Origin of the sequence: Micromonospora inyonensis (assembly GCF_900091415.1) — a bacterium.
Classification (GTDB): Bacteria; Actinomycetota; Actinomycetes; order Mycobacteriales; family Micromonosporaceae; genus Micromonospora; species Micromonospora inyonensis.
This window is the reverse complement of sequence record NZ_FMHU01000002.1, coordinates 2466396-2523297: the sequence shown is the minus strand read 5'-3', so window position 1 is coordinate 2523297 and position 56902 is coordinate 2466396. Positions and strand designations below refer to the sequence as shown.

Sequence of the window (56902 nt, the reverse complement as noted above, 5' to 3'; positions counted from 1 at the left end):
CGGTCCCCAGGCGAGGACGCACCTCGACTACTGGAAGCAGCGGCTGGCCGGGATCACCCCGCTGGAGCTGCCGCTGGACCTGCCCCGTCCGGCCACCCAGACCTACCACGGCGACTTCGTGGAGTTCACCGTCGACCGGGCGGTCACCGACGCGCTGAACGCGCTGACCCGGGACGCGGGCGGCACCCTGTTCATGACGCTGCTCGCCGCGTACCAGGTCTTCCTGTCCCGGCACGCCGGCCAGGAGGATTTCGCCGTCGGCGCCTCCGTGGCCGGTCGGTCCGCGCCGGAGCTGGAGGACGTGGTCGGCATGTTCATCAACATGCTGCCGCTGCGCGCCGAACTGGCCGGCGACCCCACCTTCACCGAGCTGCTGGAGCGCACCCGGCGCGGCGTGCTCGACGGCTTCGAGCACGCCGAGGTGCCGTTCGCCCGGGTCGTGCAGGAGATGGGCCTGCCCCGGGACGTCAGCCGCTCCCCGGTGTTCCAGTCGATGTTCGTCCTCCAGAACTACGAGATGGGCCGCTTCCGGTCCACCGCCGACGACGCCGAGGTCACCTTCGAGTGGCAGCCGATGGAGCTGCGCGCCACCCGGTTCGACTTCGAGCTGCACGTGGTGGAGGTCGACTCCGGGCTCTGGGGGAAGCTGGTCTTCAACACCGACCTGTTCACCCGGGCCACCGTCGAGCGGATGGCCGAGCGGTTCACCGGCCTGCTCCGGTCGGTCGTGGCCGCCCCCGACACCCGGGTCTCCGCGCTGGAGCTGGCCGCCCCGGACGAGCGGGCCCTGCTGGCCGGCTGGAACGACACCGCCGCCGACTTCCCCGCCACGGCCACCCTGCACGGGCTGGTCGAGGAGCAGGTGGCCCGCACCCCCACCGCCCCGGCGGTGACCTTCGAGGGGCGTACCTGGTCGTACGCGGAATTGAACGCGGCGGCCAACCGGATCGCCCACCGACTGCGGACGGCCGGCGTCGGCCCGGAGACCCTGGTCGGGGTCTGCGCGGAACGCTCCTTCGAGCTGGTCGCCGGGCTGCTCGGCGTACTCAAGGCCGGCGGGGCGTACCTCCCCCTCGACCCGGAGTACCCGGCCGACCGGCTGGCCTTCATGGTCACCGACGCGGCAGCCCCGGTGGTGCTGGTCCAGGAACACCTGCGCGACGTGCTGCCGGCCACCGCCGCCACCGTCCTCGCCCTCGACGACGCCGCGCTCTGGGCCGACCAGCCCGCTGACGACCCGGCCCCGACCGCCGCGTGCGGCAACCTGGCGTACGTCATCTACACCTCCGGCTCCACCGGCCGCCCGAAGGGAGTGCCGAACACCCACCGGGGCATCGTCAACCGGCTGGACTGGATGCAGCGGACGTACCGCCTCGGCGGTGACGACGCGGTGCTCCAGAAGACCCCGGCCAGCTTCGACGTGTCGGTCTGGGAGTTCTTCTGGCCGTTGCAGACCGGCGCGCGACTGGTGCTGGCGAAGCCCGGCGGGCAGAAGGACGCCGGCTACCTGCGGGACCTGCTGATCGGTGAGCGGATCACCACCGCCCACTTCGTCCCGTCGATGCTGACCGTCTTCCTCGCCGAGGAGGGCGTCGAGGCGGCCACCGCGCTGCGCCGGGTGATCTGCTCGGGCGAGGAGCTGCCGCTGGCCTCGGCGGTGGAGTTCACCGCCCGGCTGCCCTGGTGCGGCCTGCACAACCTGTACGGCCCGACCGAGGCCGCGATCGACGTCAGCGCCTGGCCCTGCGAGCCGGCCGCGCTGGTCGGGCTGACCAGCGTGCCGATCGGGGCCCCGATCGCCAACCTGCGGCTGCACGTGCTCGACCCGGCCGGAAACGAGTGCCCGGTCGGGGTGGCCGGTGAGCTGCACATCGGCGGGGTCGGCCTGGCCCGCGGCTACCACCGCCGGCCGGCGCTGACCGCCGAACGGTTCGTGCCGGATCCGTTCTCGGGCGAGCCGGGTGCCCGGCTCTACCGCACCGGTGACCTGGCCCGGTGGCGGCCCCAACCGGACGGGACCGGGGTGATCGAGTTCCTCGGCCGGATCGACCACCAGGTGAAGCTGCGCGGCCTGCGGATCGAACTCGGCGAGATCGAGAGCGCGCTGCGCGAGCAGCCGGAGGTGACCGAGGCGGCGGTGGTCGTCCGCGAGGACACCCCGGGCGACAAGCGGCTCACCGCGTACCTGGTCGGCACGGCGGAGGCGGCGGCGCTGAAGGCGGCACTCAAGGAGAGCCTGCCCGAGTACATGGTGCCGAACGCCTTCGTCACCCTGGACGCCTTCCCGCTGAGCCCCAACGGCAAGCTGGACCGGAAGGCGCTGCCCGCCCCGGTGGTCAGTCGGGAGGCGTCGGTGGCTCTGGTCGAGCCGCGTGACGACACCGAACGCCTGCTCGCCGGCATCTGGTCGGAGGTGCTCGGCGTCCCCACGCTCGGCATCGACGACGACTTCTTCGACCTGGGCGGGCACTCCATGCTCGCCACCCAGGTGGTCGCGAAGATCCGCAAGGCGGACCTGGACACCCGTCCGGTCGGCGTGATGGACCTCTTCCAGAAGCGCACCATCCGGGACCTGGCCGGCTTCATGACCGGCGGCGCGGAGTCCGACGGCCCGCGGCGGCTCCTCTACGAGCTGACCAAGCCGATCCCGGCCGCCCAGCGCACGCTGACCTACGTCTGCGTCCCGTACGGCGGTGGCAGCGCCATCGTCTACCAGCCGCTCGCCGACGCCCTGCCGGCCGGACACGCACTCTGGTCGCTGGCCATCCCCGGCCACGACGTCGGGCTGGACGAGGAAGCGCTGCCCTTCGACGAGCTGACCACCCGGGTCGCCGACGAGATCCTGGAGCGGGTCGAGGGACCGATCGCCCTCTACGGGCACTGCGGCGTCGGCAGCGCGATCGCCGCCGACGTGGCCCGCAAGGTCGAGGCGGCCGGTCGGGAGCTGGAGGCCCTCTACATCGGGGCGATGTTCCCGTTCGCCCGCCCGAAGGGCCCGATCGCCCGGCTGCGGACCCGGCTGGAGAAGCTGCGCAGCAACCGGCACTACGCGAGCTGGCTCAAGTCGATGGGGGTGGACACCGACGAGCTGGAGCCGGAGCAGGCGGACCGGATCCTTAGCAACATGCGGGCCGACTCGCGCGCCTCGGAGGAGTACTTCACCGGGTTGCTCGACCGGCGGGCGACGAAGCTGCGCGCGCCGATCATCTCGGTGGTCGGCTCCGAGGACCCGGTGACCGACTACTACACCGAGCGGTACGCCGAGTGGCAGTTCCTCAGCGACACCCTCGGGCTGGTCGTGCTGGACCAGGCCGGCCACTTCTTCCTCAAGTACCGGGCCGACGAGCTGGCCGAGGTGGTCACCACCACGCACCGGGCGATGGCCACCGGGGACACCCGCGCCCTGGAACCCGCGGCCAAGGGCGAGGACGCCGCCTGGACGCTGCGCGACCGGCAGCGGATCGGGGTGGACGACCGCCCGGCGAAGGACGTGGTCCGCCCGAGCATGGCCCGGTTCCTCGCGGTGACCGTCGGGCAGCTCATCTCCACCACCGGCAGCGCGCTGACCGCGTTCGCCCTGCCGATCTGGCTGTTCACCGAGACCGGGTCGGTGGCCAACCTCGGCCTGCTGTGGGCCCTCGCACTGATCTGCGGCGTGCTGATGCTGCCGGTTGCCGGCGCGGTCACCGACCGGATCAGCCGGCGCCGGATCATGATGATCGCCAGTTCGGCGGCGGGTACGGTGCAGGTCGTCCTGGCCACCCTGCTCTGGACCGAGGACCTCGTCCTCTGGCACATCTACCTGCTGGTGGCGCTGAGCCAGGTGGCCGGGTCGTTCCAGCGGATCGCGTACCAGTCGTCCGTGCCGCAACTGGTGCCGAAGCGCTACCTGGGGCACGCGATGGGCATCGCCCAGCTCTCCAACGGCTTCGCGATGCTGCTGATGCCGGTCTTCGCCGCCGGCCTGCTCGCCGCGATCGAGCTGAAGGGCATCCTCCTGATCGACGTGGCCAGCTACGTGCTGGCAGTGGCGACCCTGGCCGTGGTGCGCTTCCCGGACCTGCTCGGCTGGCGCCCCCGGGAGCGGCTGCTGGTGGCGATCGTCAACGGCCTGCGCTACTCGTGGAACCACCGGGGCTTCCGGTTGATGCTCGGGTACTTCGCGCTGGGCAACGTCTTCCTGGCCCCGGCGCTGGTGCTGACCACGCCGCTGGTGCTCTCGTTCGCCACCGCCACCGAGGTCGCCCAGGTGGCGCTGGCGGAGGCACTCGGCGCGGTCGCCGGCGGCGTGCTCATGTCGCTCTGGGGCGGGCCCCGGCACCGCCGGATCATCGGCGTGCTGGTCGGCAACCTCGGCACCGCCGTGGGCTGTGTGATCGTCGGGCTGGACGCCTCCGTGGCGGTGATCGCCGCCGGGGCGTTCTGGCTGGCCATGTCGATGACCACCGCGCAGAGCATCTACGCCACCATCGTGCAGGTGAAGGTTCCGCAGCGGTACCACGGTCGGGTGTTCAGCCTGAACCAGACCATCACCTGGTCGACCCTGCCGATCGGCTTCGCCCTCCTCGCTCCGGGCGCGACCGCCTGGTTCGAGCCGATGCTCGCCCCGGGCGGGGCGCTGGCCGGGTCGGTGGGCGCGGTGATCGGCACCGGCGAGGGCCGGGGGATCGGCTTCGCGTACGTCGTCTTCGGGGCCGCGCTGGTCCTGGTGACGCTCGGTGGCTTCGCGATCCGGCTACTGCGCCGTTTCGACCTGGAGGTCGAGGACTCGCTGCCGGACGACCTGATCGGCGCGCAGGAGCGCCAGCGCCGCCGGGCCGAGCGGGCCGCCCGCGCGGCGGAGCAGCAGGAGGAGGACCGGGTGCCGGTCGCCGTCTAGGCGCCGGTGGCGACGAACCCCCGACACGCGAGCGGCGTGCGGGGTTCGTCCGTTCCTCAGCAGTGGACGGTCGACGGGTCAGCGGTGGACCGTCAGCGGGTCGTCCTGGTGGGGCCCGAAGTGGTGGGTGTCGACGGGGTGGGTGTCGAGCAGTTGGCGGGCCGCCCCGAGGCTCTTGGCCCGGTACATCGCCGCGTCGGCGCGGCAGAGCGCGTCGGCGAGCTGGGCCGGACCGCGTACCGGTGCCAGCCCGACCGAGGCGGTGACCCGGAGGCTGACCGTGCCGTGCTGGATGGGTGCGGCGAGTGCGTCGCTGAGCCGGTGGGCGGCGTGTTCCATCCACCGCCGGTCCACGGTGGGGCTGGCCAGCAGCCCGGCGAACTCGTCACCGCCGAGGCGGGCCACCAGGTTGTCCCCGGCGAAGGCCGCGAACCGCTCTGCGACGCTGACCAGCACCTGGTCGCCCGCGGCGTGGCCGTACCGGTCGTTGACCTGCTTGAAGTCGTCCAGGTCGAGGACGACGGCGGCCAGCGGTCTGCCGGCGGCGTCGGTGAGCAGGCTGGCGGCGAGGCGGTAGAACGCCCGACGGTTCGGCAGCCCGGTCAGCGGGTCGTGACTGGCGGCGTGTCGCTCCGCGGTGAGTTCCGCCTGGAGCGTCTCGATCCGCGCCTCGGCACGGACCGCCCGCTGCCGGAGCTGAAGGCCGGCGGCGACGGCTCCGGCGGCGCAGATGCCGGACACGATGGTGAACGGATCTGGCACCGACGTCCCCCCGTCATCGCGTCGCGGTGCGCCGTGCAGCGGCCCGACACGACCCTGTGTCAGGCCCGTTTCCCCTGGTCGCACCCCAGGTCCGAGTAACTGAAAGTGAACGGTTGGGTACCGCTCACGTGCGATATCATGCTCGCTGTCCAATGCAGATGCAATAGCAGATGCACGTGCATCTGCCCACGAGTCGATATTTCGCGCACCCTTCGTCGTCGTCCCGTTGCACGCGGTGGCGGGCGGCCAACCGAACGAGAGACGCCCCATGCAGCAGCCACAGAACGGCGTTCCCACCCGTGACCTGCCTCCGCTGAAGTGGCAGAAGAGCCGCCGGAGCAACCCCAGCGGCAACTGCGTCGAGTTGGCCGAATTGCCGGGCGGGGCCGGGATCGCGATGCGCAACTCGCGCCATCCGGAGGGGCCGGCACTGATCTACACGGTCGACGAGATCGCCGCCTTCGTGCTCGGCGCCCGGGACGGGGACTTCGACCATCTGATCACCTGAGCGTGTCCCGGCAGCGGGACCGGCGGGCCGTCCGCCTGACTACGCCTGACTCTGGGTTCATGGCATGCTTACACGTCAGCCGGTCGGGGGCGTCCGGCGGGAAGAGCGGGCAGGCGGAGGTCACCACGTGACGACGGGTCCAGCCGAGGGGGGACCGGCCAGTGGGCCGACGGTGCTGCGCATGCTGCTCGGCGCGCAGCTCCGTCGGTTGCGGGAGAGCAGCGGGGTCACCCGCGAGAACGCGGCCTGGGAGATCCGTGCCTCCGAATCCAAGATCAGCCGCATGGAGCTGGGCCGGGTCGGCTTCAAGGATCGGGATGTCGCCGACCTGCTCACCCTCTACGGTGTCACCGAGCCGGGGGAGCGGGACGCGCTGCTCAAACTGGCCCGCGACGCCAACAGCCCCGGTTGGTGGCACCGCTACGGCGACGTCCTGCCCGGCTGGTTCCAGTCGTACCTCGGGCTGGAGGCCGCGGCGGCCCTGATCCGCAGCTACGAGGTCCAGTTCCCCACCGTCCGCACCAGCGCCCGGGAGAACCGTCGCTTCCTCCAGCGGGCGGTGGCCCATCTGGCCCGGGAAACCGGCGTCCGGCAGTTCCTGGACATCGGCACCGGCATCCCCACCGCGGACAACACGCACGAGGTCGCCCAGTCGATCGCCCCGCAGTGCCGGGTGGTCTACGTCGACAACGACCCGATCGTGCTGGCGCACGCCCGCGCCCTGCTCACCAGCACCGCCGAGGGGGCGACCGCCTACCTCGACGCCGACCTGCGCGAGCCGGAGCGCATCCTCGGCCACCCCGACCTGCGCCGCACCCTGGACCTGACCCGACCGGTCGCCCTGATGCTGGTGGCGGTTCTGCACTTCGTGACGGACGACGAGGACCCGTACGGCGCGGTCGCGCGGCTGCTGGACGAACTACCCGCCGGCAGTCACCTCGTCGCCTCGCACGCCACCGGCGACCATCTGCCACTCCCACCCCGCCCGGTGGGCGCGCGGCACGACGGCGACCCGCACGGCCTGGTGGTCCTGCGCAGCCGGGCGGAGTTCGCCCGCTTCTTCACCGGCCTCGAGCTGATCGAGCCGGGCATCTCGTCGGTGGCCGAGTGGCGGGCCGAGCACGAGCCGCGGCCCCGTCCCACCGCCGCCGAGGTCAGCATGTACGCCGCGGTCGGCCGCAAGCCCTGACCGCACCGCCGCGACCGCCGCCCGGTCGCCGGTCCCGAGGTCCCTTTTTCGACCGTCCACCCCCGGACGTCAGCCACCGGCCGCCCGCACCAGCCGGCGGGGAGCGGGTGGTGCCGCCGGCCCGGGGAGGGCAGACTGGAGCACCATGTCGCCGCCGTTCACGCCCGGCCTCCGGCTGCACGACCGGTTCGTCCTGCGCGAGCGCATCGGCCTCGGTGGGATGTCCGAGGTCTGGCGCGCCGACGACGAGGTGCTGCACCGCCCGGTGGCGGTCAAGGCCCTCGCCGGACAACTCGCCGCCGACCCGGAGCTACGCGCGACCATCGGGCGCGAGGCCCGCGCGGCGGCCCGGCTGACCCACCCCCACGTGACCCAGGTGTACGACTACGGCGAGGCGACCCTCGCCGGTGGCGTCGTGGTGCCGTACCTGGTGATGGAACTCGTCGAGGGGGAGAACCTCGCCGACCGGCTGACCCGTGGGCCGCTCGCCTGGCCCGACGCCGTCCGCCTCGGCGGGCAGGTCGCGGCCGCCCTCGCCGCCGCACACCGGATCGGAGTGGTGCACCGCGACATCAAACCCGGCAACGTCATGCTCACCGACACCGGGGCGAAGGTGCTCGACTTCGGCATCGCCGCGCTGGCCGGGCCGCACCATCCGCTTGCCGGTCGCGGCGGGGGAGAACCCCTGATGGGAACTCCCGCCTACATCGCCCCCGAGCGGCTCGCCGCTGGCCCGCCCGACCCGGCCAGCGACGTCTACGCGCTCGGCGCGCTGCTCTACCGGACGCTCACCGGCCGCGCGCCGCTGCCCGTGCGGACCTGGGAGGACGCTCTGGCGGTGCACGGTCGGGGCACCCCCGCGCCGCCGCTGGGCATCCCCGAACTGCCCGCCGACGTCGACCGCCTGGTGATGTCCTGCCTGGCTGCCGCGCCCGCCCGCCGGCCCGGGGCCGCCGCCGTAGCCGACCGGCTGGGCGCGGGCCGGCCGCCGCACCCGCCCACCACGATCCTGCCCACGCTGTCGTCCGTCCCGCCCACACCCGTCGCGTCGCCCCCCACCCTCGTCGCGAGTCCGCCCACCCTCGTCGACCGGGCCCCCGCCGGCCCGCCGCCCCGGCCCGGCTGGTCCTCCGGCACCGAGCCGACCCGGGTGGCGCCCCGGCCGCCGGGGACGATGCCGTCCCGCCGGTTGCTCGGTGTCCTGGTCGCGACCGGAGTCGCGCTGCTCGTCGGACTGGTCGGGGTGTTCGCCCTCGGCGACGACCGGCCCAGCCCGTACACCGTGGACCGTGGCGCCACCGTCGGGCAGGCCGACCCGGCGACCGGTGCACCGGCCTCCACCGGGCCCCCACGTACCACCCCCACCGCCCCGCGCTCCCAGCCGAAGACCCTGCGGGAACTGAAAGACCAGTTCACGGCCGTGGTCGACGAGGCGGAGGCGCGGGGCGCCATCGAGGCGCGCACCGCCGACCGGTTGCGCGACAAGGTGGACGAACTGGAGTCGGGCAAGCCGAAGGACCGGGCCAAGCGGCTCCGGGAACTGCGGGAACACCTCGGCGAGGCGGCCCAGCGACAGCAGATCGACGGCGTCACGACCGCCCGGTTGCTGACCATGCTGGAGCGGTTCCCGGCCGCGCGTGTCGACGCCCGCACGGACGACGACGAGGACGGGGACGCGAACGACGACTGACTCCCCGGCTCCGCTGGTCAGGCGAGCCGGACCCGGTCGCCGACCTCGACCGGGCCGGGGCGGACGACCTGGGCGTACGCGCCGACGCAGGGCAGCGGCCCGAGGTGCGGCACCGGGGCGACCCGGTTCAGCCGGGCCGGCACCCGGAGCGCGTCCGGCTCGGCCGGCAGGTCGCCGTGGGCCAGGGTCGGCACCGCGCAGCGCGGTGTCGGTGCCACCACCCGGAGCACCAGTTCCGGTCCCACGCGCAGTTCCCGGCCGACCCAGCCGTTCTCGGCGAAACCGGGGACGTCGCTGGTCCGGAGCACCAGGTTTGGTCGGTACCGGAGGGCGTCGACCGGTCGCCCCGTGCCGGCGGCCTCGGTGATTCGGTCCAGGGTGGCGGTGGTGACCAGGTGGAGCGGGGCGAAGTCCACGAAGGTCTTCGCGTCGCCTCCGTCGCCGAGCGGCGTCTCGTCGACCGTCACCGGTGCCGTCACGCCGGCTGCCAGGACCTCGTCCGGGCGGGCCCGGTCCAGGGTCGCCCCGGGCGGCACGGTCGCGGTCAGCGAGACCGGCGCGCCGAGCAGTTCGGTGAGGACGGCGTCCACGTCGTCCCCGACGTCCCGTCCGTCCGGCAGGCTGATCCGGACCGGGCCGGGAGGACCGCCCGTGGCCCGGAGGGTCAGCACGGCCCGCCACCGTCGCGGGTGTTTCGCACTGACCACCCGGCCGGTCGTACGGTCCAGCAGGGCCAGCCGACGGTCGCCCTCGACCCCGGCGGGGGTGACGTCGACCCGGGGTAGTTCCTCACCGAGCATCGACTTGACCGGATAGCGCCGGATCGCCTCGACGATCACGCCATCCACCCGTTCCACAGCACCCGACCACCGTACCGGCGACGGGGCGTCACCGGTCGGCTCGATCGTCCCGGATGACCGGGTCGGGGCCACCCCCCGCCCGGGGAATGGTGGGGGTGGGCGGGTGGTTGTACCGGGTCGACGGCCGAGGAGCCGCTCCGCTGCTGGTGGGGCTGGTGTGCGGGCCCGGCCCCCGGAATGCCGGCGGGTGGCGGGTCGTTGTACATGGTTCACCGGCGTGGACGGGCGGTGGTTGAGCTTTCCGCCGGTGGTGAGTCTTTCCCCTTTTCTGTTCTGGTGTGCGGGTGCCGGGTCGGTGCTCGTGCCCCCTGGCACTGTGTTGTTTTCCCCTGGGTGCCGGGGTGTCGACCTCCTGATGGGAGTTCCCCCATGAACACGAACACGATGAATCTGTCGATGCTGCGTAAGGGTGTGCTGGGTGTGGCCGGTGTGGCGTTCGCCGCCGGTGTGGTCGCCGGTCCGGTCGCCGCGGTGGCGGTGGAGTCCCCGGCGCGGGCCGCCACTCCGGTGGCGGTGCAGGGCGACAAGCCGGACACCAGCAGGTTGATGCCGCACGGTGTGCGGGGTGAGCAGTCCCGGATTCCCCTGGACGCGGAGCAGACCGGCAACGTGAAGGCGATCATCGCGGCGACGAAGAAGGCCGGCATGGACGAGCGGGCTGCCGTGGTGGCGATCGCCACCAGCCTGCAGGAGTCGAAGTTGGAGAACCTGGGTCATCTGGGTGACCGCAACGACCACGACTCGCAGGGCCTGTTCCAGCAGCGCCCGTCGAGCGGGTGGGGCACGGTCGAGCAGATCACCGACCCGGAGTACGCCACCACCGCGTTCCTCACCGGTCTGAAGCAGGTCGACGGGTGGCGGGACATGCCCCTGACGAAGGCCGCCCAGACCGTGCAGGTGTCGGCGTACCCCGACCACTACGCCCAGTGGGAGACCCAGGCCGCCGACCTCGTCGCCGAACACTGGACCAGCTGACCCACATGCTGACGGGCCGGCACCCCGAACCCGGGGTGCCGGCCCACACACGTCTTCTCCCGATCAGAGGTGGCGCGTGCGGGCCGGCTCAGGCGACGGTCACCGGATGCCGGACGATGCCGTCGAACAAAAAGCCCAGGGCGTTCGGTGCGGCCTGTTCCGGCTGGGCGGCCCCGGTGACGTCGGTCGCCCGGGCGCGCAGCGTCCACCGGCCCGGACCCGGCGGACGCCACACGGCCGTCCACCGCCGCCAGGCGCAACCCTCGTCGTGCGGGTCGAGGGTCGCCGGCCGCCAGTTGTCACGCTCGCCGGTGCTGATCTCGACCATGCGGATCGGACCCCTGCCCGACCAGGACCGGCCGCGCAGCCCCACCTCCACACCGGCGGGCAGGCGGGCCCCGGCCGGTGACGTATGGTCGGTGGGATGGAGCAGGCCATGCCGGCGCAGACCCGCCCCCCGGGGGTCGCGCCCGCCGACCCGGAGAGCGTGCTGCTGCCCGGACACGACGTACCGCTGGGCCGGTACACCACCGTCCGCCGGTTGCTGCCGCAACGCGCCCGGCGGATGGTCGGGGCATGGTGCTTCGTCGACCACTTCGGGCCGGACGACGTCGGCGAGCGGCCGGGCATGCAGGTGCCACCCCACCCGCACACCGGGCTGCAGACGGTCACCTGGCTGGTGGAGGGGGAGATCCTCCACCGGGACAGCCTCGGCAACGTCCAGGCGATCCGCCCGGGTCACCTCAACGTGATGACCTCCGGTCACGGCATCGCCCACTCGGAGAAGTCCCCGCCCCGGCGGCCGGGGACGATGCACGGCGTCCAGCTCTGGGTCGCGCTGCCCGACGGGGCGCGTTCCGGCGCGCCCGACTTCCACCACCACCCGGATCTGCCCCAATGGCGCGACGGGGACCTCGACGTGACCCTGCTCGTCGGGGAGCTGGCCGGCGTCCGGTCCCCGGCGGTCGTGCACACCCCGCTGCTCGGCGCGCAGCTGGAACCCCGGGGGTCGGCACCGGTCCGGGTGCCGCTGCGCCACGACTTCGAGCACGGCCTGCTGGTCATGTCCGGCTCCGCCGAGGTGGACGGGCTTCGGCTGGCACCCGGTGCGTTGCTCTACGTGCCACCCGGACGCAGGACCCTGACCGTCGAGAGCGCACGGGACGCCCGACTGCTGCTGCTCGGCGGAGCGCCGTTCGAGGATCCGCTGGTGATGTGGTGGAACTTCGTCGGCCGTTCGCACGAGGAGATCGTGGCGGCGTCCGAGGACTGGGCGGCCGGGCGCCGGTTCGGCGTCGTGGTGGACGACCCCGACCCGCCGCTGCCCGTGCCGACGATGCCCACGGTCCGGCTCAGGGCCCGCGACCGGCACGGGCGGCTCCGCGACTGAGCGACGCCCTCGGCGGGCAGGCGTGGCGTGCCCGGGCGCGGGTAGTCGCGGTCATGGCGACGACTGCGACCTCGACCATCGAGGAGAAGAAACGGCTGGTCCGCCGGCTGGCGGCCGGAGGCCGGGGCTTCGCCGAGGAGTACGGCTTCCGGGTCACCAACAACCCGGGCAGCCTGTTCCAGGTGTTGGTGCTCTCGGTGCTGCTCGCCCGGCCGGGCGACTTCCGGCGTGCCCTGGCCGCCACCGATGCGTTCCGGGACGCCGGCTGGGACAGTGCCGGCCGGATGTCCCGGTCCCGGCACGAACACCGCACCCGGCTGCTGCGCGACAGCGGGTTCCGAACGGACCCGGAAGGGCTCGCCGACACCCTCGGTGATCTCGCCCTCGCCGTCGTCGAGCGCTACCGGGGCGACCTGCGGCGGCTCCGGGCCCTCGCCCACCGCGACCCCGCCCGCGAGCGGGACCTGCTGGCCGGGTTGCCCGGCGTGGACGCCCCGGTGGTGGAGCTCTTCCTGCGCGAGGCCCAGGTGCTCTGGCGGGAGGTCGCCCCGGTCGCCGACCGCCGGGCCCTCGCCGCCGCCCGCCGCCTCGGCCTGGGGCGGTCCGCCGGTGAGCTGGCCGGACTCGCCGGTAGTGGCGAGTCGGAGCGGCTAGCCTGGCTGGTCGGGGCGCTCGCCCGGATCGACCTGGAGAAACGGTACGCCGAGCTGGTCCGCTGACCGTGCCCTGTCCCACAGTTTCCCGATAACTAGCCTTTCGGGGGACTTGGCGCCGTACGCTGGTCGTGGCAGAGCTGGCCGCCCGGTTCGGGCGGATGCCGGCCGCCTGGTGGTGCCACCCCGACACGGGTGGCGGAGACCGCCGGTGGTGTTTTCGTGTGGCGCCCGGGTCGCGGTTCGTGGCCCGGGCGCCCGCCTGTCCACCCGGCTTTCCGCCCGAGAGGTGGACCGCCCGTCGCCGGCCGGGCCGGGCCCGGGGGCGGCACCCGTCCCACCGTCCGGTGCGGTCAGCGGGCGAAGCCGGCGACCAGGTTCACAGTCGCGGCGATGATGATCGCCCCGAACAGGTACGACACCAGCATGTGCCAGAGCACGGTCCGGCGCATCTCGTGGCTGCACAGGTCGGTGTCCGAGATCTGGAAGGTGGCCCCGACGGTGAACGCCACGTACGCGAAGTCCACGTAACAGGGCGCTAAGTCCTGATGGAAATCGATCCCGCCGTCCGGACCGGTGTAGTAGACCCGGGCGTACCGGGTGGTGAAGACGGTGTGCACCACCAGCCAGGACAGCAGCACGCTCGCCATGCCGAGCGCGCTGTAGAGGTCCCGGGGCAGCCCGGTCCGCACGTCCCGGGCGGTGCTCATGATGACTCCCACCGCCACCAGGCTCGCCACGCAGGCGGTCAGCAGCAGGACGTCGCGGACCGCCCGGTTCGGGTCCTCGTGGATGGCGAGCCGGGCGGTCCGTTCCGCGTTCATCGGCCAGAGGGCACGCCAGGCCAGGACCAGGTACGTCAGTGCGGCCACGTCCCAGCCGAAGAGTGGGGCGAGACGTGCCGAGACGAGCACCCCGAACAGGATCCCGGTACAGACCCCGATCAGCCCCATCACGGTGAGCTGCACCGAGGCCGGCGTCGGCCGGTCCGGATGACGTGCCGTCAACTGCCACACCGGTGCGCCGCCCGCCGTCCCCGGTGCCGCCCGCCCCGGCGCTCAGATCCGGCGCAGGTGCTGCGCGACGCGGGTGTGCGGTTCGCGGGCCTGGGCGGCCCGCTGGGCGGCGTCGAGTTCCGGCGCGGCCTCCGTACCGGCGGAGCGGGCGACCTCGTTGCCGTTGGCGTAGTCCACCGGCGGGAGCGCCCGCAGCGCCCGCAGCACCTCCGGGGGCGCGCCCTCCCGTTCAGCCTGGCGTACCACGTCGTCCTTGCCCGCCGGGTAGTCCAGGCTCGACAGGTACCGCAGCACCTCGGTGTCACTCACCATGGCAGGAATCCTCCGCCGCCTCTCGTCGGTCCACGACCGGCCGCGGATACCCGTCCACCCGGCGGTCACTCGTCCGTACCGGAAAAACCGGCGGCCGGGACGCGGAGATCCGGCGGCGACGACCCGGAGATCCGGCGGGCGGCGACGCGCCACCGGCCACCGCCGTTTCCCGGGCCCGGCGCCGGGTACGCCCGGTGGGTCCACCCGAGGGGAGTGCCGCATGAACTACGACACCTTCGTCGACCAGGTCGCCCAGCGGGCCGGGGTGCCCTCCACCCGCGCGGTCGAGCTGACCCGCGCCACGCTGGAGACCCTGGCCGAACGCCTGACCGGGGGAGAAGCCCTCGACCTCGCCGCGCAGCTGCCCAAGCCGTTGCAGCTGCTGCTGAGGAAGACCCCGAGCACCGAGCACGCGCAACGGTTCGGCGCGGCCGAGTTCGTGGCCCGGGCCGGCCAGCGCGCCGACGCGGACCCGGTGGCCACCCGGACCGGCATCCGGGCGGTCTTCGCCACCCTGCGCGAGGCGATCTCCGGTGGCGAGTTCGACGACGTGACGGCCCAGCTTCCCCGCGACTACCGGGACCTCGTCGAGGCGGCCACCACCACCGGCGCGGCCCTCCGCCGCGCCTGACCGGCCACCACGACGCCCACCCACCGCGACGCCACCGCCCGCCCCGCGTCCCGTTCGGCCGCAGCCACGACGGCGACACCCGCCCCGCGACCGGCCCGGCAACCTCAGGCGACGGCGGCGTCGGCGCGCAGCGCGTCGATCCGGTCGGGCGGGTAGCCCAGCTCGGCGAGGATCTCGTCGGTGTGCTCCCCGGGGTGGGGCGGCGGGCGACGCAGCGCGGTCGGGGTGCCGGAGAAACGCGGCGCGGGCGCCGGCTGCTCCACCCCGGCGTGCCGCACGAAGGTCTCCCGGGCGGCCATGTGCGGGTGCGCCGGCGCCTCGGCCCAGTCGAGCACCGGGGCGAGGCAGGCGTCGGAGTCGCCGGCGAGCGCGGTCCACTCGTCCCGGGTGCGGGTCCGGAACAGGCGGGCCCAGGCCCGCCGCAGGTCCGGCCAGTTCGCCGGGTCGTCACGGTCCAGCGGCTCGTCCGGCGGCAGCGGGAAACCGGTGCGCCGGACCAGCTCGTCGTAGAAGCGCGGTTCGAGCGCACCCACCGCGACGTACCGGCCGTCGGCACACTCGTACGTGTCGTAGAAGGGTGCCCCACCGTCGAGCAGGTTCACCCCGCGCGGGTCCTGCCACATTCCCATCCGGCGCAGCCCGTGGATCTGCGTGCTCAGCACCGCCACGCCGTCGACGATGGCGGCGTCCACCACCTGACCCCGGGCGCCGGACCGGACGGCGTGGAGCGCGGAGAGGATGCCCAGCGCCAGCATCATCCCGCCCCCGCCGAAGTCGCCGAGGAGGTTCAGCGGCGGCACCGGACGTTCCCCGGCCCGGCCGATTCCGTGCAGCGCGCCGGTCAGCGCCAGGTAGCCGAGGTCGTGCCCGGCGAGCGGTGCGTTCGGGCCGTCCTGCCCCCACCCGGTCATCCGCCCGTACACCAGCCGGGGGTTGACCGCCAGACAGTCGGCCGGGCCGACGCCGAGGCGTTCGGTCACCCCGGGCCGGAAACCCTCGATCAGCGTGTCCGCGTCCCGGACCAGCGCCAGCACCACCTCGCGCCCGGCGGGGGACTTCAGGTCCACCGCCACCGAGCGGCGCCCCCGGTTCAGCAGATCCGGGTGCGGGGTGCCGAAGGCGGCGGGGTCGACCTCGGTCGGCCGGTCCACCCGGACCACGTCCGCGCCGAGGTCGGCGAGCATCATCGCGGCGAACGGTCCGGGGCCGATGCCGGCCAGCTCCACCACCCGCAGCCCGGCGAGCGGGCCGGCGGGCGCAGTCTCGTCGGTCACCGGCACACGATAGGTCACCACCGTCCCCGGTAGGGGGCGGGCGCGTCCGCGGCTACCGCTCGCGTCCGACTCGGTCGCCTCCATGCTTCTTCTGCTTCCTCGGCCGGTTGCTGGCTGGGTCGGGTTGGTTGGTTGCAGGGGACCCCTCCTCGCCAAAAAGCGGTAGGAGGGGTCCCCTGCAACCACCTCGGAGCACCCGGCGGCGGGTTTTCGCGCCACCGCCCCGGGAAGACACCCCGCCCCGGCGACGCACCGTCCGGGGGAGCGGCCCTGGACTCGGCGGGCCGCGGGGGCGACATCGGGCGACGGGGAGGCGACGTGGTGGCCGGCAGCGACCGGATCCGGGTGGCGATGCCGCACGGCCCGGCGCCGGTGGAGCGCGACGGGGTCAGCGACTACGTCGCGCACCTGGTCCGCGCGCTGGACGACGCCGGGGTGACGGTCGTCCCCGTCCCGGTCCGCCCCGCCGACGGGCGCTCGCCCCTGCGCTGGCTCACCGGCACCGCCCGGGCCGCCGAGCGGGTCCGCCACCTCGGTGCCGACCTGGTGCACGTCCAGTTCGCCCCCTCGGCGTACCGGTTCTCCGGGATGCCCGGTCTGCTGCCGCTGCGGCTTCCCCGAAGCCTCCCCCTGGTCACCACGGTGCACGAGTACGGCGGCTGGGCGGTGCCCGGCTGGCTGCCCGGACCCCTCTGGTCGTTGCTGGAACGCGCCCGGCTCTGGGACCGGGAGACCGGCCGGCTGGTGCCGGCCAGCGCGGCGGTGATCGTCACCAACGACGGGCATGCCGGGGTGGTGCGGGCCCGTACCGGGGTGGCGACCGCGCACGTCCCGTTGGCCCCGAACGTGGCCGACCACGCCGGCGCGACCACCGCCGGCCGGCGGCTGCGGGCGGAGATCGGTCTGCCCGGCGGCGCGCCGCTGCTGGTCTTCTTCGGCTTCGTCCACCCGGTCAAGGGGATCCGCCACCTGATCGGGGCCCTGCCCGCGCTCCGCCGTGCCCACCCGGACCTGCGCCTGCTGGTGGCCGGCGGGTTCACCTCCCAGGCACTGCCGGAGGCGGAGGCCCGTGCGTTCCGGGACGAGCTGACCGCGCTGACCCACCGGCACGGGGTGGCCGACGCGGTCACGTTCACCGGGTACCTGACCCCGGAGCGCGCCTCGGCGGCCCTGCACGCCGCCGACGTGGTGGTGCTGCCGTTCACCGCGGGCGTGACCCTCAAGAGCGGGGCGCTGCTCGCCGCGCTGGCCCACGGACGGCCGACCGTGGTCACCGCGCCTGACGGCGGCGGTGACGAGCTGCACCGCAGCGGCGCGGTGGCGGTGGTCCCGGAGCGCCGGGACAGCGCGGCGTTGGCCGCCACCGTCGGGCGGGTGCTGGCCGACCCGGTGCTGCGTCGCCGGCTCGCCGAGCGGGGCCGGACGCTCGCCGCCGGGTACGCCTGGCCACGCGTCGCCGCCGCCCACCGCGACCTCTACCGGCGGCTGCTCGGGCGGCGCGATGGCTGACCGGTACGCGGAGATCCTCGTGGTCGACCTGCTCGGCGGGATCGGTGACCTGATCATGTTGCTGCCGGCGATCCACGGGCTGGCCCGGCGCCACCCGACCGCCCGGCTGCGGGTGCTCACCCACGAGCCCGGTGCCGAGCTGGTCCGCGTCGACCCGGCGGTGGCCGAGGTCCGCACCCCCCGGCACGGGCGGCCCGGCGCGGAGCGGGCGGCGGTGGTCGAGGCGCTCGCCGCGCGGCGGCCGGACCTCGCGGTCACCACCACCCGCTACGACGGCATCCCGGACCTGCTGCTCGACTCCGGCGCCCGCTGCGTCACCGACCTGTGGCGGCGACCGCCGCCGGACGAGCCGGTCGGTGCCCGCTACCTGCGCCTGCTGCACGCCGAGGGGCTGCTCACCCGGGCGGACCTGACCGCCCGGCCCCGGGTGCGCCTGCCCGCGTCGGCGCGCGCCGCCGGGGAGGGGGACGTCGACCGCCTGGTGGCCGCGGCCCGGCGGGCGACCGCCCCGCCGGTGGTGCTGGTGACCGCCGCCGGCATGGCGGTGAAGCGCTGGCCGGACGGCTCCTGGCGCGCCCTCGCCGGCCGCCTCGCCGCCGCCGGCCACCCGGTGCTGACCGTCGGCGCGGACGACGACCCGCCCGGCGTGCCACTACCTCCGGGCGACCTGCCCACCCTCGCCGGGCAGATCGCCGCCGTGGCCCGCCGGGGCGGCGTGGTGGTCGGCCCGGACACCGGGCCGGTGCGACTCGCCGCCGCGGCGGGCGCGACGACGGTAGGGCTCTTCGGGCCCACCGACGCCCGTCGCTACGGGGTGGGCGGCCTCGACCTCCAGGGACTGCCGCAGTGCCCGCACCGCCGGCCCACCGCGATTACCGAACAGCCCTGCTGGTGGGAGGCGCGCTGCCCGCTCGACGCCACCGGTCCGGCCTGCATGGCCGACCTGGGCGTGACCCTGGTCACCGACGCCGTGCGCGCCGCGACACGCCGTCCGTCGCTGGTGTGGCAGGTGCCGGCAGGCTGACCTAACCTTGCCTGGCGAGGGGAGTACTTCCCACGAACCATTCCGGTCAGTACGGCCGCCCGGAGCGGCCTCGGGTGGTTGCCCACGAACGGTGGGTGAAGGAGACCTCGAACATGGAATGGTGTTCGAGGAGGCTCCATGAGCGATTTCACGTACCTGTCCGCCGCCGGGCTGTCCTCGGTCGGTACGCCGACCCTCTGGGCGGTCACCATCGTCGGCGTCCTCGTCCTGCTGGTGCTCGACTTCATCGTCACCCGTCGTCCGCACGAGGTGACGATGAAGGAGGCGCTGGGCTGGTCGGCGTTCTACGTCGCCCTGCCGCTGGCCTTCGGCGGCTGGGTCTGGGCCCGGTACGGCTCGAAGCAGGGCGTCGAGTACCTGACCGGTTACCTGGTCGAGAAGTCGCTGTCGGTCGACAACCTCTTCGTCTTCATGCTCCTGCTGGCCGCCTTCGCGGTGCCGTCGGCGCTGGCCCAGCGGGTGCTGCTCTACGGCATCGCGGGCGCGCTGGTGCTGCGTGGCGTGTTCATCGCCCTCGGCGCGGCGGCCCTGCAGACCCTCGACTTCGCCTTCCTGCTCTTCGCGATCATCCTGCTCGCCACCGCGGTCAAGCTGCTGCGTGACGCGCTCTCCGGCCACGAGCAGGAGGTCGACATCGCCTCCATGCGCTCGGTGCGACTGCTCCGCAAGTTCATGCCGGTCACCGACGAGTACCACGGCCCCCACCTGACCGTCCGGCTGAAGAACGGCCGGCGGGCGCTCACCCCGATGGCCCTGGTCGTGGTCGCCGTCCTCGCCACCGACGTGGTCTTCGCCGTCGACTCGGTGCCCGCGGTGTACGGCATCACCGAGGACCCGTACCTGGTCTTCGCCACCAACGCCTTCGCCCTGCTCGGGCTCCGGGCGCTCTACTTCGTGCTCCACGCGGCGCTCGCCCGGCTGGTGCACCTCAGCTACGGCCTGGCGGTCATCCTCGCCTTCATCGGCGTCAAGCTCGGCCTGCACTGGGCGCACGGCATCTGGTCGGGGGCGCCGGAGATCCCGACGCTCGCCTCGCTCGGCGTGATCATCGGCGTGCTGGTGATCGTCACGCTGACCAGCCTGCGGGCCACCCGCAGGGCCGAGCCGGGCCACCGGGAGGTCATCGAGCGGCGGTGACCGCCATCCGGAGCGGGCGGTGTCCCGCCCACTCCGGTGACCCGCCGTCAGATCACCCGCTCGTTCCCACCGTCGACGGGGATCTGCGCCCCGGTGGTGGCCGCGAACGTCTCGCCGCACAGGGCGGCGGTCAGGTCGGCCACCCGGGCGCTGGTGATCTCCGTACCGAGCAGGTTGCGTCGTTTGTACTGCTCCACGGTCAGCCCGTAGTGCGCCGCCCGTGCGGCGAGCACCTCCGGGGTCCACAGCCCGGTGTCGAAGACCGCGTCGGGGTGCACGACGTTCACCCGGATGCCGTCGGACGCCCACTCCAGCGCGGCCACCCGGGCCACCTGCACCACCGCCGCCTTGGAGGCGGAGTAGGAGACCGCGCCGGGCCCGGGGGCCACGGCGTTGCGTGAGGCGACCACGACGACGCGGCCACCCCGGGGCGCCAGCGCCAGCAGTGGGTGGGTCCGGGAGAAGAGGTACGCGACCGACTCCGTGTTCACCGCCATGGTCCGCTGCCACGCCTGGAGGTCCAGCCCGGCGATCTCCTGGCTGGCCGGGAAGATCCCGGCGGCGGCGACCACGATGTCCACCCCGCCGAAGCGCTCCACCGCGGTGTCGAGCGCGGCGTCCACCGCGGCCCGGTCGGTGACGTCGACCTGGATACCGAGGCGGGCCACCCCAGCGGGCTCGGTGACCGACGGGTCGCGATCCAGGGCGACCACGCACGCCCCGCGCGCCTGGAGCGCCTCGGCGCAGGCCCGGCCGATGCCCGAGGCGGCCCCGGTCACCACCGCCACCTCGCCGGCGAACTCCGGCACCGGGCCGCCGCGCCGCAGCTTCGCCTGCTCCAGTTCCCAGTACTCGACGTCGAAGATGTCGCCGGCCGGCAGCGCCTGGTAGCCGCCGATCGCCTCGGCCGCGGAGATGACGTCGACGGTGTGCCGGTAGATGTCCTGCGCCATCCGGGCGTCGACCGCCCGCCGGCCGGCGGTGAGCAGCCCCAGCTCGGGGTCGAGGACCACCCGGGGCGCGGGGTCGAGCACGGTCAGCGCCGCACGGGCCCGCTCCCGGTGCTCGTCGACGTACCGGCGGTACTCCTCGGCGTACCCGGCCACGTCGGCGCCGACCAGCGGTACCCGCTTGGTCCGCACCACGTGGTCCGGGGTGACCGGGCCACGGGTGGCGACCCTCGCCAGGTCGGGACGCGCGAGGAACGCGCGGACCGTCGGGTCGTCGTACCGGCTGAGCACCATCGGGGTCCCCGCCACCGTGGAGATCTCCCGGCGCAGCCGGGCCAGCCGGACCCGGTCGACCGGGGGAGAGCCGGCCGACGCGACGGCCCGGGGCGGGGCGGTCCGGCGGGCCAGCCGTTCCTCGGCCCGCCCGACCAGCTCGATGTGCCGGTGGTACGCCTCCTCGGCGTCCGCGCCGAAGGTGAACAGGCCGTGGTTGAGCAGGACCATGCCGACGGTCCCGGGGTGGACCTGCGCCGGGAAGAGTTCCGCGCAGAGCCGGGCGAGGTCGAAACCGGGCATCACGTACGGGACGACGACCACGCTGTCGCCGTAGACCTCCTCGACGAGCCGGCGGCCCTCGGGCTGGTTGGTCAGGGCGAGCACCGCGTCGGCGTGGCTGTGCAGCACCGCCGGGTGCGGCAGCAGGGCGTGCAGCAGCGACTCGACGCTCGGGTCCGGGGCGGTCGCGTCGAGACGCGCGCAGCGCAGCTCGTTCATCATCTCGGTGTCGCGCAGCCGCTCCAGCCGCAGCAGTGCCCGCAGCCGGGCCAGCCGCAGCGCGGTGAAGCCGGAGGCGTCCATGGTGGCGAGGTCGGAGCCACTGCCCTTGACGTGGAGCACCTCCACCGGCTCCCCGGTGAGGTCGGTGACCGTGGTCTTGACCGAGGTGTTGCCTCCGCCGTGCAGCACCAGACCGGTGTCGGCACCGAGCAGCTGGGAGGCGTACACGAGCTGCGCGACCGGGTCGGACCGGTCCGGGGCGTCGGCGGCGGACCAGCGGTTGAGCATGGGCGGTGGCTCCTCGCGGGACGGGGTCGGATTGGCCGGTGCAGCCGGTCGACAAAGGTGGGGCCGGCGGCCGGGTCCCGCCCGGTCGGACGGGAACCGGGCGGGCCGGTGCCGGTCGGCGGGGTGGAACGTCCGGTCAGGGCCGCTCGGTCGGGTCGTCGGGACGGCCCCCGGCGGCCGGCAGGATGACCCGGCGCTCGGTGACGATCGCGGTGACCAGGTCGGCCGGGGTCACGTCGAAGGCGTAGTTGAGCGTCTCGGTGCCCCGGGGGGCCAGCGCCGCCGCGCCGAGAGCGGTGATCTCCTCGGGGGCGCGCACCTCGATGGTGACGTCGCGGCCGGAGGGCGTGGCGAGGTCCACCGTCGACTCCGGGGCGGCCACCACCATCGGCACTCCGGCCCGGGCCGCCGCCAGGGCCAGCGGGTACGTCCCGACCTTGTTGATCACGTCTCCGTTGGCGGTGATCCGGTCCGCGCCGACCACCACCGCGTCGACCAGCCCCTGGGCCAGCACGGACGCGGCGGCGGAGTCCACCACCAGGGTGTGCGGCGCGCCGATCTGCGCCAGCTCCCACACGGTCAGGCGTGCCCCCTGGAGCAGGGGGCGGGTCTCCGAGGCGTAGACGTGGCCCAGCGCGCCGTGCTGCTGGAGGGAACGCACCACGCCCAGCGCGGTGCCCCACTCGACGGTGGCCAGCGCTCCGGCGTTGCAGTGGGTCTGCACCGCCACCGTCGGCCCGACCGTCTCGACCAGCCAGCGGGCACCCCGCTCGCTGAGTTCCCGGCAGCAGCGGGCGTCCTCCTCCAGCACGGCCAGCGCCTCGGTCAGCGCGGCCTCCGTGCCGTCGGCGTCCAGTCGCGCGCGCACCCGGTCCACACCCCAGGCGAGGTTGACCGCGGTGGGACGGGCCGCCCGGACCGCGTCGACGGCCCGGTGCAGTTCGGCCGGGTCGTCACCGTGGAGGCGGGCGGCCAGGGCCACCCCCAGCGCCCCGGCGACGCCGATCGCCGGTGCCCCCCGGATCGCCAGCGACCGGATTGCGGCGACCAGCGCCTCGATGGTCTCGATCTCCAGGAACTCGACCTCGTGCGGCAGTCGGGTCTGGTCGATCGCGACGATCCGCCCGTCCCGCCAGTCGATGGTCCGCATCCGCGCTCCTCACTGCTGGTGCCCAAATCTACGGCGGGAACCCATTCCAGATCAACGTGTCGACGTGCGGCGGCATGGTCACCGACGGGGTTCGGTTCGGCCCCGGCCCCGGCCCTTGAGGTGCCGGCCCAGCTCGCGGGCGATCTCCCGGTTGGCGTCCCGCTCGGCCAGCGCCTGGCGCTTGTCGTACGACTTCTTCCCACGTGCCAGGGCCAGTTCGACCTTCGCCCAGCCGTTCTCGAAGTACATCGACAGCGGCACGAGGGTCGACCCGCCGTCGCGGAGCCTCTCCAGGATCCGGGCGATCTCCACCCGGTGCAGCAGCAGCTTGCGGGTGCGCCGGGGCGCGTGGTTGGTCCACGAGCCGAAGCCGTACTCGGCGATGTGCAGCCCGTACAGCAGGATCTCGCCGTCGCGTTCCTGGGCGAACGCGTCGACCAGCGACGCCCGCCCGGCCCGCAGCGACTTGACCTCCGTGCCGACCAGCACGATGCCCGCCTCGTACGTCTTGAGGATCGCGTAGTCGTGGCGCGCCTTCCTGTTGGACGCGATGAGCGTGCGTCCCTGCTCCCTGGCCGTGGTCGCCTCCACCGTCGGTGAACTCCACTGTCCGGGCCCGACGGTACCGCCCGACCCGGCACGCGGCCCAGCCCGGCCAGCCCACCGGGCCGTCCCGCTCAGCGTCCCCCGCGGCGCAACCGGGCGGCCAGCCGGGCCGCGGTCACCGGCACCACCGCCAGCACCAGGTGCCCGGTCCGGGCGTCGAGGCTGGTGGTGACCGCGTACAGCCGGGTGCCGTGCCGGCGGATCCGGGGGCGTGCCGGGGCCAGCCCGGGAGCGCGCAGCGCGGCGGTACCCCGACCGTCCGTCCCGTCGACCTCGACCCGCAGCGGGTGGCGCTGCCCGGTCGTGGCGCTGCCGGCGAGCAGCCGGTCCACCGGGAAGCGGACCCGCACCAGGCTGCCCCGCGCGTCGGGCGACACGTCGAGGGTGTCGCCGGGGATCTGGCCGGCGCGCACGCGGATCGGCCCGCCGACGAGTCGGCCCAGGTCGGGGTGAGGGCTGCGGGCGGTGACGGTCAGGCTGCGGTTGCCCTCCCAGCGCACCGCGACCGCGTCCAGGCGGGCCAGCCAGTCGGCGCGGACCCCGGTCACGTCGGTCCAGGCGGGCAGCCCTACCCCGGGGTAGCCGGCGTGCCAGCGGTTCCCGGCCATGACGGTCGGCGGGACACCCCGCTCGGCGTCCTGCGTGATCACGGTGAGCAGGTCGTCCAACCCGCCCCCGGCGACGGCGGAGAGCCGTAGCCGGGTCTCGATGTCGAGCGCGTCGCGCAGGTCGTCGGTGAGGTAACGGTCCACCAGCCGCCGGACCACCCCGTACACCCGCTCCCGGGTCGGGTCGTCCAACCGGGGCAGGTCGTCGCCGACCAGGTGGGCCACCTCCAGGCCGAAGTGCCGGCGCAGCACCGCGTCGCGCTGCTTGCCCGCCGGGATCAGCTCGGCCACCCGGTCGACCAGCAGTTCCACGCAGCGCAACCGTTGCTCCAGCCGGCTGCGGTAGGTGATGTTGCGGGCGTCCAGCCGGCGTACCGCGTGGTAGTAGTCGTAGTCGGCCAGCACCGAGACGCGCCGGGCGCGGTAGCAGGCCTCCAGCGTGAACGGCTGATCGCTGAGGATCGGCATGTCCTCGTGGAAGCGCAGGTGGTGGCGTTCGACCAGGTCCCGGCGGAACAGCTTGATGTTCGCCAGCGACCAGGGCAGCGCCGAGTCGAACAGGTCGACGTCGACCCGGCTCTCGGCGAAGATCTCCTGGAACATGTGCCGGCTGTTGACCCCCACCGCCCGGCCCGCCACCACGTCCGAGGTGTACCGGTCGGCACCCGCGACCAGGCGTTCCAGGGCCTCCGGGCCGAGCCGGTCGTCGGAGCCGACGAAGAACACGTACCGTCCGGTGGCCAGTTCCAGACCCCGGTTGCAGGGGTTGGCCGGGCCGCCCGAGTTGGCCTGGTGCCGCACCCGCACGGTGTCCGGGTACCGCGCGGCGAGCTGGTCCAGCAGCCGCCCGCCGCCGTCGGTGGAGCCGTCGTCGACCGCGATGATCTCCATCCGCTGGTGGCCGATCGTCTGACCGAGCAGCGACGCCAGGCACGCCCGCAGGTACGGCATGGTGTCGTAGACCGGGACGACGACGCTGACGTCGGGTTGCACGGTGCCCTCCTTCTGGCGCCGGGGCGGTCGACGACCGCCCCGGATACGGGCAGTGGACGTGCGCCGGACGCCCCGACGTGGCCCGAATCCAGCTTCCCGCAGGTCAGGCGGCTCAGTGTGCGGTTCATCCGGTCGGGCGGAACCGCTGTCGGCGCCGTGGCCGCGCCCTGCGGTGACGACGATGACCGGTGTCGCTGTCCACCGGGCGACGGGCCGGTGACCGGCAGCCGACGGTCCGGTGGCGACGGCGACCTGCCAGGTTTGTCCGCCTCGACGGCGGGAAGGGCAGCGGACATGACGAAACCTCGTGTGGTGATCGTGGGAGCCGGGTTCGCCGGTTACCACGCGGCGAAGACCCTGTCCCGGCTCGCCCGGGGCCGGGCCGAGATCGTGGTGCTGAACTCCACGGACTACTTCCTCTACCTCCCGCTGCTGCCCGAGGTGGCCGCCGGGGTGGTGGAGCCGAGGCGGGTCTCGGTGCCGCTCAACGGCACTCTCGACGGGGTCCGCGTGATCATCGGCGAGGCCGACCAGGTGGACCTGCACAACCGCTGGGTCGGCTTCACCCAGCCCGAGGGGGACCGGGGGCAGCTGGCCTACGACCGCCTGGTGCTCGCCGTCGGCAGCGTCAACAAGCTGCTGCCGATCCCCGGCGTGACCGAGTACGCGCACGGCTTCCGGGGCCTGCCGGAGGCGCTCTTCCTGCACGACCACGTGGTCCGCCAGATCGAACTGGCCGAGCAGGCCGCCGACCCGGCCGAGCAGCAGAGCCGCGCCACCTTCGTCGTGGTCGGGGCCGGCTACACCGGCACCGAGGTCGCCGCGCACGGCCAGCTCTTCACCGACCAACTCGCCGCCACGCGGGCCGGGCTGACCGTCCGTCCCCGCTGGCTGCTGCTGGACGTCGCCGACCGGGTCCTGCCCGAGCTGGATCAGCGGATGTCCGACACCGCCCAGCGGGTGCTCACCCGGCGCGGTGTCGACGTGCGGATGGGCACCTCGGTGGCCGAGGCCACCGCCGACGGGGTGCGGCTCACCGACGGCGACTACGTACCCACCTGCACGCTGGTCTGGTGCGTCGGCGTCCGGCCGGACCCCTTCGTCGCCGACCTGGGGCTGCGCACCGAGAAGGGCCGGCTGGTGGTCGACGAGTACCTCGGCGTCCCCGGGTTCCCCGAGGTCTACGCGTGCGGTGACGCCGCTGCCGTACCGGACCTGACCCGGCCCGGCGGCATCTGCGCGATGACCGCGCAGCACGCCCAGCGGCAGGGCAAACTGGTCGCCCACAACATCGCCGCCTCGTACGGGCAGGGACGGCGCAAGCCGTACAAGCACCACGACCTGGGCTGGGTGGTCGACCTGGGGGGCTGGGACGCGGCGGCGAACCCGCTCAAGGTGTCCCTGTCCGGGCCGCCGGCGAAGGCGGTCACCCGGGGATACCACCTGTTCGCCATGCCCGGCAACCGGGCCCGGATCGGCGCCGACTGGATGCTCGACGCCGCCCTGCCCCGTCCCGCCGTGCAACTCGGCCTGGTGCCGGCGAACGCCGTGCCGCTGGAGAGTTCGTCACCCGAGGTGGCGCTCCGGCGTCCGTGAGCCGGGTGGGCGCACCGCGCTCTCGTCGACGGGCGGCGGCGCCCCGCTGTGGGCGCCGCCGCGCCGCCTGCTCACCTCCTCCCTCGGTGGAGCAGCCGGGGAAGGTCGGCTGTCCGGAGCAGGACCTGGAGGATCCCGGCCGCCGGGATCGCCAGCAGCGCACCGACCAGGCCGGCGAGCTCGGCCGCGAGCAGCACGCTGACCAGCACCGTCAGCGGGTTCAGCCGGACCGCCCGGCTCATGACCACCGGTTGCAGCAGATGGTTCTCCACCTGCTGGTAGAGCACGAAGAAGACCACCGTGACGATGCCGGCGGTGGGGGAGTGCATGAACGCCGCCCCGGCGGCTACCACCGCGCCTATCGTCGCCCCCACCAACGGCACCAGGTCCGCGACCGCGACCACCAGGGCGATCACGGCGGCGAACGGGACGCCCAGCGCGGCCAGGACGACGAAGCTCAGGCCGCCACAGACAAGACTGATCACCAGGTTCCCGGTGACGTAGCCGGTGACCGTACGGGCGCACTCCCGGCCGACGAGACACCACCGGGCGCCGACCCGGTCCCCGGTCAGGGCGAGCAGCGCGGTACCCATCCGGGGCGACTCCAGCACCATCAGGTACGCCAGCACCCCCACGGTGATCGTCCCGACCACCGCCTCCAGCGCCCCGCGCACCAGGCCCAGGGCCGGTTGCCGTAACCGGTCGCCGTACTCCTGGAGCTGCTCGCCGTGGGTTTCGGCGTACCGGCGCAGTCCGATCCGGTCCACCAGCTCACTGAGCCGCCCCCGTCCCGCGCGGATGTCCCGGACGAACTCCGGTGTTCGCTCGACGAACCGGGCCACCTCGTCCACCAGCGGCACCACGATCAGCGCTCCGACGCCGGCGATCAGCGCGAATGCCGCGAGGAACACCAGCAGCGTGGCAACCGTCCGTCGTCGGACGAACCGACGTTGCAGGTGGTCCACCGCCGGCTTCAGGGCAGCGGCGAGGAAAGCGGCCAGCAGGATCCAGACCAGTACCCGGCGGACGGCCCAGAGCAGCGCCAGCCCGAGCAGAGTGGCCAGCACCAGACCGAGGACGATGGCCACCCGGCGGACGGTGAGCCGGTCGTCCGGGCTGCTCATCCGGCGCGGCTACCCGATCCGGGCGCAGGGAAACGACCGACGCTCAGCCCGCGTCGGTGGCCGGTGCCGCGCCGGCCACGAAGGCGGCCAGCTCCGGGCCGTGCCGCACCGTGCCGGGCAGCGGATCCCGGGCCACCCGGGCGGCGAGCCGGCGTACCGGGAGGCGGCCGGGCCGCGCGGCGGCGGCGAGCACGACGTTGCCGTACCGCCGGCCGCTGAGCATCCGTCGGGCGGCGACCAGGCAGACCTCGGCGAAGACCGTGCCGAGCGTGGCCGCCTGCACCCGGGAGAAGACCAGCGGTGGCAGGTCGGTCAGGTTGACCAGGTAGATCCCGTCCGGGTGCAGGGCACGGGCCACCTCGGCGACGAACTCGACGGTGCATACGTGCGCCGGCATCCGGGCCCCGGAGTAGACGTCGGCGAGCACCACGTCGTACCCGCCGGCCGGTTGCCCGGCTAGGGCGCCCCGCGCGTCGCCGACCTCGGTCCGGACCCCCGGTGGCGGGGGCAGCTCCCGTACGACCAGGTCGAGCAGGGTCGGATCCCGCTCCACCACCAGCTGCGGCGACCCGGGCCGGGTGGCGGCCAGGTAGCGGGGCAGGGTCAGTGCGCCGCCGCCGAGGTGCAGCGCCCGCAGCGGTACGCCGGACGGGGCCGCGAGGTCGAGCACGGCCGCCATCCGCCGCACGTACTCGAACCGCAGGTGGGTCGGGTCGGCGACGTCGACGTACGACTGCTCGACGCCCGCCGCGAGCAGGGTGCGCCCGGTCCGGCGGGTCGGGTCCACCACCAGTACCGGTCCGTCGCCCCCGTCCACGACGGGCACGGTAGCCGACCCGACGGGGCGGGCCGACGTCCGGGCGGTGCCGGTCCGTCCACCGACGGCCGCCCGGTGACGGCCGGCGGCGCACACCCCGTGGGCGGAGCGACCGCTCCGCCCACCCACGGGCGGGACGGTTCGACCGGCTGCTCCGGCCGAAGGGGGACGGCTCAACCGGCCATGCCCGCGCCCGCCTCCTCGATCGCGTCGTCGACCCGGTGGGCCAGGTCGACGACGCGCGCGGTGACCGCGTCCGTCTGCCGGCTCCGCACGGTGAGCACCGCGCTGGAGCTGGTCTCCCGGGCGATCGTCGGCCCCCGCCCGGTGTCGCGGCGCAGCTGGTCGATCCGGTCGAGGACCCGGTCCAGGTTCGACGGGGGCAGCGCGATGCTCCGCGACAGCGCCGGGCCCCGCGCCGACCAGTAGGGCAGGTCGGCCAGGGCGGCACGCAGTTCGTCCGCGGTCAGCGGCGCGTCCGCCCCGGTGGTCCCGACCAGGCCGCCCCCGGCCGCAGGCGGTTCGAGCAGGTCACGAAGCCCTTCCGGTACGCCCAACGACGCCACCAGACGTCCGTCCCGAGCGGCCAGCGCGGCCATGGTCGCCTCGGCCTGGTAACGGGCCTGTTCCGGGGTCCGGCCACTGATCCGGGCCACCTCGGTCAGGAAGCCCGGCAGGTCGCGGTGCGGTTCGACCCCGTCGATCGGGGTCACGTCGTGCAGCGACACCGGTACCGCACGCAGCAGTCGTTGCCGGTCCGCCTCCGCCAGGGCCCGGGCCAGCACCAGCACGGTCGCCTCCGCGCCGACCTTGGCCTCGCGGAAGTCCACCCCGGTCCGGCGACTGACGTCGCCCACCAGTTCCCGGTACCCCAGACCGATGGCTCCGGGTGTGCCCGGACCCGGACGGGGCGCCGGCCGCGCGGCGGGTGGGCGACCGGCCGACGGCGGCATCGGACCGCCCCGGCTGCTGTCCGGTTTGTGGACGCCGGCCGGCGGTGGACCCGCCCGCTTGCCCCGGTCGAGGTGGGTGAGCTGCTTGGAGGCGCCGAGGGTGGCGGCGTCGCTGCTGGGCTGCCGGCCGCGTTCCCGGGCCTGCCGGGCGAGGACCCGGCGCCGCTGGTTGTCCCCCTCCATCTGCTTCCTCATCCGCTGACCTCACTTCCTGTGTCGGCTCGCTCCCGGCGGCTTCCCGGCCCCGCGCGACCCGAAACCGGGCCGGCGGCCGGCGGCGGGCCGTCGTTCGCCGGGTTCATCTCGCCGGGGTGACGGGCGCTCACCCCGCCGGGGCGCACGATCAGGAGCGGACCGTGAGAACTTCCGAGGTACGCGGAAGGGAAGGTCGTCATGAAGCGAATCGTCGAGATCGTCCCCGCGCGACCCGGGTGGTACGCCCGCTGGCAACTCGCCCCGGACGCCACCCGTTGCTATCCGGTGACCGTCTGGGCGCTGCTCGAGGAGGCCGACGGCGCCGGTCGTGAGGTGATCGGCGTCGACTGCGCGGGGCAGTGGCCGGGGGCGGAGGACAACGAGGCGGGTGCGACGTTCGTCCGCTATCTCTTCCAGGCTCCCGAGGCCGGACGACCGGACGACCTCCTGCCCGAGCCCGAGGGGCGGCGCCTCCCGGTCGCGTCGCAGGCCGTCACCGTGGGTTGACCCGGATCCGGTCGGGGTCGGTCAGCCGACCTCGCGGACCTGGCCGTCGGGACCGAGGCCCGCCCTCTCGTCCTCGTCGGGGCGCGAACCGGCCAGCAGTTCGGCGAGACCCGTCCGGGTCAGTAGGTGCTGGACCTGCCGGTTCATGCCGGTGAGTCGGACCGTCCACGCCGTGTCGCGGTAGAGCACGACGATGGCGCTCAGCCCGGAGGAGTCGCAGAGCGTGACGTGGGTCAGGTCGACGGTGAGCTCGTCGTGCCCCTCGGCCCGGACCTGGTTGGCCGCCCAGATCAGCTCCGGCGCGGTGTCGAAGTCGAGTTCGCCGGTCAGCCGCAGCACTGCGTGCCGGGCTGCGGCCCGGCTGACCTCGATAGTCAACAGCTGGCGTGGCATCTGCACCATGTTCCCAGGTGGTGTCGGCCGGGAAACCCCGGGGGGCCCAGGTCAGGCCGGTGCGGTGGGCCGTTCGCACTCGTCCTCGTGGGCCGTCCGGGCCAGCAGTCCGCTGACCCCGGTGATGTCGAGGATGGTCTCCAGGAACCGGGGGATGGCGCGGAGCCGGATGACGGTGCCGTTCTGGCGCCCCTCACGCCACGCGTGCACGATCACCGCGAGTCCGGTGCTGTCGATGAAGAGCAGGCCACCGAAGTCCAGCACGATGGTGGGTGGACGGGCGGCCAGCAGGTGGTCGAGGGCGGTGCGCAGCGGCAGGGCGGTGGTGAAGTCCAGGTCGCCCGCGACGGTGACCAGCGGCGCCATGGAGTCGGAGTCGTCGATCGACATCGTCAGTGGTGTCGATTCGGGTTTCCTCCGCTGGGGCACCGGTACCACGCCTCTCCGCAGGGCTGCCGGTCAGGCAGTTTCTCGGAATCGTAACAACCCCCGGAGTCTTCCGCGCGGTACGCCGACACCGCCTACGGGTGGCGTTACCGGTATACCGGCGTAGGCTGGGGCGAAGAGATTGGATCACACATGCCGTGGCCGGCGGAGCGAGGGTGTCGAGAAGGAGTGGGGCCTAGCTGGTGACTGCTGCCGACGTCAGGGACTGCGACCCGGGCGACGGACGGATCTCCACGCCGGGTGCCGCACGGACTCCGGCATGGGCCGCCGACGTCTCGCACCGCCCTGCGCAGCCCCTGCCCTCCCTGGATCCGGACCGCGCGGCCACCGAGCCCGACTGGTCCGAGGTCGTCGAACACTTCCGTGAGGGTTTCGTCGTCTGTGACCCCGCCGGGGTGGTGCGCCACCTCAGCCCGGTCGCCGAGCGGCTGCTTCCCGAGGTGACCGTCGGTGAGGTGCTGGCCGCGGCCGGGGTGGCGGCGTTCGCCGCCGCCGACGATCCGGTCGAGTTCACCCACCACGACCGGCGGTTGCGGGTCCGTCAGGTGCCGCTCACCGGCGGCCGCTGCTGCCGGTACGTCGAGGACGTCACCGAAAGTGTCAGCCGGGCGGACGCCCTGCTGGCCGAACGGGCCCGGTCGGCGTTCCTCGCCACCGCCGGCGAGAAGCTCGGTAACCCGCTGCACCCTGACCGGGCGGCGGCGGCCACCGTCCGGCTCGCCGTACCCACCCTGGGTGACGTGGCGGTGCTGGTTCTCGCGCCACGTGCCGGTCGGATCCGCTGGTGGCGGGCCGCCCGCACGGACGAGGACGTGCCCGCGGTGGACAGCGGCGTCCTCGGCGCCGCCGAACTGCCGCCCGCGATCGACGAGGGACTCGCCGGGGTAGAGCCGCACACGGTCGACTGGCTCGTCGAACAGGCGGCCGAGGCCGGCTGGCTGCCGGGGCTGGCGGTGCCGGACGTCTGCGCCCGGCTGGTGCCGCTGCCCGGCCGGGGCACGCCGACGGGCGTGCTGCTCGTCGCCCGCCGGGCGACCCGCTCCTACGACGAGGCCGACGTGGACCTGGTCCGCGCCTTCGCCTCCCGGGCCGGTGCGGCACTGACCTCGGCGGTGCTCTACCGCGACCAGGCCGAGGTGGCCGACACCCTCCAGGCGAGCCTGCTGCCGGTCGAACCGATCGAGGCGACCGGGGTGCAGTGGGGTACCGCCTACCGCCCGGCCCAGGCCGGACTCCGTATCGGCGGGGACTTCTACGGCGCCCACCGGCTGCCCGACGGAGGTTGCCTGTTCTATCTCGGTGACGTCTCCGGAAAGGGTGTGGAGGCGGCCGTCTTCACCGGTCAGCTCCGCCAGTGCCTCCAGGCGTTGCACCGGGTGGAGTTCCAGCCCGCCCGGTTGCTGCGGCTGCTCAACGACGCGCTGCTGGAAACCACCCTCGCCAACGGTCAGGGCCGGTTCGCCACCATGGTGCTCGGGGTGGTCCGGCCGCTGCGCGACGGGGGTCTGTCGCTCACCATGGCCGGCGGCGGCCACCTGCCGCCGCTGCTGCTGCGCGCCTCCGGTGAGGTGGAGCCGGTCGCCCTCAGCGGCATGCTGATCGGCGTGGTGCCCGACCCCCGGATCGGCGAGGTGACGGTCCGGCTCGCTCCCGGCGAGACCTGCCTGCTCTACAGCGACGGTGTCACCGAGGCCCGGGGCGGTCGGCGGGGCGACGAGCTGTTCGGCGTGGACCGGCTGGTGCACGCCATCACCGGGTGCCAGCGGATGCCGGCGCCCGCGCTGGCCGAACGGATCGAGCAGGTCACCGGGGACTGGCTCGCCCATGGCGACCACGACGACATCGCGGTGCTGGCGATGCGGGCGCTCGGCGCCACCCGTGTCTCCCGGCACCTGCACGCCGTGCCCGACCCGGCCGGCACCGCTGCCGTCCCGCAGCCGGTCGGCTCGGGACACCGACACCCGAGGACGTGACGATCGTGACCAGCGCCGCCGCCCGCGCCGACCTGACCGCCGGCTACCCGGCGTACCTCCACTGTCTGGAGGGCGCCGACGAGTACGCGGCGGTGGACGTGGCGATGGACCTGCTCGCCGACGGGGTGCCCGCCGAGCGGATCATGCTCGACCTGGTCGCTCCGGCCCAGGCGGAGGTGGGGGAGCGCTGGGCGCGCAACGAGTGGAGCGTGGCGCAGGAACACGCCGCGACGCACATCAGTGAGCGAGTGGTCGCCGCGGTCTCCTCGTCGGCCAGCCCCCGCCCGGTCCACGGCCACGTCGTGGTGGCCTGCATGGACGGGGAGTGGCACGGCCTGCCGGCCCGGCTGGTGGCCGAGGTCCTGCGACTGCGCGGCTGGCAGGTCACCTTCCTCGGCGCGAGCGTGCCCGCCGCGCACCTGGTGGCGTACCTCCAGCGGTACGACGCGCACGCGGTCGCCCTGGCCTGTGCGCTGCCGATGCGGCTCCCGTACGCGCACCGCATGATCGAGACCTGCCGCCGCGCCGACGTGCCGGTGCTGGTCGGCGGTCGCGGCTTCGGGGCGGGCGGGCGGTGGGCCCGGCGGCTGGGAGTGGCGTGGGCGCCCGACGCCCCGGCAGCCGCGGCGCTCGTCGCCGACGAGCGCGCACTGCGGCGGGTGCCCGCCGCCGACCTGGCACACCTGGCCGACGACGAGTACGCCGGCCTGCTGCGGCGGCGCGCCGAGCTGATCGACTCGGCCCTGTCCCACCTGCGGGACCGGTTTCCGCAGATGGCCGACTACACCGCCGTCCAGCTCGACTCCACCATCAGCGACCTCGGCTACATCGTCGACTTCCTCGCCGCCGCGGTCTACGTCGACGACGGCGACCTCTTCACCGAGTTCGTCGACTGGCTGGCCATGATCCTCACCAGCCGGGGCGTTCCGGCCGCCTCGGTGGAGCTGACGCTGGCCTATTTCCAGCAGTCGCTGCGGGACTTTCCCCGGGCGGGCCGGTTTCTCGACGCGGGACGTGCCGTGGCGGCCGCCTCCCCGGCGGTCAGCCGACCCTGAAACGTCGGTGGCGTCGCGCTCCCCGGACCTGCTTATACTTGCTCCACCGCAAGCATCCGCCTGTGGCCGGATCGAGAGGGAACACGTTGACGTTCACCGTCACGCACGCCCAGCGGGATGGCGGAGGAGTCCGGCTGCGGCTCGCCGGTGAACTCGACCTGAACACCGCGCCCCAACTGGCCGCGACGATCGATCACCTCCTCTCCGACGGGCAGGTCCAGCTCCTGGTCGACCTGGCTGACCTGACCTTCTGCGACTCCACCGGGATCGCCGCCTTCGTCCGGGGCGACAACGCGTGCGCCGCGGTCGGGGGCTGGCTGCGGCTCACCGGTGCCACCGGGCGGGTGGCACGGGTGCTGCGGATGACCGGTCTGGCCGACGTGTTCCGGTACGACCCCACCGCCGACCCGGCGTCGCACGCCTACCGCTGATCGGTTAGATTCCCCGCCGGCAGGTGATCATCCGGTCACCGTCCCACCACCACACAGAGGTAGGTAGTCATGGGCGCAGACAGGTCCGGACCGGTCCGCATCCTCGTGGTGGACGACGACCCGGGTGACGTCCTGATGATCGAGGAGGCGTTGGAGGACTCCGACGTCGAGAAGGTCATCGACGTCGTCGGCGACGGTCAGGAGGCGATGGAGTTCCTCCGTCAGGAGGGCCGTCACACCGAGGCCCAGCGTCCGGACGTCATCCTGCTCGACCTGAACATGCCCCGGATGGACGGTCGGCAGGTGCTCGGGGCGGTCAAGAGCGACGACGACCTGCGCACCATTCCGATCGTCGTGCTGACCACCTCCAACGCGGACACCGACATCGTGGGCAGCTACACCCTCCAGGCCAACGCGTACGTGACCAAGCCGATCGACCTCGACGACTTCAACGACGTGGTCCGGCGTATCGACGAGTTCTTCGGTCGCGTCGTGGTGCTGCCCAAGCGCTCCTGACGCCCCCGGCGGTCGCGTCGACGTGACCGCCTCGGCGGCCGGTCAGGTCAGCGCGTCGACCACGGTGGTGGCCCGGCGCTCGTGTTTCGCGTACGCGCCCGGGTACGCCGACCGCTGCACCGCCTGCGCGGCGGCCGTGACGCTCAGCTCCTGCCAGCCCGGCACCTCGCGCAGTGCCCGGTAGAAGACGCGGGCGGCGTAGGCGGGCTGCATCAGCTCCCGGACGCTGCCCCAGCCGCTGCTCGGGCGCTGCTGGAAGAGCCCGAGCGAGTCGTGGTCGGTGCCGCTGCCCTGGTGCGGGTACCGGGACGACTCGGCGATCCGGTCGTTGGCCAGGTTGTGCAGGTCGCTCTCCTGCATCGCGGTGGCGACGGCGACCACCAGCGCCCGGCGGGGCAGGCGCAGTCCGACGCCGATGTCCACGATCGTCTTCGCGTTGTCCATCTGCCGCTGGGTCAGCCCGGCCACCGGCTTCGGCCGGACGGGTCGCCGCGGCGGAACCGTCGGCTGCGCGCTGGCGGAGGCGCTGGTGCTGCTACCCGGTGACGGCACCGAATCCCGCTGGTACGTGCGGGATGCCCGCCGGTCGGCCTCGGCGGCGCTGACCGCCCGATCGGCCAGGGATTCGCGCAGCGGCTCCTCGTCGCCGCTGCCGGTCTGCGTCCCGACGACGACGCCGACACCGAGGCAGCAGGTCACCCCGGCGGCGAGTGCCACCCGGACACCGGTGCTGGCGTGCCACGTCCGGCCCCGGGGTCGGCGGTCCTCGGCGCGGTGCCGGCCGACGCGTCGTTCGGGGGAGGCCGCCTCCGCCGAACGGCTGTCCGGCGGGGTGTGGGTCGGCTTCTGCTGAGCGGAGTCGTCGTGGGGCACCCGCCGAGGCTAGAAAGTATCGGGTCCGTTGCCATCGGAATGAATAGTGGCATGAACCACATTTTGCCGGAGCCGCGCCGGTGATCTACCGTTATATCCTGCCAAAGCGATCGAGAGCGACATTCCCAGCAAATGCCTTGAAAGCGGCGTTGACGGGATTATTCATGCCTCGGAGGGCGAGCGACATGACCGAATTCGGCCCTCCCCCGATCGGGTCGGGTGGAGTCCGCCCTCCACCCGAGTCGTCCCCCGCCGTCCGGGGGAGGGCCCGGCACTGCCCGTGGCGCGGTCGGCCGACGTGGCAGCCCACCGTGGCCAGGGCCGCCAAGACGGGCGAGGTGGCACCGGTTCGGGGGTGGCCCGCTCAGTGCCGGCCGTTCTCCGCCGCCGTAACGGTCAGCCGGTGCCGGCTCAGGTCGTCGCTGGAAAACGGCCAGAGCCGGTCCGCCTGCGCCACCAGGCCGGCGAGCTGGTCGCGGCTCAGACCGGTCGACGCGATCGAGGCGTGCACGTCCGCCTGGTAGCGCCCGTCGTCGCCGCGACCCAACCTGACCTCGGCGCGGACCTGTACGGTGTGCGCCTCGTCGGTGATGTCCTTGGCCGCTTCCACCGCCGCGTGGTGCAGGCAGGAGGCGAAGGCCGCCGCGAGCAGCTGTTCCGGCGTCAGCCCGGAACAGTGCGGTGCGAGCGGGGAGGCCAGCGCCGTGGAGAGCCCGCCGTCTTCGGTGCGTACGTGACCACCCTCGGCGGTCGCCATGGCCTCGTGGAACCAGGAACTCGGATCCGACATCGCGTTCCTCCCGTCATCCCGGCACGGCTACCCGGCACCCGCCCGGCGAAACCGCTACCGGCGGGGACCGACAGACGGCGGGGCCGGGTCTCCCGCGTCGCGCCGGCCGTGGCGCCGTGCGAGGGGGCGGACATCCGTCGCGCCGGCGTGCGGGAGGACCGGTCAGCGCTTCGCCGTGTCGCGCGGCTCCGCCACCATCGCCACCTCGGTGGGCTCGGCCGCGGCCCGGTCGCTCCACGGCGACACCGTGCCCGCCGAGCGGGGCCGGGGCGGCAACGCGGCCAGCGGCACGTAGACCCGGGCGTCCACCGCCTCGGCCAGCACCAGCGCGGCGACCAGGCTGGTGGGGCGGGCCAGCGGGTCCTCGGCCAGGCAGCGTCGGCAGAGGTCGACCACCTCGGCGGGCAGCCCGTCGATCGGGGGCAGCGGTGCGGGCGGCTGCCGGCGGCGGGCCCCCAGCAGTTGCGTCGTGGTGTCCGCCGGGTACGGCAGCCTGCCGGTCAGGCAGTAGTAGAGGAGCACGCCCAGGGCGTACATGTCGGCGGCGGTGGTGGCCGGCCGTTGCGCCAGCTGCTCCGGCGCCAGGTACGCGGGGGTGCCGACCACCATGCCCGCCGGCAGCGGGTCGGGCGATCCGCTGGGGGTGGCGATGCCGAAGTCCAGCACCTTCACGCCGGCCGGGGTGAGCACCACGTTCGCCGGCTTCACGTCCCGGTGCACGATCCCGTGCGCGTGCGCGGCGGCCAGCGCGGCACTCACCTCGGCGCAGACCCGGACGGCGATCCGCCAGTCCAGTGGCCCGGCACGGACGTGCGCGGCGAGGGTCTCCCCCTCGGCCAGTTCCATCACGATGTAGGGGACCTGCTGCCCGGTGATCGTCGGGGAGGTGCCGAAGTCGTGCACGCTCGCCACGTTCGGGTGCACCAGTCGGGCCGCCGACCGGGCCTCGGCGCGGATCCGCTCCACCGAGGTCGCCTCGTCGTCCTGGCCGGGTGAGATGAGCTTGACCGCGACCGTCCGGTCCAGCACCACGTCGTGGGCCCGCCAGACCTCCGACATGCCGCCGACGCCGACCCGCTGTTCGAGCCGGTACCGCCCGTCCAGCGTCCTCATCGCGCCGCTCCCGCCCTCGTCCGGTGCCCACCGGCATGACGTGCCCGCCGGCCATGCCGTTCTCAGGGCGGTACCCGACGTCGGAGCAGGACAAACCGCAGCCGACGATCTTCGTGCGGGGTCACCGGTTCGTACCGGCGGTGCGGGGTGGACCGTCAGCCCCCGGGGTCGTCCTCCGCCGGGGTCGTCCTCCGCCGGGGTCGTCCTCCGCGGGGGTCGTCCTCCGCCGGGGTCGTCCTCCGCGGGGGTCGTCCTCCGTCGGGGTCGTCCTCCGTCTGGTCGGGACGGTTTCCGGCGGGACCAGCGGCTCCGGGCAGCGCCGTGGTCGCGCCGAAGCCGCGTCCCAGGGCCCGGATCTGCTGACCAGTACGGCGCGCCCGGCCTGCACCAGGCCCACGGCCCGGGGTACGTACACCCGCCGCTGCCGCCGCTCGACGGCCCGGACGAACGCCTCCGGGTTTGGGTGGTAGCAGGGGCCCCTTGTTACCGCTTTATGTCGAGGAGGGGACCCCTGCAACCACCCGACCCGGGGCGGAGCGACACGTCGGGCCGGTCCGGGTCGATCCACCAGGCACAGTCCTGCCCGGCCAGCCAGCCGGGGCCGTCCGGGCCCCGGACCAGGGCGGTGATGGCGAGGGTGGCCGCCCGGACCGTGTCCGGGGCCGCCACGGTCACCGCCGATCCGGGCAGGTCAGGTGCCCGGCCGGAGTGTGGATCGAGCACGCCCCCACCGTCCGGCCGGCACGCGGAGGCGGTGGCCAGTCCACCGCTGCGGAGCCGGATCGTGCGGCCGCCCACCGGCACCGGCCAGCCGCCGCGCGGCACCGGGCCGGCTGTCGCCACCCGGGACCCGATCGCGACCAGCACCCCGCCCGCCGAACGCTCGGCGATCCGCACGGCGCAGCGCTGCGCCAGGTACGCCGTCGCCGTGCCACCGAGGACCAGCAGCAACGTCGGCGGCACGGTCAACCGGTCGCCGCGTAGCGACACCGCCCGCCAGTCGTCGGCCGGCAGTGGCACCCCGGTGCCGAAGCCGCAGACGGGTAGCAGGCCGCCCCGCGCGGCCAGCCGGATCCGGGACGCGCCGATCGTGGGGTCGCAGTCGCCGTCACTGGCCCGTGCCGCGTCCAGCGCGACGGCCACCAGATCGCGCAGCAGCGGGCCGACCGGAACCGGACGGCCCGCAGCCCGGTGCACCCGGGCCAGCTCACCCCGCCCTGGAGCGGTGACCCGGTCCAGGGCGGCCAGCGCTCCGGCGACCACCCGCCGCGCCGCCGTCGGCCGCCGCGCCTCGGCCACCGCCACCCGGACCGGTAGTCCCCGGTGTGACCAGTGCGTCTCGCGTACCCGATCCATGGTGTCCACGGCGCCGACCCTGCCCGGTACGGCTGGGAGGACATCAGGTCGTAGCTGTGCGCCCGCTGTGGCTGGTGGCTTGCCGGGACGCCGCCGCCCGATGTGGGGGTAGCAGGGGACTGCTACCAGGTCCGCCTTCAGGTGTGGCAGTGCCGCTGCACTCCCCCCCCACTCGCCGAGGAGGGTGCCCCTGCCGGCACGCGAGGCGGGCGCTCGGGGTCAGGCTTCGACGGTGACCAGGTAGAACGTGAAGTTGGCGAGGACCGGGCCGGTCTCCAGCCGGTGCAGCCACGCCTGGACATCCGCCTCGGTCAGCTCACCCGCCTGCACCGCGCGTGCCGAGTTGCGACGCAGCCCGAGGATCTGGTCGGCCGTACCGAAGTCGCGGAACATCACCGCCACCGGCTCGACCGAGCGGATCAGGAAGCCGACGTCGGTCGCCAACCGGACGAGCTGACGGCCGATGGTCGCGTTGCGTACCCGTCCGGCGCTGAAGCGCGCGAACCGGCGGCTGGTCTTTACGTCCTCGTCCGCGACGGCCAGGGTGTCCCAGTCCGGCTCGGCCATGCCGAGGAGGCCACCCGGCCGCAGTACCCGCCGGGCCTCCGCGAGCGCCCGCTCCGGCGTCGACACGTGTTGCAGCACCCGGTCCACCCGGGCCCGGTCCACGCTGGCGTCGGCCAACGGCAGGTCGTGGAGGTCGCCGGTCCGCACGCTGACGTTCGGCCGGTCGGCGAACCGCCGGGTTGCCTCGGCGACCATCCGGGGCTCGTGGTCGATCCCGAACACCGAGCCGTCGGGCCCGACCGCGTCGGCCAGCCGGGCCAGGTCGGTGCCGGGGCCGCAGCCGAGGTCGACCGTCACCTGCCCGGGGCGCAGATCGAGCGCGTCAACGAGGCGCCGCTTGTAGTCGAGCCCCACCCGGGTGCCGGCGGCGGTGTCCATGTACGTGATCTGGTCGGGCGCGGCGGTGGCCACTGCGGGGTCGGTCATCGCTTCATCCAACCAGGCACCGGTCGAGCGCCGTCCACAAGGGAATACTGATGGGGCGCACTCCCGGGCGACGTCGCCCCGTCAGGCGGGGCGAGGGAGAACCGGCCGGGCGATCGCGTACGCCGGGAGGTCGTCCTGCCGCAGCCACCGCCGTACCCGCTCACCGTGGACGGTACGACAGGCAACCGGGCGCGCGTCGCGCCGAGCGGATGCCCGGTCGGAGGTGGTTGCAGGGGTCCCCTCCTCGACAGAAAGTGGTAGCAGGGGGCCCCTGCTACCACCCAGGGCGGGGGCGACCGGCGTGGATCGCGGCGGCGTACAGCTGGCGCACAGGGAACACCGAGACGCGACACAGCACCGGGGGCCAGGATGGGTGCATGGTGACCGACGGGCACGCGCTGCCGGGCCGGATCGAGCTGCGTCGCCCGGACGGCGGGCCGGTCCGGGTGCTGGTGGTCGACGACGAGCCGACCCTGACCGACCTGCTCGCGATGGCCCTGCGGTACGAGGGGTGGCAGGTGGCCACCGCCGGGAACGGCATGGCCGCGCTGAGCAGCGCTCGGCAGGTGCGCCCCGACGTGGTGGTGCTCGACGTCATGCTGCCCGACGTGGACGGTTTCCAGGTGCTGCGGCGTCTGCGGGAGCTGGCCCCGACCGTGCCGGTGCTGTTCCTGACCGCCCGGGACGCGGTGCAGGACCGGATCGCCGGGCTGACCGTCGGCGGCGACGACTACGTCACCAAGCCGTTCAGCCTGGAGGAGGTGATCGCCCGGCTGCGTGCGCTGCTGCGGCGCGCCGGGCTGGCCGTGGCCGCCCGCGAGGAGGCCGTGCTCACCGTCGGCGACCTCACGCTGGACGAGGAGAGTCACGAGGTGCGCCGGGCCGGCGACCTGGTCACCCTCACCGCCACCGAGTTCGAGCTGCTCCGTTACCTGATGCGCAACCCGCGTCGGGTGCTGAGCAAGGCGCAGATCCTCGACCATGTCTGGAACTACGACTTCGGCGGCCAGGCGAACGTGGTCGAGCTGTACATCTCGTACCTGCGGAAGAAGATCGACGTCGGGCGGACGCCGATGATCCACACGTTGCGTGGGGCGGGGTATGTCCTCAAGTCGGCCGACTGAGCCCGGCCGCGGCTCGGTGCGCCGCTGGCTGGCCGGCCGGTCGCTGCGGGCCCGGCTGGTGACCACCGTGGTGGCGCTGCTCGCCCTGGTCAGCGTCGGGGTCGGCGGGGTGACCACGGTGGCGCTGCGGCACTTCCTGATCGCCCAGGTCGACGACCAGCTGGTGCCGACGTACCAGCCGCGGTGGTGGTCCGGCGCGCTGGCCCCGGGGCCCGACCCACCCGACCTGCGGTCCCTGCGGATCCCGCCCGGGTTCCCGACCGGCACGATCGTCGCGCAGGTCACCGACGGGCGGGTCGTCGCCGCCCGGACGCTGACCACCGGCCGGACCGAGGAGGCGGTCGCCCCGGCCGAGGTCGTCCCGGTGGCGGGGCTGACCGCCGACAACCGCCCCCGCACCGTCGACCTCGGCGAGCGGGGGGACTACCGGTTCGTGGGCCGGGGTTACCCGGACGGCACCGTCCGGGTGCTCGGTCTGCCCCTGGCCGACGTGCAGGAGACCGTCTGGTGGATGATCGCCGCGCAGGCCGGCATCGCCGCCGTCGGGCTCCTGCTCGCCGGTTCGGCCGGCGCGCTGATCGTCCAGGCGACGTTGCGCCCGCTGCGCCGGGTCGCCGCCACCGCCACCCGGGTCACCGAGCTGCCGCTGGACCGGGGCGAGGTCGCCCTGTCGGTCCGGGTGCCGGCCACCGACACCGACCCGCGCACCGAGGTCGGCCAGGTCGGTGCCGCGCTCAACCGGATGCTCGGGCACGTCGCTGCCGCACTCGCCGCCCGCCAGGCCAGCGAGACCCGGGTACGCCAGTTCGTCGCCGACGCCAGCCACGAGCTGCGTACCCCGCTCGCTGCCATCCGGGGGTACGCGGAGGTGGCCCGCCGGGGACGGGCGCAGGCCCCGCCCGACGTGGCGCACGCGCTGCGCCGGGTGGAGTCGGAGAGCATCCGGATGACCAGCCTCGTCGACGACCTGCTGCTGCTGGCCCGGCTCGACTCGGGCCGACCGCTGGTGGCCGAACCGGTGGACCTGTCCGCGCTGGTGGTCGACGCGGTCAGCGACGCACACGTCGCCGGCGCGGAGCACCGCTGGCAGCTCGACCTGCCCGACGAGGCGGTCGAGGTGCCGGGCGACGCCGCCCGGCTGCACCAGGTGGTGACGAACCTGCTGACCAACGCGCGGGTGCACACCCCGGCCGGCCGTACGGTCACGACCACGTTGCGGGCCGGCCCGGACGACGCCGTCCTCACCGTCGCCGACGACGGGCCGGGCATCCCGGCCGAGCTGCTGCCGGAGGTCTTCGAGCGGTTCGCCCGGGGGGACAGCTCGCGCTCCCGGGCGCAGGGGAGCACCGGACTGGGCCTGGCCATCGTGGTCGCCGTGGTGGACGCCCACCACGGCCGGGTCGACGTGGACAGCCGACCCGGGCGGACCGTGTTCACCGTCCGTCTGCCGCGTCACACCAGGCACACAGCGGACGCATAGCCGTCTCACGGGGCCGGGCCAGCGACGCCGTCCAGGCTTTGCGGCATGGAGAGAACCGAGACCCTGCCGACCACGTCCGACCCCGGATCCGGCCCGACCGCCGACGTTCCCGCCGGCTCCGGGCCGCCCGCGGAAGTCCCTGCGGGCTCCGGGCCGGCTGCCGACGTTCCCGTCGACCGCCGGCCACCGCACCGGCCCGATCCGGACCGGCCCGGGTGGGTCCGGCCGGCGCTGGCGGTGCTGCTGCTCGGCACCGGGTTGCTCTACCTGTGGGGGCTCGGCGGGTCGGGCTGGGCCAACGCCTACTACTCGGCAGCCGCGCAGGCCGGCTCGGAGAACTGGACGGCCTTCTTCTACGGCTCCTCCGACGCGGCCAACTCGATCACGGTGGACAAGACCCCCGCCTCGCTCTGGCTGATGGCGCTCTCCGTCCGCGTGTTCGGCCTCACCTCCTGGTCGATCCTCGTGCCGCAGGCGCTGCTCGGTGTCGCGACGGTCGGTGTGCTGTACGCGACCGTGCGCCGCTGGCACGGCCCGGCCGCCGGGCTGGTCGCCGGGGCGGTGCTCGCGCTCACCCCGGTCGCCACCCTGATGTTCCGGTTCAACAACCCGGACGCCCTGCTGGCGCTCCTGCTCACCGCTGCCGCGTACGCCACCGTGCGGGCCCTGGAGACCGCCTCGACCCGGTGGATCGCGCTGGCCGGGGTGCTGGTCGGCTTTGGCTTCCTGACCAAGATGCTCCAGGCGTTCCTGGTGGTGCCGGTCCTCGCCGGCGTGTACCTCGTCGCCGCTCCCACCGGGCTGTGGCGGCGGATCCGGCAGCTCCTGCTCGCCGGGGCGGGTCTGGTGGCCGCCGCCGGCTGGTGGGTGGCGATCGTCGAACTGGTCCCGGCCGGCGCGCGCCCGTACGTCGGCGGCTCGCAGACCAACAGCGTCCTGGAGCTGACCCTCGGCTACAACGGTCTCGGCCGGCTCACCGGCGACGAGGTGGGCAGCGTCGGTCCGCGTGGTGGCGGTCCGTTCTCCGCCCAGAGCGGTCCGTTGCGGATGTTCGGCACCGAGGTCGGCGGGCAGGTCTCCTGGCTGCTCCCGGCCGCGCTGATCCTGCTGGTCGCCGGCCTGGTGCTGGCCGGTCGGGCGGGGCGTACCGACCGGACCCGCGCCGGCCTGCTGCTCTGGGGCGGCTGGCTGGTGGTCACCGGCGTCGTGTTCAGCTTCATGAGCGGGATCTTCCACGCGTACTACACGGTCGCCCTCGCCCCGGCGGTCGGCGCACTGGTCGGCATCGGGGCCACCCTGCTCTGGCGCCGCGCCGGTGCCGCCTCCGGCGTGGCCGGCAAGCCGGGGGGAGGGCCCCCGGGCCGGTGGGGCTGGTTCGCCACCGGCGCGCTGGCCCTGGCGCTCGGCGTCACCGCCTGGTGGTCCTGGCGGCTGCTCGGTCGCAGCCCCGACTGGTACCCGTGGCTGCGCACGGTGGTGCTGGTCGCCGGGCTGGCCGGCGCGCTGCTGGTGGGGCTCGCCGGACGGTTCCGGCGTGGACCGTTGGTGGCGGTGGCGCTGGCCGTGGGCGTGCTGGTCGGGCTCGCCGGTCCGCTGGCGTACTCGGTGCGGACCGCCGCGACACCGCACACCGGCGCCATCCCGAGCGCGGGCCCGGCGGTCCAGGGCGGGCTCGGCGGTGGCGGCCTCCGGACCCGGCTGCGCGCTGGCGCCGAACTGCCCGGCGGGGGCCTGGTCCCCGACCTCCCCGGTGCGGGGGCCGACGACCGGACCGGACCGGTCCTCGGCCAGCTTCCGGGTCTCCGAGGCGGCGGCCGGCTTCCCGGTGGCGGGAACAGGCTGGGCGGCGTGGCGGGGCTGCTCGACGCCCGCGAGCCGAGCGCCGAGCTGCGCGCCCTGCTGGAGAGCGACAGCGAGGCGTACACCTGGGTCGCCGCCACGGTCGGTTCCAACAACGCCTCCGGCTACCAGCTCGCCACCGGCGAGCCGGTGATGGCGGTCGGCGGCTTCAACGGCAGCGACCCGTCGCCCACCCTCGCCCAGTTCCAGCGGTACGTCGCCGACGGGCGGATCCACTGGTTCGTCGGCGGCGGCGGCCTCCGGGCCAACGGCGGCAGCGACGCCTCCCGGGAGATCGCCAGCTGGGTGGCCGGGACCTTCGAGTCGCGAACCGTGGACGGGGTCACCGTCTACGACCTGAGCAGTGGAAGGCAGGGGCCGGCATGACGTACTCCCCGCAGGCCGGACCGGTCGCATCGACCCGCCCGGACGCCCCACCGACCCTCCTCGACGTGGTCGTTCCCGTCCACAACGAGGAGGTCGACCTCGGTCCCTGCGTCCGGCGGCTGTACGCCCACCTCACCGCGCACGTGCCGTACCCGTTCCGGATCACCATCGCGGACAACGCCAGTTCCGACGGCACCCTGGCGGTGGCCGAACGGCTCGCCGCCGAACTGCCCCACGTCGTGGTGCGGCACCTGGACGCCAAGGGGCGCGGTCGGGCGCTGCGGGCCGCCTGGTCCGCCTCGCCCGGCTCGGTCCTGGCCTACCTGGACGTGGACCTCTCCACCGACCTGGCCGCGCTGCTGCCGCTGGTCGCGCCGCTGGTCTCGGGGCACTCCGACCTGGCGGTCGGCACCCGGCTGGCGCGGGGCTCGCGGGTGGTCCGGGGTCCGAAGCGGGAAGTCATCTCCCGGGGCTACAACCTGCTGCTGCGTGGCACGTTGGCGGCCCGGTTCTCCGACGCGCAGTGCGGGTTCAAGGCCATCCGGTCCGACGTCGCGCAGCGGCTGCTGCCGCTGGTCGAGGACACCGGCTGGTTCTTCGACACCGAGCTGCTGGTGCTCGCCGAACGGGCCGGGCTGCGCATTCACGAGGTGCCGGTGGACTGGATCGACGACCCGGACAGTCGGGTGGACATCGTGTCCACCGCCGTGGCCGACCTGCGCGGCATCGGGCGGCTCGGTCGGGCCCTGTTCACCGGCGCGCTGCCCCTGGCCGAGTTGCGCGAACAGCTCGGTCGGGCCCCACTGCGCCCGCCGCCGGAGCGGGTGCCGCTCGGGCTGCCCCGGCAACTCGCCCGGTTCGCCGCGGTCGGGGTGGCCAGCACCCTCGCCTATCTGGTGATCTTCATGCTCGCCCGGGGGACGCTCGGCGCCCAGCCGGCGAACCTGCTCGCCCTGCTGCTCACGGCGGTCGCGAACACGGCCGCGAACCGGCGGTTGACCTTCGGGATCAGCGGTCGTCGGCACGCCGGCCGGCACCACCTCCAGGGCCTGGCCGCCTTCGCGCTGGGGCTGGCGCTGACCAGCGGGTCGCTCGCCACGCTGCACGCCGTGACCGCCGCCCCGGCCCGACCGGTGGAACTGGTGGTCCTGATCGCGGCGAACCTGGCCGCCACGGTGCTGCGGTTCGTGCTGCTCCGCGCCGCGCTGCACCACCGGCGCTGACCGTGGCAGCGGCCGGCGTGGGTCAGCCCGGGGGTGACGGCCGTTCCGGGAGCGGGGCGTAGAGGTCGACGCCGGTGCCCTCCGGGTCGTGCAGGACGGCGTACCGCTGTCCCCAGAAGGCGTCCCACGGCGGGCGGTGCCCGGTGAAACCCGCCCCGGTCAGCTCGGCGTAGTACCGGTCGACCTCGGCCGGGTCGGCGCACCGGAACGCCAGGCTGACCCGTGGCCCACCGCTGCCCGGCTGCCAGTCCGGGTCGAACGAGCGGATGGTCTCCACGGTGTCCCAGGCCAGCCGGAGACCGCCCGGCAGGGCCACCTCCACGTGCGGTTCGTGCTCCGCGCCGGGCGGCACGTCGACCCCGAGGCGGCGGTAGAAGTCCAGGGTCCGGGGCAGGTCCGTGGCGACCATCCCGACCAGGTCGAAGCGAGGTGTCATACCCGCGACCGTAGACGGCCCTCCCGCCGGTCGTCTTGAACCGATCGGACCCTGCCCCGTGCGGGTGCCGGGGCCGGTCCGAGCGGGTGGACGTCCCCGGAATCCGGGGCCGGGGCACCGCGTCCGACCGGCTGCCCGGTGTGGCCCCGCACGGGCGGATCACGGCGTACGGTGGCTGAAGATAAGTCCGGCTTTACGGGATGAATCACCCATGTGGCTCGGCCGGGCGTACGTCACGACGGCGAGGGAAGGGAGCGGGTCGGTGATGCACCTGGCCTACCTGGACGCGGGATCCGGCAGCCTGATCGTGCAGGCGGTGGTGGGCGGCGTGGCCGGGGCGGCGGTGGCCGCCAAACTCTACTGGCGTCGGCTGACCGACCGGTTCCGGCGGCAGCGCACCGACCGGAGCTGACCGGCATGACGATCCCCGACATTGGGCTCCGGGCCGAGCCGGGCTCGTTCCGCGACCCGGCGAACCGGGTGTTCCACCGCGACGGCGACGTCCTGCGCGGTCTCGACGAGCAGGCCGCCCGCGACTACCGGGCGCTGGCCGGCACGGAGTTCTTCCGCGCCCTGCTCGCCGCCGGCAAGGTCTGCGGCAGCGAACCGGTCGAGCCGGTGCCCGGCACGCCCTGGACGGTCGTGCTGCGGCACGAGCGGATCCCCTTCGTCTCCCACCCGTACGAGTGGTCGTTCGGCATGCTGCGCGACGCCGCGCTGCTGCACCTGGAGATCCTGCGCACCGCCCTGACCCACGGGTTCACCCTCAAGGACGGGTCGGCGTACAACGTGCAGTGGCGCGGCGTCGCCCCGGTCTTCATCGACGTGGGCTCGTTCGAGCCGGCCTGCGAGGGCGAACCCTGGGCGGGTTACCGGCAGTTCTGCCAGACGCTGCTCTATCCGCTGCTGCTCCAGGCCCACCTCGGCGTGGACTTCCAGCCCTGGCTGCGCTCCCGCGTGGACGGCATCGAGGCCGACCAGCTCCGGCCGCTGTTCAAGGGCGTACGTCGCCTGCTGCCCGGCGTACCGACCCACGTGCACCTGCACGGGGCGATGCAACGGCGGCACGCCACCGCCACCACCACCGACGTCCGCGACCAGCTCCGGGCCGCCGGGTACTCCCGGGACCTGGCCCTGGCCACCGTCCGGGGCATCGAGCGGCTGGTCGGTCGGCTGGACCGCCTTCCGCCGGAGAGCCACTGGGCCGACTACCAGCGCACCTGCGGCTACTCCGCGGAGGACCGGGCCGGTAAGGAACGCTTCGTCGAGGCCGCGCTGGCGACCGGGCCGCGCCCCCGGCTCGTGCTCGACCTGGGGGCCAACGACGGCCGGTACGCCCTCGTCGCCGCCCGGTACGCCGACCAGGTGGTCGCCGTCGAGGAGGACCCGGCGGTGGCCGACCGGCTCTACCGGCGGCTGCGCGCCGAACGGGAACGACGGATCCTGCCCCTGGTCATGGACCTCGCCGACCCGTCGCCCGGTGGCGGCTGGCGCGGGGTCGAGCGGGCCTCGTTCACGGCCCGGGCCACCGCTGACGCCGTGCTCGCCCTCGCGGTCGTGCACCACCTGGCCATCGGGCGCAACGTGCCCCTGCCGGAGGTGGTCGACGCCCTGGTCGGGCTGACCCGTCCCGGTGGACGGCTCGTGGTGGAGTTCGTGCACCCCCGCGACCCGATGGCGCGGCGGCTGCTGGCGAACAAGCCGGTGGGCCTCTTCCCGGACTACCGTCCGGAGGTCTTCGAGCGGCTGCTCGGCGCGCGGTGCCGGATCGCCCGCCGGCTCGACCTGCCCTCCGGCACCCGGACGCTGTACCTCGGGACCGTGGGTGGCTGAGCGGACGATCGCGCCCCCGGCTGTCGCCGCCCCGGCACCCGCGCGCACGCCGCCGCCCTGGCGGGCCGAGGGCGGACTGGTGCTGGAGGTGGCCGCCCTGGTCGGCCTGGCCGTCACCCAGCCGCTGCTGGACGCACTCGGTCGCAGCCCGGACTTCTTCCTGTTCCACCGGGCCACCCCCGCTCAGGTCGGGACGCTGGTCGCCCTGGTCGCACTGGGGCCCACCGTGGCGTTGGCCGGGCTCGGCGCGCTGACCCGGCTGGCCGGTCACCGGGCCCGGCTGGCGGTGCACCGGCTGCTCGTGGCCCTGCTGCTCGGTCTCCTCGCCGTCCAGGTGGGGCGGGAGGTCACCCCACTGCGGGGCGTACCGCTGCTGCTGCTGGCCGGCGCGGCGGGCGTGGGGGGCGCGGTGGCGCACCGGCGCTGGCAGGCGCCCGGCCGGGTGCTCCGGGCGGCAGCGGTCGGCCCACCGGTCTTCGTCGCCCTGTTCGTCCTCGTCTCGCCCGCCTCGGCGGTGGTGCTGCCCCGCGCCGAGGACGCGGGCGCGGGGATGGCGGCCGGACCCGGCGGGCACCCGCCGCTGGTGCTGCTCGTCCTCGACGAACTGCCGCTGGTCTCGCTGCTCGGCCCGGACGGGCGGATCGACGCGACCCGGTTCCCGCACTTCGCCGAACTGGCAGCCGGGTCGACCTGGTACCGCAACGCCACCGGCGTCAGCGGCTGGACCCCCTACGCGCTGCCGGCGATGCTGACCGGTCGGTATCCGGCCCGGCCGGACGCCCCGCACCACTCCCGGTACCCGGAGAACCTCTTCACCGCCTTCGGCGGTCTCTACGACATCCGCGCGCAGGAGAGCATCACCCGGCTCTGCCCGCCGAGCCGCTGCGACCAGCCGGTCGGCCCGGAGCAGGGGCTCGGGGTGCTGGTCCGCTCCAGCGTCGACCTGCTGCGCCAGCTCGTCGCACCGGTGGAGAGCCGGGTCGACCCGGAGGCGAGCTACCGGGAACCGACCGCCGCCGAGGCGGGACTGGACGCGGCCGAGCCGCCCCCGACCGACCCGAAGTTCCGCTGGGACAGCCTGGACGACCACCAGCCGGCCCGGTTCACCGGTTTCCTGGCCGGCCTGCGCCCCGCCGCGCGGCCCACGCTGCACTTCCTGCACCTGCTCATGCCGCACAGCCCGTGGGCGTACCTGCCTTCCGGGGCGCGGTACGAGGCCCCGGACGACCTGCCGGACGACGGCGCCGGCTGGGCCGACCTGGGCCGGCAGCGGCACCTGGCCCAGCTCGGCTACACCGACCGGCTGATCGGCGAGACGCTGCGGACGCTGCGCGCCACGGGTCTCTACGACCAGGCGCTGCTGGTGGTCACCGCCGACCACGGGGTCAGCTTCACGACCGGCTACCAGGGCCGGGGCCTGGACGCGATCCGCCGGTCCCCGGGCGAGGTGGCCTGGGTGCCGACGTTCGTCAAGGAGCCCGGCCAGCGGGCCGGACGGGTCGACGACCGGAACTGGGAGCACGTCGACCTGCTGCCGACCATGGCCGACCTGGCCCGGGTCCGGTTGCCCTGGCGGGTCGACGGGCGGTCGGCGCGCCAGGGGCCCCGCGGAGGCGCCGACAAGCGCTTCTACGACCGGCCGGGGCAGCCCCTGACCCTGTCCGGCGGGGTACCCGCGCCGGCGCCGCCCGCACCCCACCCGCTGGTGGGCACCACGGTCGGCGACCGGCCGACCGGCGGCACGGTCCGGGTGGCCAACCTCGACGCGTTCCGCGCCGTGGACCCGGCCGCCGGCCGGTTGCCCGCGATGGTCTGGGGAACCGTGCCGGACCGGGTGCCCGACGGCACGCTGCTGGCCGTGGCGGTCAACGGCCGGGTCGGCGCGGTCGTGCCCGTGGTGCCACCCGATCCGCAGGGACGGCGCTTCGCCGCGCTGCTGACCGACGACGCACTCTTCCGGGCCGGACCGAACCGGCTCGACGTTCACCGGGTGGCTCCGGACGGGTCGCTGCGCCGGCTCACCCCCGTCGACTGATCGGCCCGCGGTCGCGCCGGCGAAACCGCCCGGCGGTGGGGGCGTCGGCCGATGCGGTCGAGTGATTTCGCCCACGTGTCGTCGCCTGCCGCTGCCGCGGCCATCGACACCCACCCCGGGCCGCCGACGGCGCGACCGCAACCCGTGGACGGCTGATCACCGTCGATGTCGGGATGGTTTCGGATGATTTCCACTCGTCATCCGTCGTCACTGCCGCAACCCACCCGATCGCCGCCGCCCGTCCCCTTCGCCCCTGCACGGCGGGGTTTCCGAGTCGGCCGATAGGGAATCGGGTGACGCATCCCTCACCGCTCAGCCACGACGGGCGGTGTCACAGGGAACACGTTTACGGTAAAAGCGAAGGCACCTTCGTCAAAAAGCGGAGGCTTCTTCAACGTAGATTCTGCCGGCGAAGCGAGGGACAGATGACGGAAGTCAAGCTCGATCACCCCGGTGGGCAGCTTTCGATGCCGGTGCAGTCCGCGGTCGAAGGCCCCGCCGGAATCCGGGTGGGCAAACTGCTGAACGAGACCGGGCTCGTCACCTACGATCCCGGGTTCGTCAACACGGCGGCCTGCTCCTCGGCGATCACCTACATCGACGGGGACGCGGGCATCCTGCGGTACCGGGGCTACCCCATCGGGCAACTGGCCGAGAAGTCCTCCTTCCTGGAGGTCTCCTACCTGCTCATCTACGGTGAGCTGCCGACCGCGACCCAGCTCGAGGAGTTCGACCAGCGGATCCGCCGGCACTCGCTGCTGCACGAGGAGATGCGGCGCTTCTTCGACGGCTTCCCGCGCGACGCGCACCCGATGGCGGTGCTCTCCTCGGCGGTGAGCGCGATCTCCACCTTCTACCAGGACAGCCTGGACCCGTTCGACGCCGAGCACGTGGAGATGTCCACCGTCCGGCTGATGGCCAAGGTCCCCACCATCGCCTCGTACGCGTACAAGAAGTCCATCGGACAGGCCATGCTCTACCCGGACAACTCGCTCGGGTACGTGGAGAACTTCCTCCGAATGACCTTCGGCGTGCCGGCCGAACCGTACGACGTCGACCCGGTGATGGCCCGCGTGCTGGACATGCTCTTCGTGCTGCACGCCGACCACGAGCAGAACTGCTCGACCTCGACGGTGCGTCTGGTCGGCTCCAGCAACGCCAACCTCTTCGCCTCGGTCTCGGCCGGCGTGAACGCGCTCTTCGGCCCGCTGCACGGCGGTGCCAACCAGGCGGTGCTGGAGATGCTCCAGCGCATCCAGGACGACGGCGGGGACGTGCAGTCCTTCGTGCGGAAGGTCAAGGACAAGGCCGACGGCGTCAAGCTGATGGGCTTCGGCCACCGGGTCTACAAGAACTACGACCCCCGTGCCGCCATCGTCAAGAAGGCCGCCCAGGACGTGCTCGGTCGGATGGCCAAGCCGGACCCGCTGCTCGACCTCGCGATGCAGCTCGAGGAGATCGCCCTCGCCGACGACTTCTTCGTCTCCCGCAGGCTCTACCCGAACGTGGACTTCTACACCGGCCTGATCTACAAGGCCATGGGCTTCCCGACCAAGATGTTCACGGTGCTCTTCGCGCTCGGTCGGCTGCCCGGCTGGATCGCCCAGTGGCGCGAGATGATCGGCGACCCGGAGACCAAGATCGGCCGCCCGCGGCAGCTCTACACCGGTGCCGAGGAGCGCGCCTACGTCCCGCGCGACGAGCGCTGACGGCTCCGACCCCGCACGCGACGGGCCGCCACCCCCCTTCCGGGGGCTGGCGGCCCGTCGCGTTCTCTGCGCTAGCGGTGGGTGCGGTGGGTGCGGTGGGTGCTGGGGTCGCTGGTTGCGGTGGGTGGTTGCAGGGGTCCCCTGCTCGCCAAAAAGCGGTAGCAGGGGACCCCTGCTTCCACCTCAGCGCAGGCCGGCGGCGACGAGCAGGTTGCCCTCGTGCACCGGTGGCGCGGCCGGGCGGCCGATCGCCATCCGCAGGCCGGCCTGCTCGGTGGTGAAGGACGACGACCCGGCGATGGCGGTGGCGTAGGTGGCGGCGGTCCGCTGGGCGATGGCCGCCCAGCCGTACCGCTCGTGCACCATGGCCCGGGCGCGGCGGGCCAGCACCCGGGCGTGCTCGGTGTCCGACAGCAGCGCGTGCACCGCCTCGCTGAGCCCCTCCGGGTCCTGCGGGCGGAAGGTCATGCCGGTGACCCCCGGCTCGACGATCTCGGCGAGGCCACCGGTCGCGGCGACCGCCAGCGGCGCGCCGGCCGCCGCCCCCTCCAGTGCCACCATGCCGAACGGCTCGTAGATGCTGGGTACCGCGAAGCAATCCGAGGCGGCCATCACCGCGGGCAGGTCGGTACCGCCGAGGAAGCCCGGCAGGCTGACCGTGCCGCCCAGGCCGAGCCGGTGCACCTCGGCCTCCAGTTCACCCCGGTAGGGGCCGTCGCCGACGATCACCGCCCGCAGGCCCGGGTGCCGGTCCCGCAGCCGGGGCAGCCCGGCGAGGAGGTGCTGTACGCCCTTCTCGTAGACCAGCCGGCCGGCGAAGGTGACCAGCGGGCCGTCCCCGGCGAACCGCCGGCGGGCGGCGGCCACCGCCGCCACCGGGGCCTTCCAGCGGTGCGGCTCGACCCCGTTGGGCACCACGTCGACCCGCCCGGCCGGTACGCCGAACAGCCCGGTCACCTCGTCGCGCATGTACCGGGAGCAGACGATCACCCGGCCGGACTCGTTGCTGAGCCAGTGCTCGACCGCGTGGATGGTGCGGTTCATCTCCTCCGGCAGCCAGCCCTGGTGCCGTCCCGCCTCGGTGGCGTGGATCGTGCTCACCAGCGGCACGTCCAGGTGCTCGCGCAGGGTCATCGCGGTGTGCGCGACCAGCCAGTCGTGGGCGTGGACGACGTCGTAGCCGCCGGACTCGGCGGCGCGCAGCGCGGCCCGGGTGAGGGTGTGGTTGAACGCCATCGTCCAGGCCAGTAGCGAACCGGTGGCCAGCGGGAAGGTCACCGGGTCCTCGGCCGCCCGGACGATCCGTACCCCGTCGGCGTACTCCTCCAGCGGCGCGCCCTCGGCGTGGCGGGTGACCACGGTGACCTCGTGCCCGGCGGCGACCAGGGCCACCGACAGGGCGTGTACGTGGCGGCCGAGGCCGCCGACGAGCACCGGGGGGTACTCCCAGGAGAGCATCAGGATCCGGCGCGGACGGGATGTCGAGCCGGCGGGCTGGGGGATCGCAGGGCGGGAGGTGAGGGTGGGCCGGCAGGGCCGGTCCGAGGGGCTCGCGAGGTCGCCGACCCGCGGGGTCGTCACAGTGGTTCTCCGTCCAGGCAGCAGGGCACACGCCGATGTCGGTGGCGGCGGAAGGTGGATGGTGGTGGGGCCGAACGGCCGGGTGCGGGCGCGCGGGTCGCGCGCGCCCGCACCAAGGAAAAGGCATGGGCCGGGAACTCGCATCCCGAGCGGGCGGAAGGTGACGAGGGACACCTGACGGTTTAAGCCGCGCAGTCCGGGTGTATTCGGGACACTCGGCTGACCGGGTGGATTGGCGAGGGATGCGGCGGGGCAATACCCGCGTGCGCGCCGACAGGTTCCGCCTGCGACGCCGCCGACGAACCATGCCCGAAGGAGCGACATGCAGGTCTGGCCGGGTGAGCGCTATCCGCTGGGGGCCACCTACGACGGGATGGGCACCAACTTCGCGATCTTCTCTGAGATGGCCGAGGCGGTGGACCTCTGCCTCTTCGACGAGTGGGACACCGGCGCCGAGCGGCGGGTCCGGCTGCGCGAGGTCGACGCCCACGTCTGGCACGCGTACCTCCCGGGCATCGAGCCGGGGCAGCGGTACGGCTACCGGGTCCACGGGCCGTACGACCCGGCGAACGGGCTGCGCTGCAATCCGCACAAGCTGCTGCTGGACCCGTACGCCAAGGCGATCGACGGGGACGTGCAGTGGGATCCCGCGGTCTACGACTACGTGCTGGGCGAGCCGGACCGGATGTCGGAGGCCGACTCCGCGCCGTTCATGCCCAAGTCGGTGGTGGTCAACCCGTACTTCGACTGGGGCAACGACCGGCCGCCCCGCACCCCGTACCACCACTCGGTGATCTACGAGGCGCACGTGCGCGGGCTGACCATGCGGCACCCGGACATCCCCGAGGAGCTGCGCGGCACGTACGCCGGGATCGCCTCCCCGCCGATGATCGAGTACCTGACCCGCCTCGGGGTGACCGCGATCGAGCTGATGCCGGTGCACCAGTTCGTGCACGACCACCGCCTGGTCGACATGGGCCTGCGCAACTACTGGGGCTACAACACCATCGGCTTCTTCGCCCCGCACCACGGCTACTCCGCGCTCGGCCACCTCGGCCAGCAGGTGCAGGAGTTCCGGGGCATGGTGCGGGCGTTGCACGCGGCCGGCATCGAGGTCATCCTCGACGTGGTCTACAACCACACCGCCGAGGGCAACCACCTCGGGCCGTCGCTGAGCTTCAAGGGCGTGGACAACCCCAGCTACTACCGCCTCTCCGAGTCCGACCGGCGCTACTACGTCGACTACACCGGCACCGGCAACAGCCTCAACGTCCGCAGCCCGCACTCACTCCAGCTGATCATGGACTCGCTGCGGTACTGGGTGACCGAGATGCACGTCGACGGTTTCCGCTTCGACCTCGCGGCCACCCTGGCCCGGGAGTTCTACGAGGTGGACCGCCTCTCCACCTTCTTCGAGGTGGTCCAGCAGGACCCGGTGGTCAGCCAGGTCAAGCTGATCGCCGAGCCGTGGGACGTCGGTCCCGGCGGCTACCAGGTCGGCAACTTCCCTCCGGTCTGGACCGAGTGGAACGGCAAGTACCGGGACACCGTCCGGGACTTCTGGCGCGGCGAGCCGGCCACCCTGGCCGAGTTCGCCTCCCGGATCTCCGGCTCCGCCGACCTCTACCAGGACGACGGGCGCAAGCCGTTCCACAGCATCAACTTCGTCACCTGCCACGACGGATTCACCCTCGCCGACCTGGTGGCGTACAACGACAAGCACAACGAGGCCAACGGCGAGGAGAACCGGGACGGCGAGAGCCACAACCGGTCCTGGAACTGCGGCGTCGAGGGCCCCACCGACGACGAGGGCGTGCTCGCCCTGCGTGCCCGGCAGCGGCGCAACTTCCTGGCCACCCTGATGCTCTCCCAGGGCGTGCCGATGATCGGCCACGGTGACGAGCTGGGCCGCACCCAGCACGGCAACAACAACGCCTACTGCCAGGACAGCGAGCTGGCCTGGGTCGACTGGGAGAACGTCGACGAGCAGCTGCTGGACTTCGTCCGGACGCTCACCGACTTCCGGGCCCGGCACCAGGTGTTCCGCCGCCGCCGGTTCTTCACCGGGCTGCCGGTCGGCGGTCGGACCGCCGAACAGCCCCTGCCCGACCTGGCCTGGTACACCCCGGACGGGCGGGAGATGAACGGCGACGACTGGGGCAACGACTTCGGCCGCGCGGTCACCCTCTTCGTCAACGGCGAGGGCATCCGGGAGCGCGGCCAGTACGGCCAGCGCCACCGCGACGACTCCTTCCTGCTCTGCTTCAACGCCCACGACGCCCCGCTGGACTTCACCCTCCCCGGTGGGGAGTTCGGCCAGAAGTGGCAGTGCGTGATCAGCACCGCCGCTCCGTTCCCCGACGGCACGACGGTGGTCGGCGCGGCCGGCACCCTGCGGGTGCCGGACCGTTCCCTGGTGGTCCTGGAGAGGACAGTCTGATGTCGGTGACCCCCGAACGTCCCGCGACGTCGCCGGAGGGCGCGCCGCCCGGCCGCCGCGTCGGCGCCACCTACCGCGTGCAGGTCCGCCCCGGTTTCGACCTGGACGCCACCGCCGGCCTCGCCGGCTACCTCGCCGACCTGGGCGTCACCCACCTCTACAGCGCGCCGCTGCTGACCGCCACGCCGGGTTCCGCGCACGGCTACGACGTGGTCGACCACCGCGCGGTCAACCCCGAACTCGGCGGCGAGGCCGCCCGGCGGCGGCTGGTGGCCGCGCTGCGTGACGCCGGGCTCGGTCTGGTCGTGGACATCGTCCCCAACCACGCCGGGGTGGCCCGGCCGGAGGCGAACCCGGCCTGGTGGGACGTGCTGCGGCGCGGACGCGACTCGGCGTACGCACGTTGGTTCGACATCGACTGGGACGCCGGCCGACTACTGCTGCCGGTGCTCGCCGACACCCCGGACGCCCTCGGTGACCT

49 protein-coding genes (2 of these 49 only partly in view) are annotated in these 56902 nt (G+C 73.9%); 27 read left to right on the top strand and 22 right to left on the bottom strand.

Going from position 1 to position 56902, the window contains the following annotated elements; genetic code table 11:
- On the top strand, window positions 1–4879 hold the 3' portion of the coding sequence (locus GA0074694_RS25645; RefSeq protein ID WP_091462580.1) for a non-ribosomal peptide synthetase/MFS transporter. Its footprint begins 638 nt before the window's first position; 4879 of the gene's 5517 nt are visible here — the last part of the coding sequence; the start codon falls outside the window, past its left edge; it ends in the stop codon at window positions 4877–4879.
- A 78-nt stretch (window positions 4880–4957) separates the two neighbouring features.
- On the opposite strand, the gene GA0074694_RS25640 is transcribed toward GA0074694_RS25645, so the two are convergent.
- A complete protein-coding gene (locus tag GA0074694_RS25640; RefSeq protein WP_091462579.1) occupies window positions 4958–5641 on the bottom strand; it encodes a GGDEF domain-containing protein in 684 nt (227 codons plus the stop codon).
- Window positions 5642–5909: 268 nt separating this feature from the next.
- On the opposite strand from GA0074694_RS25640, the gene GA0074694_RS25635 reads away from it, so the two are divergent.
- The 3 genes from GA0074694_RS25635 to GA0074694_RS25625 all read left to right on the top strand — a co-directional run bounded on the left by GA0074694_RS25635 (window position 5910) and on the right by GA0074694_RS25625 (window position 9028).
- Window positions 5910–6149 (top strand): DUF397 domain-containing protein, encoded by a 240-nt coding sequence (locus GA0074694_RS25635; protein ID WP_091462578.1) that lies wholly within the window; start codon window positions 5910–5912, stop codon window positions 6147–6149.
- A 127-nt stretch (window positions 6150–6276) separates the two neighbouring features.
- Window positions 6277–7338 (top strand): SAM-dependent methyltransferase, encoded by a 1062-nt coding sequence (locus GA0074694_RS25630; protein ID WP_091462577.1) that lies wholly within the window; start codon window positions 6277–6279, stop codon window positions 7336–7338.
- A 145-nt stretch (window positions 7339–7483) separates the two neighbouring features.
- Entirely contained in the window at window positions 7484–9028 is a 1545-nt protein-coding gene (locus GA0074694_RS25625) for a protein kinase domain-containing protein (RefSeq protein ID WP_091462576.1), read from the top strand.
- A 17-nt stretch (window positions 9029–9045) separates the two neighbouring features.
- On the opposite strand, the gene GA0074694_RS25620 is transcribed toward GA0074694_RS25625, so the two are convergent.
- Complete coding sequence (locus GA0074694_RS25620) at window positions 9046–9885, bottom strand: MOSC domain-containing protein (RefSeq protein WP_245714907.1); 840 nt, start codon at window positions 9883–9885, stop codon at window positions 9046–9048.
- A gap of 387 nt (window positions 9886–10272) precedes the next feature.
- Here GA0074694_RS25620 and GA0074694_RS25615 point away from each other — a divergent pair, with 387 nt between their 5' ends.
- Window positions 10273–10863 (top strand): hypothetical protein, encoded by a 591-nt coding sequence (locus GA0074694_RS25615; RefSeq protein ID WP_091463700.1) that lies wholly within the window; start codon window positions 10273–10275, stop codon window positions 10861–10863.
- A gap of 88 nt (window positions 10864–10951) precedes the next feature.
- On the opposite strand, the gene GA0074694_RS25610 is transcribed toward GA0074694_RS25615, so the two are convergent.
- Complete coding sequence (locus GA0074694_RS25610; protein ID WP_141714277.1) at window positions 10952–11191, bottom strand: molybdopterin-binding protein; 240 nt, start codon at window positions 11189–11191, stop codon at window positions 10952–10954.
- A gap of 96 nt (window positions 11192–11287) precedes the next feature.
- On the opposite strand from GA0074694_RS25610, the gene GA0074694_RS25605 reads away from it, so the two are divergent.
- Window positions 11288–12253, top strand: a complete 966-nt coding sequence (locus GA0074694_RS25605) for a pirin family protein (RefSeq protein WP_091464002.1) — start codon at window positions 11288–11290, stop codon at window positions 12251–12253.
- Between the two features lie 53 nt (window positions 12254–12306).
- On the top strand, window positions 12307–12972 hold the full coding sequence (locus GA0074694_RS25600) for a hypothetical protein (protein ID WP_091462574.1): 666 nt from the start codon (window positions 12307–12309) through the stop codon (window positions 12970–12972).
- 287 nt (window positions 12973–13259) lie between these two features.
- Here the strand turns inward: GA0074694_RS25600 and GA0074694_RS25595 are convergent, their stop codons facing one another.
- The gene (locus GA0074694_RS25595) at window positions 13260–13913 is read right to left on the bottom strand and encodes a DUF1345 domain-containing protein (protein WP_141714276.1); all 654 of its coding nucleotides are present in this window, start codon (window positions 13911–13913) and stop codon (window positions 13260–13262) included.
- A 51-nt stretch (window positions 13914–13964) separates the two neighbouring features.
- Entirely contained in the window at window positions 13965–14234 is a 270-nt protein-coding gene (locus GA0074694_RS25590; RefSeq protein WP_091462572.1) for a DUF2795 domain-containing protein, read from the bottom strand.
- Window positions 14235–14454: 220 nt separating this feature from the next.
- Between GA0074694_RS25590 and GA0074694_RS25585 the strand changes: the two genes are divergently transcribed.
- Window positions 14455–14865 (top strand): DUF2267 domain-containing protein, encoded by a 411-nt coding sequence (locus tag GA0074694_RS25585; RefSeq protein WP_091462571.1) that lies wholly within the window; start codon window positions 14455–14457, stop codon window positions 14863–14865.
- A gap of 104 nt (window positions 14866–14969) precedes the next feature.
- Here GA0074694_RS25585 and GA0074694_RS25580 read toward each other — a convergent pair whose 3' ends face one another.
- A complete protein-coding gene (locus GA0074694_RS25580; protein WP_091463998.1) occupies window positions 14970–16139 on the bottom strand; it encodes a CaiB/BaiF CoA transferase family protein in 1170 nt (389 codons plus the stop codon).
- Window positions 16140–16457: 318 nt separating this feature from the next.
- Between GA0074694_RS25580 and GA0074694_RS25575 the strand changes: the two genes are divergently transcribed.
- The 3 genes from GA0074694_RS25575 (at window position 16458) to GA0074694_RS25565 (ending at window position 19830) form a co-directional block, all read left to right on the top strand.
- Window positions 16458–17648 (top strand): glycosyltransferase family 4 protein, encoded by a 1191-nt coding sequence (locus GA0074694_RS25575; protein ID WP_091462570.1) that lies wholly within the window; start codon window positions 16458–16460, stop codon window positions 17646–17648.
- On the top strand, window positions 17641–18672 hold the full coding sequence (locus GA0074694_RS25570; RefSeq protein WP_091462569.1) for a glycosyltransferase family 9 protein: 1032 nt from the start codon (window positions 17641–17643) through the stop codon (window positions 18670–18672). Before GA0074694_RS25575 ends, GA0074694_RS25570 begins: the two co-directional genes overlap by 8 nt.
- A gap of 138 nt (window positions 18673–18810) precedes the next feature.
- Window positions 18811–19830 (top strand): TerC/Alx family metal homeostasis membrane protein, encoded by a 1020-nt coding sequence (locus GA0074694_RS25565; RefSeq protein ID WP_091462568.1) that lies wholly within the window; start codon window positions 18811–18813, stop codon window positions 19828–19830.
- Between the two features lie 47 nt (window positions 19831–19877).
- Here the strand turns inward: GA0074694_RS25565 and GA0074694_RS25560 are convergent, their stop codons facing one another.
- From GA0074694_RS25560 to GA0074694_RS25545, 4 genes are all read right to left on the bottom strand, one after another.
- Window positions 19878–21845 carry a bifunctional aldolase/short-chain dehydrogenase gene (locus GA0074694_RS25560; RefSeq protein WP_091462567.1) on the bottom strand — a complete coding sequence of 656 codons (1968 nt, stop codon included), beginning with the start codon at window positions 21843–21845 and terminating at the stop codon, window positions 19878–19880.
- Between the two features lie 136 nt (window positions 21846–21981).
- Window positions 21982–22995: an S-methyl-5-thioribose-1-phosphate isomerase gene (gene mtnA, locus GA0074694_RS25555; protein WP_091462566.1), complete on the bottom strand. Its 1014-nt coding sequence runs from the start codon at window positions 22993–22995 to the stop codon at window positions 21982–21984.
- 78 nt (window positions 22996–23073) lie between these two features.
- The gene (smpB, locus tag GA0074694_RS25550; RefSeq protein WP_091462565.1) at window positions 23074–23586 is read right to left on the bottom strand and encodes an SsrA-binding protein SmpB; all 513 of its coding nucleotides are present in this window, start codon (window positions 23584–23586) and stop codon (window positions 23074–23076) included.
- Between the two features lie 86 nt (window positions 23587–23672).
- Window positions 23673–25202 carry a glycosyltransferase family 2 protein gene (locus GA0074694_RS25545; RefSeq protein ID WP_281190322.1) on the bottom strand — a complete coding sequence of 510 codons (1530 nt, stop codon included), beginning with the start codon at window positions 25200–25202 and terminating at the stop codon, window positions 23673–23675.
- 294 nt (window positions 25203–25496) lie between these two features.
- On the opposite strand from GA0074694_RS25545, the gene GA0074694_RS25540 reads away from it, so the two are divergent.
- Window positions 25497–26798, top strand: a complete 1302-nt coding sequence (locus GA0074694_RS25540; RefSeq protein ID WP_091462564.1) for an NAD(P)/FAD-dependent oxidoreductase — start codon at window positions 25497–25499, stop codon at window positions 26796–26798.
- A gap of 71 nt (window positions 26799–26869) precedes the next feature.
- Here GA0074694_RS25540 and GA0074694_RS25535 read toward each other — a convergent pair whose 3' ends face one another.
- The 3 genes from GA0074694_RS25535 to GA0074694_RS25525 form a co-directional block, all read right to left on the bottom strand.
- Window positions 26870–27922, bottom strand: coding sequence for an AI-2E family transporter (locus GA0074694_RS25535; RefSeq protein ID WP_091462563.1), 1053 nt, complete (start codon window positions 27920–27922; stop codon window positions 26870–26872).
- A gap of 43 nt (window positions 27923–27965) precedes the next feature.
- Entirely contained in the window at window positions 27966–28739 is a 774-nt protein-coding gene (locus GA0074694_RS25530; protein WP_091463990.1) for a spermidine synthase, read from the bottom strand.
- 173 nt (window positions 28740–28912) lie between these two features.
- The gene (locus tag GA0074694_RS25525; protein WP_091462562.1) at window positions 28913–29887 is read right to left on the bottom strand and encodes a DUF2267 domain-containing protein; all 975 of its coding nucleotides are present in this window, start codon (window positions 29885–29887) and stop codon (window positions 28913–28915) included.
- 198 nt (window positions 29888–30085) lie between these two features.
- On the opposite strand from GA0074694_RS25525, the gene GA0074694_RS25520 reads away from it, so the two are divergent.
- Entirely contained in the window at window positions 30086–30394 is a 309-nt protein-coding gene (locus tag GA0074694_RS25520; RefSeq protein ID WP_091462561.1) for a hypothetical protein, read from the top strand.
- A gap of 21 nt (window positions 30395–30415) precedes the next feature.
- On the opposite strand, the gene GA0074694_RS25515 is transcribed toward GA0074694_RS25520, so the two are convergent.
- A complete protein-coding gene (locus tag GA0074694_RS25515) occupies window positions 30416–30787 on the bottom strand; it encodes an STAS domain-containing protein (protein WP_091463986.1) in 372 nt (123 codons plus the stop codon).
- A gap of 51 nt (window positions 30788–30838) precedes the next feature.
- Window positions 30839–31177: an STAS domain-containing protein gene (locus GA0074694_RS25510; RefSeq protein ID WP_176738120.1), complete on the bottom strand. Its 339-nt coding sequence runs from the start codon at window positions 31175–31177 to the stop codon at window positions 30839–30841.
- 239 nt (window positions 31178–31416) lie between these two features.
- Here GA0074694_RS25510 and GA0074694_RS25505 point away from each other — a divergent pair, with 239 nt between their 5' ends.
- The 4 genes from GA0074694_RS25505 to GA0074694_RS25490 all read left to right on the top strand — a co-directional run bounded on the left by GA0074694_RS25505 (window position 31417) and on the right by GA0074694_RS25490 (window position 35209).
- Window positions 31417–33207 (top strand): SpoIIE family protein phosphatase, encoded by a 1791-nt coding sequence (locus GA0074694_RS25505; protein WP_091462560.1) that lies wholly within the window; start codon window positions 31417–31419, stop codon window positions 33205–33207.
- Window positions 33204–34262, top strand: a complete 1059-nt coding sequence (locus GA0074694_RS25500; protein WP_091462559.1) for a cobalamin B12-binding domain-containing protein — start codon at window positions 33204–33206, stop codon at window positions 34260–34262. Before GA0074694_RS25505 ends, GA0074694_RS25500 begins: the two co-directional genes overlap by 4 nt.
- 62 nt (window positions 34263–34324) lie before the next feature.
- Window positions 34325–34693, top strand: coding sequence for an STAS domain-containing protein (locus tag GA0074694_RS25495; protein ID WP_245714906.1), 369 nt, complete (start codon window positions 34325–34327; stop codon window positions 34691–34693).
- 69 nt (window positions 34694–34762) lie between these two features.
- Window positions 34763–35209, top strand: a complete 447-nt coding sequence (locus GA0074694_RS25490; protein ID WP_091462557.1) for a response regulator — start codon at window positions 34763–34765, stop codon at window positions 35207–35209.
- A 42-nt stretch (window positions 35210–35251) separates the two neighbouring features.
- On the opposite strand, the gene GA0074694_RS25485 is transcribed toward GA0074694_RS25490, so the two are convergent.
- The 5 genes from GA0074694_RS25485 to GA0074694_RS25465 form a co-directional block, all read right to left on the bottom strand.
- On the bottom strand, window positions 35252–36082 hold the full coding sequence (locus GA0074694_RS25485) for a hypothetical protein (protein WP_176738119.1): 831 nt from the start codon (window positions 36080–36082) through the stop codon (window positions 35252–35254).
- Between the two features lie 364 nt (window positions 36083–36446).
- Window positions 36447–36872, bottom strand: a complete 426-nt coding sequence (locus GA0074694_RS25480) for an OsmC family protein (RefSeq protein ID WP_091462556.1) — start codon at window positions 36870–36872, stop codon at window positions 36447–36449.
- A 162-nt stretch (window positions 36873–37034) separates the two neighbouring features.
- A complete protein-coding gene (locus GA0074694_RS25475; protein WP_091462555.1) occupies window positions 37035–37985 on the bottom strand; it encodes a serine/threonine-protein kinase in 951 nt (316 codons plus the stop codon).
- 483 nt (window positions 37986–38468) lie between these two features.
- Window positions 38469–39341, bottom strand: coding sequence for an FAD:protein FMN transferase (locus GA0074694_RS25470; RefSeq protein WP_245715042.1), 873 nt, complete (start codon window positions 39339–39341; stop codon window positions 38469–38471).
- 219 nt (window positions 39342–39560) lie between these two features.
- Window positions 39561–40334: a methyltransferase domain-containing protein gene (locus GA0074694_RS25465; RefSeq protein WP_091462553.1), complete on the bottom strand. Its 774-nt coding sequence runs from the start codon at window positions 40332–40334 to the stop codon at window positions 39561–39563.
- A gap of 377 nt (window positions 40335–40711) precedes the next feature.
- Here GA0074694_RS25465 and GA0074694_RS25460 point away from each other — a divergent pair, with 377 nt between their 5' ends.
- The 4 genes from GA0074694_RS25460 to GA0074694_RS25445 are packed head-to-tail and all read left to right on the top strand — an operon-like array spanning window position 40712 to window position 46387.
- A complete protein-coding gene (locus tag GA0074694_RS25460) occupies window positions 40712–41458 on the top strand; it encodes a response regulator transcription factor (RefSeq protein WP_091462552.1) in 747 nt (248 codons plus the stop codon).
- Complete coding sequence (locus GA0074694_RS25455) at window positions 41436–42938, top strand: sensor histidine kinase (protein WP_091462551.1); 1503 nt, start codon at window positions 41436–41438, stop codon at window positions 42936–42938. Before GA0074694_RS25460 ends, GA0074694_RS25455 begins: the two co-directional genes overlap by 23 nt.
- Before the next feature lie 45 nt (window positions 42939–42983).
- Complete coding sequence (locus GA0074694_RS25450) at window positions 42984–45164, top strand: glycosyltransferase family 39 protein (protein WP_091462550.1); 2181 nt, start codon at window positions 42984–42986, stop codon at window positions 45162–45164.
- Entirely contained in the window at window positions 45161–46387 is a 1227-nt protein-coding gene (locus GA0074694_RS25445) for a bifunctional glycosyltransferase family 2/GtrA family protein (RefSeq protein ID WP_091462549.1), read from the top strand. Before GA0074694_RS25450 ends, GA0074694_RS25445 begins: the two co-directional genes overlap by 4 nt.
- Before the next feature lie 22 nt (window positions 46388–46409).
- Here the strand turns inward: GA0074694_RS25445 and GA0074694_RS25440 are convergent, their stop codons facing one another.
- On the bottom strand, window positions 46410–46823 hold the full coding sequence (locus GA0074694_RS25440; RefSeq protein WP_091462548.1) for a VOC family protein: 414 nt from the start codon (window positions 46821–46823) through the stop codon (window positions 46410–46412).
- 262 nt (window positions 46824–47085) lie between these two features.
- Here GA0074694_RS25440 and GA0074694_RS25435 point away from each other — a divergent pair, with 262 nt between their 5' ends.
- The 4 genes from GA0074694_RS25435 to GA0074694_RS25420 all read left to right on the top strand — a co-directional run bounded on the left by GA0074694_RS25435 (window position 47086) and on the right by GA0074694_RS25420 (window position 52400).
- Window positions 47086–47235, top strand: a complete 150-nt coding sequence (locus tag GA0074694_RS25435) for a hypothetical protein (RefSeq protein ID WP_176738118.1) — start codon at window positions 47086–47088, stop codon at window positions 47233–47235.
- Between the two features lie 5 nt (window positions 47236–47240).
- Window positions 47241–48656, top strand: coding sequence for a class I SAM-dependent methyltransferase (locus tag GA0074694_RS25430; protein WP_091462546.1), 1416 nt, complete (start codon window positions 47241–47243; stop codon window positions 48654–48656).
- A complete protein-coding gene (locus tag GA0074694_RS25425) occupies window positions 48649–50691 on the top strand; it encodes a sulfatase-like hydrolase/transferase (protein ID WP_091462545.1) in 2043 nt (680 codons plus the stop codon). The genes GA0074694_RS25430 and GA0074694_RS25425 overlap by 8 nt, the downstream gene beginning before the upstream one ends.
- Window positions 50692–51116: 425 nt before the next feature.
- Complete coding sequence (locus GA0074694_RS25420; RefSeq protein WP_091462544.1) at window positions 51117–52400, top strand: citrate synthase; 1284 nt, start codon at window positions 51117–51119, stop codon at window positions 52398–52400.
- 183 nt (window positions 52401–52583) lie between these two features.
- Here GA0074694_RS25420 and GA0074694_RS25415 read toward each other — a convergent pair whose 3' ends face one another.
- Window positions 52584–53981, bottom strand: coding sequence for a glycosyltransferase family 4 protein (locus GA0074694_RS25415; RefSeq protein WP_091462543.1), 1398 nt, complete (start codon window positions 53979–53981; stop codon window positions 52584–52586).
- A gap of 322 nt (window positions 53982–54303) precedes the next feature.
- On the opposite strand from GA0074694_RS25415, the gene glgX reads away from it, so the two are divergent.
- Together glgX and treY are read left to right on the top strand one after the other, a co-directional pair.
- Window positions 54304–56421 (top strand): glycogen debranching protein GlgX, encoded by a 2118-nt coding sequence (glgX, locus tag GA0074694_RS25410; RefSeq protein ID WP_091462542.1) that lies wholly within the window; start codon window positions 54304–54306, stop codon window positions 56419–56421.
- Window positions 56421–56902 carry the 5' portion of a malto-oligosyltrehalose synthase gene (gene treY, locus GA0074694_RS25405; RefSeq protein WP_091462541.1) on the top strand. 1861 nt of this gene lie beyond the right edge of the window, so the window shows 482 of its 2343 coding nt (coding positions 1–482); its start codon is at window positions 56421–56423; its stop codon lies off the right edge, out of view. Before glgX ends, treY begins: the two co-directional genes overlap by 1 nt.

Bases quoted from the DNA above. Each gene is read 5' to 3' on its own strand.
- GA0074694_RS25450 (WP_091462550.1), top strand. From the start codon at position 42,984: ATGGAGAGAACCGAGACCCTGCCGACCACGTCCGACCCCGGATCCGGC.
- GA0074694_RS25420 (WP_091462544.1), top strand. From the start codon at position 51,117: ATGACGGAAGTCAAGCTCGATCACCCCGGTGGGCAGCTTTCGATGCCG.
- GA0074694_RS25520 (WP_091462561.1), top strand. From the start codon at position 30,086: ATGAAGCGAATCGTCGAGATCGTCCCCGCGCGACCCGGGTGGTACGCC.
- GA0074694_RS25615 (WP_091463700.1), top strand. From the start codon at position 10,273: ATGAATCTGTCGATGCTGCGTAAGGGTGTGCTGGGTGTGGCCGGTGTG.
- GA0074694_RS25480 (WP_091462556.1), bottom strand. From the start codon at position 36,872: ATGTCGGATCCGAGTTCCTGGTTCCACGAGGCCATGGCGACCGCCGAG.
- GA0074694_RS25525 (WP_091462562.1), bottom strand. From the start codon at position 29,887: ATGAGGAAGCAGATGGAGGGGGACAACCAGCGGCGCCGGGTCCTCGCC.
- GA0074694_RS25445 (WP_091462549.1), top strand. From the start codon at position 45,161: ATGACGTACTCCCCGCAGGCCGGACCGGTCGCATCGACCCGCCCGGAC.
- GA0074694_RS25460 (WP_091462552.1), top strand. From the start codon at position 40,712: ATGGTGACCGACGGGCACGCGCTGCCGGGCCGGATCGAGCTGCGTCGC.
- GA0074694_RS25570 (WP_091462569.1), top strand. From the start codon at position 17,641: ATGGCTGACCGGTACGCGGAGATCCTCGTGGTCGACCTGCTCGGCGGG.
- GA0074694_RS25465 (WP_091462553.1), bottom strand. From the start codon at position 40,334: ATGACCGACCCCGCAGTGGCCACCGCCGCGCCCGACCAGATCACGTAC.
- GA0074694_RS25635 (WP_091462578.1), top strand. From the start codon at position 5,910: ATGCAGCAGCCACAGAACGGCGTTCCCACCCGTGACCTGCCTCCGCTG.
- GA0074694_RS25585 (WP_091462571.1), top strand. From the start codon at position 14,455: ATGAACTACGACACCTTCGTCGACCAGGTCGCCCAGCGGGCCGGGGTG.
- GA0074694_RS25610 (WP_141714277.1), bottom strand. From the start codon at position 11,191: ATGGTCGAGATCAGCACCGGCGAGCGTGACAACTGGCGGCCGGCGACC.
- glgX (WP_091462542.1), top strand. From the start codon at position 54,304: ATGCAGGTCTGGCCGGGTGAGCGCTATCCGCTGGGGGCCACCTACGAC.
- mtnA (WP_091462566.1), bottom strand. From the start codon at position 22,995: ATGCGGACCATCGACTGGCGGGACGGGCGGATCGTCGCGATCGACCAG.
- GA0074694_RS25430 (WP_091462546.1), top strand. From the start codon at position 47,241: ATGACGATCCCCGACATTGGGCTCCGGGCCGAGCCGGGCTCGTTCCGC.
- GA0074694_RS25605 (WP_091464002.1), top strand. From the start codon at position 11,288: ATGGAGCAGGCCATGCCGGCGCAGACCCGCCCCCCGGGGGTCGCGCCC.
- GA0074694_RS25535 (WP_091462563.1), bottom strand. From the start codon at position 27,922: ATGAGCAGCCCGGACGACCGGCTCACCGTCCGCCGGGTGGCCATCGTC.
- GA0074694_RS25510 (WP_176738120.1), bottom strand. From the start codon at position 31,177: ATGTCGATCGACGACTCCGACTCCATGGCGCCGCTGGTCACCGTCGCG.
- GA0074694_RS25440 (WP_091462548.1), bottom strand. From the start codon at position 46,823: ATGACACCTCGCTTCGACCTGGTCGGGATGGTCGCCACGGACCTGCCC.
- GA0074694_RS25540 (WP_091462564.1), top strand. From the start codon at position 25,497: ATGACGAAACCTCGTGTGGTGATCGTGGGAGCCGGGTTCGCCGGTTAC.
- GA0074694_RS25515 (WP_091463986.1), bottom strand. From the start codon at position 30,787: ATGCCACGCCAGCTGTTGACTATCGAGGTCAGCCGGGCCGCAGCCCGG.
- GA0074694_RS25470 (WP_245715042.1), bottom strand. From the start codon at position 39,341: ATGGATCGGGTACGCGAGACGCACTGGTCACACCGGGGACTACCGGTC.
- GA0074694_RS25600 (WP_091462574.1), top strand. From the start codon at position 12,307: ATGGCGACGACTGCGACCTCGACCATCGAGGAGAAGAAACGGCTGGTC.
- GA0074694_RS25625 (WP_091462576.1), top strand. From the start codon at position 7,484: ATGTCGCCGCCGTTCACGCCCGGCCTCCGGCTGCACGACCGGTTCGTC.
- GA0074694_RS25590 (WP_091462572.1), bottom strand. From the start codon at position 14,234: ATGGTGAGTGACACCGAGGTGCTGCGGTACCTGTCGAGCCTGGACTAC.
- GA0074694_RS25475 (WP_091462555.1), bottom strand. From the start codon at position 37,985: ATGAGGACGCTGGACGGGCGGTACCGGCTCGAACAGCGGGTCGGCGTC.
- GA0074694_RS25490 (WP_091462557.1), top strand. From the start codon at position 34,763: ATGGGCGCAGACAGGTCCGGACCGGTCCGCATCCTCGTGGTGGACGAC.
- GA0074694_RS25455 (WP_091462551.1), top strand. From the start codon at position 41,436: ATGTCCTCAAGTCGGCCGACTGAGCCCGGCCGCGGCTCGGTGCGCCGC.
- GA0074694_RS25560 (WP_091462567.1), bottom strand. From the start codon at position 21,845: ATGCTCAACCGCTGGTCCGCCGCCGACGCCCCGGACCGGTCCGACCCG.
- GA0074694_RS25565 (WP_091462568.1), top strand. From the start codon at position 18,811: ATGAGCGATTTCACGTACCTGTCCGCCGCCGGGCTGTCCTCGGTCGGT.